The sequence below is a fragment of the Marinobacter sp. G5_S1_61_S3 genome (assembly GCF_054968585.1).
Genome location: NZ_JBQKUK010000008.1, coordinates 1 through 57,671, shown reverse-complemented (window position 1 = coordinate 57,671; position 57,671 = coordinate 1). Strand labels below are relative to the sequence as shown.

Here is a 57,671-nt window from a genome sequence, read left to right as displayed (position 1 = left end):
CAGTGGCATGAGGCTATTTTTCAGAATCAGCCTGTCAGCAGTCTGGATCGATTGGTTGAAAGCCGAGCTCGAAAAAACAAAGGCCGTCGGTCAGTGCTCCTGAAGAATCTGGGTGAAGCACCGCATTGGCAGGGGATGGATTCATTGAGCTATCGTTGGCCGACAGCCAGGACCATTCTGAGAGATGTGGTACAGGGTGCTGAATGCTGAATCCGAAATCCGAACGAGTGGATTATGGTTGGGAGTTACGACCACCGGAGGGGTACGAGCTCGATTCAGCCATCGCAGCAACCTACACGCTCGACCTGGATGCACTTCTGTCCGTGCCGGTCGCTTTATGTTTCCACGACACCCTGGAAGGAGAAATCCAGGGTGAGCGCCTGGCACTGTTGGAAGCCGTTGGGCAGCTGAATGGTCGTCTGAAGGTGTTTTATCAGGCCGGAAAAATAAAGCTGCCTGGCTCTTATAATCGCCTGTTTGCCTTGCTAGAGCCCTGGCTTCAGCCGGTAATGCCAGGGCATGTGGCTTATTCCTCTTTCCATCCAAAGTTTTGGCTGCTCCGGTACACCGCCCCCAAACGTCCGGTTCGCTATCGCTTGATCGTGCTTTCCCGAAATCTCACATTTGATCGAAGTTGGGACCTAGCCTTGTCTTTGGATGGAGAAGTTTCTCGCGACTCAATTGACAGCGCCCACCAGGGGTGGGATGAGCTGGTGAGAGATCTGCTGCGGCAGGATCCTTCCTTTGAGCCTGGCAAGATCATCAGGAAGGAGCTTGGCCGGATCAACTGGCATCCACCTGAAAACTTCAGAGATCCCAGAATTCTTGCGGGTGGGCCCAGATATGGTCAACCACTGGATATGCTGAGTCCGAATGACTCGTTATTGGTTGTTTCCCCATTTCTGAAGGATTCTGTTGGTGGCGTAGGGGCTTTAGATGAGTTGGCTCAAAGAGCTCCGGAGGGTAATCGCTGGTTATTCAGTCGAGGTGAAGAGCTCGATGAGATAGGACCGGAGAAGCTTGAAGGTTGGTCCTGTTTTTCCATCAACACCGATGTCGTTGATGGTGAGGAGCGCTTGGAGATGGGTACTGCCAGACAGAATCTTCACGCAAAGTTGATTGTTGTGGAGCGAGGGCAAACCTGCCACTGGCATCTTGGGTCTGCCAATGCGACAGCTGCAGCCTTGGGTAGCGCAGACACGGATCCACGCAATACCGAATTGATGGTCCGGCTGACAGGGAAAAGCACTTTGATTGGACCGGTCGCTTTGTTAGAGCAGTGGATTGATGAAGATAATCCTGCAAATGGACTGTTTGTGGAGCACCAGTTTGAGGAGCGACCAGAGAGTGACGGCGAAAGTGAGAGCGATCTGTTTCGCGTTCTCTCGTTTGATCTAATCAAAGCGAATTGGACATTATCTGCCAGGGAAGCAGAGAGCGATCCCACGCTCTTTGAGTTAGCGCTTTCGATCGACGAAATGCCGAAACTGCCAGACGGGCTATCGGTGGAAGTGGGCCTTCTTCCGGTGAGAGGATCCCATCGGCCTCTGGGCAATCCCATCGGTTGGACCAATTTGAATATAAACCAGCTAAGCGCGTTCCTGGCAGTCAAAATCACCTCGCAGGCAAGCGCTGAAACCGAGCATTTGGTTATTCAGACCGACTTGAATCTACCGACAGGCACGGACCGCGAGCGGCGGATTATAGAGCAGCTGGTGGATACGGAAGATAAGTTTCTGAATTACATTCGTCTTCTCCTGCAACGACATCCGGATAAAAATGAGTGGTTTGGCTTTGATAGCGCCAATGGTCACGCCGGTGCCTTGGCCACCATGTTCGGTGACTCCCCGATTTTTGAACAGTTGATGCTCGCCGCTGCTCGGGACACTGAGGTGCTTGAGAGAATTCAAAAAATGATCGATCGGCTTGAGGGGACTTCTGTGCCAGTCCCAGAAAGGTTTGCTCAGTTGTGGCGGCACTTTTCACCCCAAAAGCGCTAAGGATAGTGTTGGTTTATGCATGAGGTTTTCGAGCAAATCGACAAAACACTGGCCGGTCTGAAGGATTTTCAGCGGGCCTCGGTGGAGCGGGTAATTGAAAATTTCTTTTCAAAGGGACACAGCGAGCGGATTCTTGTTGCTGATGAAGTTGGTTTGGGCAAAACCATTGTCGCTAAGGGCGTCATCGCACAAATGCTTCGCCGGCAGATCAATGAAGGCGTGGAACCCGCCGAGATCGAGCACCCTCGACCACCTTTTCGCGTCACCTACATTTGTTCCAACCTGGCCTTAGCAAACGAGAACCGTAAGAAGCTGGCGGTGTTCAGTGACGATCTTGCCAAGAAATATGTTCGTGAGCCCTCGTTCGGTCGTTTGGTGGAGTTGGCAGCCAGAGAGAAGCACGGTGCCAATGGCCAATTGCTTGAAGTGTGTTCACTGACGCCCTCCACGTCGTTTTCGCTCACGAATAGCGATGGCAACGTATGGGAACGGCATATCCTGTTCCAGTGTTTGATGAGGCACAACCTACTGAAGCCGTATCGACCGGTACTAGACCGGCTCATGCGCAGCGAAGTCAAACAGAGCACCTGGGATACGCGCGAGCGATGGTTTCAGGGTTGGTATGAGTTGAATGAGGATCTTGTCGACGAATTTTTAAGTGATCTTGAATCCGAGGTATCGCTTGCAGAGGACCTTGCGGATTGGCTTGAAGTTTCCGGTTGCTCGTATATCGATGCGCTGGAGGCAATTGGTCGTCGATTATGTGGATGCTTGCCGGACGACTCCGAAAAAAACTGGAATGAGCTTCTGGATAGCGTTGCCGGAGCAGCATCGGATGTCAGTTCAGCTTCCTTTTATCGACTGCGTTCGGAACTGCGGACCAGGCTGGCAAAAACCTGTGCTCGACACATTCGCGCAGATCTATTCATCCTGGATGAGTTTCAGCGTTTTGATTCGCTTCTGGATATGTCGACGGATTCTGAAAATGCCCTGATCGCACAGGAGGTGTTCAAGCGTGATAGCCCTGGAAAAATCCTGCTGTTATCGGCCACGCCTTTCAAGGCGCTGAGCCGCATAGAAGACGATGAAGTCGAAGCGTCTCACCAGGAAGAACTCCGCCATCTCCTGACGTTTCTGATGAATTCGGATCAGCAACGGCTGTCCGAGTATGAGGCCGCCAGGAAGGATCTTCTAGCGACAATACTCCGTCTGCGGGATGATTCGTTTTCGGTTGAGGATCTTTCGGATGCTGAAAAGCTAAGAGTAGAACGAGCCCTCTCGGATTTTATTGCCCGTACCGAGAGGGGACAGATTGGTGAAAACGTTGACTCGGTATTTAAATCAGAGCGCCTCGATTGCGCTAAGTACTTCAGTCAAAGCGATATTAAATCATTTGCAGCAATGACCGGGCTGGCGGACACCGTCGATAAGGTGTCCCAGGCGCGACAGGGTCATCAACTCATGGAGTTCTACAAGTCGGCTCCGTGGGCCCTGTCTTTTCTTGGTGGCTATTCGTTCAGAGATAGACTGGAGCGGAATCTAAGGAACTCCAAGGTCCGGTCCGCTCTCGGAAAGTCGGCTTCGAGTTGGTTGCCTCGGGAGCGTATTGCCAATTTTCGACTAAACCTCTTAGAAGAGGCACCGAACGCAAAAGTTCGTGGGCTCGTAAAACGGATCTTGGATGACAGGGTCGAGGAATTGCTGTGGATTCCCCCCAGCGCTCCTCATTACCCCTTGCAGGGCGCATTTGCGGCCAACCGCAATTTCACCAAAACCCTGCTGTTCTCAGCTTGGGCCATGGTCCCTCGGGCCCTTAGTGGTTTGTTGTCCTACGAAGTCGAGAGGCGTCTCCAGAAGAGAAAAGGCAGCCGCTCCAAATATTTTGTCGAGGATAAGAAGCGGAGTGTTCCGCTCATTCGCCTGGAAGGCAAGAACGCGCTAACAGGGTGGTCACTGATTTATCCTTCGCGGGTGTTGGCGTCGGAGTCTTTAGTTCGCAGTGATACCTCATTGGACGACCTTCTGGCCCTGCGGAGTGCGCAGTTTGGGGATAGGCTGAAACGCCTCCGTCAATATGAGAGTGACGGGCCTGAGGACCATAATTGGTATGCGTATGCTGGCATGTTGCTGGACCATGTCAGTGGTTACAGGGATGCACTGGTAGACTGGCAGAATTGGCTGCAGACCGAGCAGGCAACCTCAAAGGATGTAGGGCGGCGGAAACATCTAGATGAGATTGCGGACAGCCTGGAGCAGCTTCTAGGCGGGCAGAAGATGCTGGGCAAAATGCCCGACGACCTGGCTGATTATCTTGCTTTGCTTTCGGTCTCAGGGCCTGGAGTATGCGCGCTTCGCATGTTCTCACGGCTTTGGGATATAGGACCATCGGAGCAATTAAGGGCGGCCATTGGCGTTGCTTTCGGGGTGCTCACTCTCTTCAACAAGCCAGAGTCTATTGCCGTCCTCGAAAAGCAATCAGGAACACGACTAAAGAACGCCTCCCAGCTAAGCAGTATCTGGAAGTCTCGCAAAATCCTGCACTACTGTGCCCGCGGTGGCTTCCAGGCCATGATCGATGAATACGGGCACCTGTTGAAGGGCAGCGGTCTGTCCGCTGGCGAGGCAGCAGAACGGTTTGCAGGCGTCATGGGCTTTCAGACTTCATCCGTGACTTTTCAGTACTTGGGCCACGCCGATGGCCAGCGTCATTTAACCCCTCTGAACGCCTCGTTGCGATGCCATTTTGCTGTTCCGTTGGGCATACAGAGCGCTACTGATGACAAGCAGCAGGTTCGCGTTGAGCACATCCGAGACGGTTTTAATTCGCCATTCAAACCGTTCATGTTGAATTCTACCTCGATCGGCCAGGAAGGCCTGGATTTTCACTGGTATTGCAACCGAGTAGTTCATTGGAATTTACCATCGAATCCGATCGATATTGAGCAAAGGGAAGGGCGCGTAAACCGCTATAAGTCTCTAGTGGTTCGCCGCCGGGCGACGGAGTATGCGAATTCTCACGAATTGTACCTGGATCAGCCGGGTGACAGCGGAGATTATTGGGAAAACCTGTTTTCAAAAATTGACTGCGTCTCTGAGCGCCGGACCAGTGATTTGACGCCGTATTGGCATATTCCGTCGGGGACTGCGCAAATTGAACGACTGGTTCCGATGATGCCCATGAGCCGAGAAGAGGCTCGGTTAGAGGAGGCACTGAAGATTTTATCGCTGTACCGCCTGGCATTTGGTCAGCCCAGGCAGGAAGAGCTCTTGGATAATCTTGTTAGGAGGGAGTTTTCTGAGGATGACTGGACGAGAATTCGGAATGCTTTAGTGATTAATCTGGCGCCTCTCAAGCATCGGATGATGAAAGGAAATGAGGCGAGCGTATCCGAAAAGGGTGTTGGAAATGCTTAGGCTTAGGCTGGATTGCTGAGTGAGTCGTTTTACTTTAAAGCCAGGAAACTGGTACGCAATGGAACTAATCAGCCCAGAGTTTGGTCCTGATATTCGCCGCTACTCGCCCATCCGAGTTGATCGGGTGGCGTTAGCGGGAAATGGCTCCCGACGTTTCGATTTGTCGTTTTTTCATGCGGCTTATCCAGAGGGCGTCCAAGATAAGGTGTATTCCATTCAGACGATTCAGCGCAGTGACCATTTTTTGATTGGGCAGGTTGTTGATACCCAGCGGTTGGTGTTTTTTTTGACGCTTTCTGATACTTGGCTCAACCAGCATTTTGATGATTATTCTTTGAACTATCTGCGTGGGCTCCAAAAAACGTCCGGGCCAGATCCGCAAGATCGTTACATCGCTTGCCTTTTTGGCGGAGCCATCGGTGATGCGCTTGGCGCTTCGGTGGAGTTTATGTCCCGGGACGAAATCATAGATCGATTCGGCCCGGCGGGCATCAGGGACTACGCCGAAGCCTACGGTGGCAAAGGAAAAATCACCGACGATACCCAGATGACCTTATTCACCGCCGAAGGTTTGTTGCGGGGGCAGATGCGGGGTGTGAGTAAGGGTGTAACGGACTTTGGTCACACGGTTGCTAATGCCTATTTGCGCTGGCTGGCTACGCAAGGCTATGACAGCGGCGCAGTAAAAACTGATAGAGATGGTTGGCTGTTCCAGCAGCGGGGGCTGCACAACAAGCGCGCCCCGGGTATGACCTGCCTGAGTGCCTTGAGAGATTATTCTGGCCTCCCGGGCATTGCCGGTAACGACAGTAAAGGTTGTGGAGGGGTAATGCGCGTTGCCCCTGTGGGACTGTTCTGGTGGTCCTTCAAGCGGAATGTTGACGTCCATAGAGTGTTCGAAGACGGGTGTATGTGTGCCGGGCTTACCCATGGCCATCCAAGTGGCTATCTAACCGGTGGTGCGCTGTCGGTTGTGATTTTCGAATTATTGAATGGACAGACATTGCCAGAGGCTCTCGATACCGCGAAGGCGCTTTTAGTAACACAGTTGGGCCATGAGGAAGCGTTGACTGCCTTGGACAAAGCGATTGAGCTTAGCCAGTCTGAGATTCCGCACGACATCGCAATTCGTGAGCTGGGGGAGGGCTGGGCTGCTGAAGAAGCGCTCGCCATCTCTGTCTATTGTGCGTTGGTCTCGGAAACTTTTGAACAAGGTATTGTGCTGGCGGTAAATCACGATGGTGATTCGGATTCCACGGGCACGATTGCTGGCAACATTCTGGGGGTGATGCTCGGAACTGGCGCAATTCCAAAGCGATGGCTGGAGCCTCTAGAGCTTCGTGAGGTTATTGAAGCCGTGGCATCGGATCTGTGGACTTGCCAGAAGTGGGACTCCTTTATGGATGATGACCGGCTTTGGGATCGTTACCCAGGATGCTGAGGGATTGTTGCACGCCCCCGAGCGGAGGTCACTCGTGACGTGCTGCCAGTGTTTTTTATTCGGCACCGCTGGCTGACCATTGCTTGCTCATGTCGAAAGCATACATGAATTGTCGAAAGCACCAAGAATTCTGCTTTCTGTGAGCTAACCAAATGATCGTTACGATTCAGAATTGGACTTCGTCCGTTGGCGCTCCCTTTCTATTAGAAGTACTGACACCCGCCAAGTAATCCTTCCGATAGCCACGAGGACTCTTCCATTCATTCAGTCTGATTTTCTTTAAGGCCACATTCCTTTTGTGAGAAATGCTCTGGAAGCCTTCGCTGCGGCTGAATTGACCTTCGAAGACGCTCCAGGTCACCTCCTTAGCCAGGGATTCCAATTTCTCTTGTGTAGCGTCGACAGCGCCGGTCTCAACCAAATTGCTTAGACGATCGATGATGTCGAAGAAGAACTGGATTGGATCAGATTCTGACGCTGTGCCATCCTGCTCGATTTTCTCCAAAAACTCAGACAAGCTCCAAATTTCGCCCGCCTCGTGGTGAATAAAGGGTTGTCGGACCGGCATTTTGTGAATTTCTTCCAGCAAAGCATCCGGAATCGCTGGTCGAGTCGTGGAAGAGATTCTCATTTTAGTACCCTGTCCTGTTGGTAGGGACCGTCCATGACGGGTGATCAAACCGGCGTTTACCAACTGGGAATTCGCACGATTTATCGTTGACGGAGTTGAATTCAAGTCAGAAGCCAATGCGTTGATCGACAAGTTGGTTTGGTAGTCATTGTTCCGCCAGAGAAAGTGGTAGTAAATGTACAGCTGGAGGGCAGTGGTGGAGATCTCCGACCTGATCTTGTTCAGGTAGAGGATGATCACTAGTGGAATGTTGACGTAAAGTCCGGTTTCGACGCTAAAATCCATAATACGTTGGTCTGAGTTCATTTGTTTTCCCCAAGAGATTGAATGTATTCGGGGCTAAGATTACTCACGATGCAGAAGTCAGTGTTCTGTGTAATTTCGGGATTTCAGTGATTAGAGGAGTTTTGACAGGCCAAGTACTTGCTTCGATGTTGGGCGCCCTATTAGTTCCTCCTGGCGGGGAATGGTTGATCATGAGTACTTCTCAAATGGAGAGTTTTTATTCCTATATTACCTTGGCACTGAGCTTTTCCTAAGTTCGGACAGGGTTATAGCAAGGTCGCGATGGGCCAGAGGGGCACCTATCGAAGTTGGGGATGCGTTCCCGCTGGACTGCAGCAACGAGGTGTACACCACCGAGCAGCAAAACCGCACTCGAAGCTCAGGCTCAAGTGTGGCGAGGCTTGAAAGGAAAAGCGATGACATTCATACGGGAGTCTCTCAAGCGGGCCTTCAGCAAACCTTACAGAGAACAACAGCGAATGGACCGGGAGGTTCAGGCGTTCCTTGAGACCCTGCCGCTCTGCCACCAGTTCCTGCTTGTGGCATCTCCAGAACTCGGTGAAGGCGAGTATTCATGTGGCGTTGTTTTGCCTGCCTATGGGCTATTGGCGTGGTATCGCAAAGAGGCAGAACAGACCACCATTTATTCTTGGGACGCCAAGGTGAGACACCGGGCCATGCCACTATGGCTTGAGCAAGCCAGAATCAACGATGGGAAGGTAACAGACCTACCACGGAGTGTCTTCTGCGATGTTCGAGGCTCCATCGCTGATTGGGTCGAGGCAGGCCAAGCCCATGTATGGTGTTATCACTGTGAAAGCTGGGTTGATGACGTCGCAATGTCTAAGACCGATGAGAGTCACTTGGGCAGACTCAGCTCTTCCTGGACAGACGTTTGGTTCTGCCCCCAGGGTCACAAGATGCATGAGGAGAGACAGGAAATCCGTTGGATTTACGGTAAAAGGCGGAGCGTTTCTTGAGGATAAATCGGACACTTCAGTCTCCAAAACCTACACGACTGAAGTGCTCACGCTTTAAACCTGCGAACCTTTGACCCATCTGCGATATCGGTGCCATATGGTACCGAATCCCTCTTCATGAATCGTCCCGGTTGCCATTCCACCGCCAGTGCTCAGCCGGGCACGGAAATAGTTGAACTCAAGAGTTTCCTCGGATGGGTCAAAGTACTCGATGGCTGCATCCAACAGCAGATCCCAGAAAATCACGATGTTCCCACAACGGTCTATCAATTCAGGGTTCATGTCGGTCGTGAGCGCAAGTACGATTGGGTGGTCGCTTTTTTCCGGAGGCTGAAATTCCGGATGGGCACGCCTGTAATCCTCTATCAGAGCTTCCAGTGTCTCTCGCCCCATTGAATCACTCATTATTTTCTCCACGTCGGACCTTTTATCTTGTCCCATAGACTGCCGAAAACCAAGTCATCGTCCGAGTTTCACGCGGCTGCATATTAATCTCGCACCCCGATTCGGTTGCTATGGCGCTTCAACCTGCGCCGGGAGACCATTGCATAGAGCGCGTACTCTGAAATCTGCTCAAGGGTGGTGGGTGATTGGCATTCCCGTCCATGCCATTGGCTCCCCTCTATCAACGACACATAAAGACACTCCGGCGGCCAACAGCTCAAGACTTGGTGAGGTCTGGATGTTTTTGGGCTTATTTGTGTCGATATCGCTCTAATTGAGATTTTCGTACGGTTTGACGTAATTACGAAGGGGCTGAAGTGAGTACCCTGAGTGTAAATCAACACAACAGGGAGGAGCTTATGAAATTTATAGATCACATCCATTGGCTTGACTTGCCACCCTTCGAGGGTGAAAAGGAGTACAACGGACGCCCCACTTGTTACCGATCCAATCCAGAGCAGATCAAAGCAACGGCAATTATTCTCACTGCACTCATGGAACATGGACGCTGTTCTGTCTCTGTAATGTCGATGCTTAGGACTCACCACAAAAAGATGGTAGGCCAACTTAAAAGCATGAATTGCCTTTCAGGGGCAGGATCATTGATGGATGTGAATTTCTTCTACGCCGGAGGGACTTACCAAAGCGCAGACACGTTAATAGTCTTGCCCGTAGTGGCAACTGGAACGCGGTATAAAAAGCTTATTGATGAGATTCGTTACCGGTCAGCGAATTTGTTTGATGCGGTGGAACAACAGGAATATAAGCGAGTAATAGTCGTGGGCGAGAAGCTTGCGTGGTTGTCCATCGGAGGTCTTTTCTCCGAGAGGCTAGTCGAGGTCCCGTCCACCGATTATCCGGTTAGCGATCGGTATTTTAGACATGACATAAGCGACGCCGTTGATGCAATGTTCGGTGACGGACGCTGACCCAGCCACTATTTCTGCGGGCCGGCAAAGTGAGAAAGATCGCTTTAAGAGGGCTCACTTTCCAAGGGTCGGAGGCAAGGGCGGTTTTCCCGCCCGGCCCATGAGTGTCCACAACTTGCAAACGGCATAGTAATAGTCGCGTGCAGTGGTCGGCGCAAAATTCTGAGCCTGGAAAAATTCATGAACCTGCCGGCGACCGATTTGCTCGGCCGGACGATGGCACCACTCGACGAACAGCTCAATTCGCTCGACCTGCCGTCGCCGTGATTTTTTGCCCCCTCTACGCGCGTAGAGGTGGAGTTGATGTCGAAGTTCCCGACGAATAAAGGCCATCATCGCTGCCCTCCGAGATACGCATTGGTGATATCGATTCGACTGTGGCCGAGTTCGGCTGAAATCTTCTGTCGGGCCTCCCGATCCAGGTCGCGGGGCGCGTTGCCGCCTAATACCGGCGCACGAAAACCGGTGAGCTGTTCGTATCGATCACACGCATAAGCACTTCGCAGCTCATGAATGCCGCGGATGCCGAATGCTTGCAGGGTCTCCCGGATATCACGTAGCCCCGTCTCTCGCCAGGATTTCCAATCCTCTTTTCCGGGCATCACGGCGCGTGCCATTCCTTGAACTTCGGCAGCCCGGCGTAAAGCTGTGAGTTGTCGGTCTGAACTAATACTGAATCTTCGTGATCGCCCGCCTTTGGTACCGGACTCAATAGTGACCGCTCCGGTTTTAACTGCCTCATTCAATACAGACACAGCATCAAGCAAACTAGCTTCTTTGCTGCGCAGACCTAATTCACGGGCAAGGCATGCAATCGCATACCCTCGGGCGTCCAATCTCGACAGTGTCCGTTGCAGATGGTCGTGATTGAGACCGGTTGGTGGGACTATTCGAACGTGAGTACGTTTAGTGATACCGCATTCTGTAGAGGAGGTCGGGCTAATCGGAACCCACTGGCCCTGTGTTGCCAACGTCAGGACTGTGTTCACCGCACTGATCCGGTTCTGCGCGGTTGACGCATTTATCGGTGGCAGCTCTGTACCTGAGCAAATATCTGCCGTTGAGTTGTTGAGATTATCCCGTACCCGTGCGGCCAGTTGGTTGCCGTATTCGACAACGAGCGCGCCATCAACGTACTCCATTTGCCGAACTTCATGCTCCCTTGCAAACTCGCAGAATTGTCCCCACCGCTGGCCCAGATCCGCCGCGGTCTGAAACGAGATAGCGCCAACCATCTCTGCATGTTTCAAGGCGAACATGCCGGCCTTTTTCATACTCCTGCTGCCTAAGCCAAAGTTTTTACTCATGGTTCTCCCCGAACTGATTCCTGTGACGGTAAATTTTTCGCAAGACTTAAGTTGTTGAGGGGCGCTCGCCGACCCATAGGGAAGCGGTTGTTTGATGTAGTTGAAGAACATCCGGCAGGCCGCGCTGCCATGGGCATTTGTGAGTTATCGCTCGTGAAACATTGGTGCTATGGCGAGAGTTAGTCGCATGCCGTCAAGCAACGTTTTACAAAGTGCTTGAAAGCTCCGGCTTAACGGGGTGTCCCCGTCACCGCTGCCCTTTGCGGTGCCCTTCACAAGAGATCATTGATTGCCCTGTTGGGCATTGGTGGATATGCGACGATCGGGTGAATCCGGTTTTCGTCGTATTTCGTCCCATTTCTGCCTGCCTAAAACAGGCTGCAGGTGGCTCAACCACGCCTTCTTTGAGACATTTCATACAAAACGTCTCTGTGGAGGCTGCCTGGAAGAAACCAATTTTTTTAACCGCGGTTACACCGCGTTGGGGGAGGGCTTTCGATACTCAGCCTCGATCAATGGGTGACGTGAGGCAGACAAAAGCTATTTTCGATCTCATAGAAATCGCGAACGCATAGGCGTTGCAGATGCAGATTGGCCCGCTGGGCCTTTGGTTAGGATGATTCCAGAAAGGAAGTGTGCGTAGGGTTTGCCCTACCGGGCATTTTGGTTTGACCGATAAGCGATCAATCTTGGAAAAGCTGTTTGGTTTTACGGTGCCAGCTACACGCGGAGGCTGATGCCTCAATTCTGTTTTTAACTTTGCCTGCCGAGATACTGATTGTCCAGCAGAGTTAACGCAATTTTTACGTGTTTTCAGGGCGTTGGCCTTGAGCGTGAAGCTTTGAGGAGCGGACTCGCCGATCGAGTGTCCTCCAAGTGGACTCCAAGTGGACTCCAAATGTGCGTTAAGTTCTTCGTCTGATTACTGACAAAACCATGTAGACTCGAAAGTACATTTGGAGTCCACTACGGTGATACTTCTGTTCATAGTGGTTGTCGTGACCCTCTTTGCCGCAAGTTCTCAGTTTTTTTCAAACCGGGCCTAATTACTGTTTTTCGCGGTGATGTGTTAGTGGTGGGCCACTCCGACCAAAGGCAGTCCGTCTCCAAGTTTAATAATAAGGACCCGGCGACTTGGGCTCCGGGCTATCGAGGACAATATCTGATACAGCGATCAACGGGGCTATGCAATCCGCTTTGATCCGTGCCCAGCTCAACCATTCTGTGAGTTCTTCGTTGAGCTGGCCGTCTTGCGCCGCAGAGTGTTCAACGGCCTCGATATATTGCCGCAACCTTTGGGCCTCCTGCCATTGGGAAGCTTTGAGCTTCAATCTTTCGAGCTGACCCTGTTCGTGCTTTCTTAGCGCCATTCGGCGGTCGTACCGATCTTTAGCTTCTTGCCAGGCCATTCGTCTGCATTTTCGTTTTTCCGCCTGGATGCGATATTCCTCAATCAGATCCAATGCTCCGGCAACAACCTGATGCAGACGCTTTTCCAATGATGTCTTGGACGTGTCTCCCCAGTTTCTGGATGGGTAAGCCCCGATCGATATCGTCAGCTTGCCAGTAGGGTGGTAATCGTAATCGGGTGGGCTAGGATAGCCACCGCCAAGGCCCCAGCGATGCGGAGAACGGCGCCAGCGATCAATGGCTTTTTGCTCAGCCGCAGTGACCTCGTGTTTTGTTCGGGCAACATGCTCGCTGATTGTTAATGCGAGAGCGGTTTCGCCCAAGCCAATGAGGGTGAGATTTTTTTCAGCGTCGATCCAAACCTTTATGCCTTGGCACTCAAAGGCTTTTATCAAGGCGTCGCCGATCAACAGGGCCCGATCAAGGGCTCCGCGAGTCACCTCGAAATGAAAAACCTCTCCGGGGGCCGAACGTAGGCCCTTGTAGTTATCCCAACCCGTTTTGAGCCTGAGTCTCTTTAAGGCAGCCCGAATCAATGGATGCGGTGATTGAAGTTCCTCAGCTACATCGATGAAGCCGACCCGTTCTTGGGCTGTAAGGGTTTTTTTCCGGGTTTGGTCTGAGCTATGGGGATCATGGGTGGGGGATCGGCTGAGAGGCAATGAGCATTTATCAAACTTCTTCGAAGCTGGAAGAGGGGGCTTTTTCGGAGAATGTCCGGCATTTACTTTGGCCCAGTATCCTCGTGGCGGGAGCGGTATTTTGTATTTTCGGCAAACCTTCCCGAGTGCGACTCCTGAGATTCCGTAGCGAGGCGCGATCCGGGAAACGGGCTCGGCCCAAACTTCTTCGTAAAGCGATTGCCGGGTGATTTTGTCGATGTGCTCCACGGACCCCCCTGGTATCAAAAGGCGATGTTTTTCTTATATAGCCCAATGAGTATTAGGAATGCCAACCACCGCAAAACGCTTACCTCCAGTGCAACTAAAACAAGATGAATTGGAAAGCTATCTATACGGAAAAAATTACGTCAAAAATACGATAAAAGCGTAATGTTGGTCTGATAGTGTCGTTCGTGATGATTAACCAACGACCGGAGATACAGAATGATTGAGAACGTGAACCTGTCCGCCTCAGAAACTGAGCAATTGCTGAGACACGCGCTTGCATCGCCCAAGCGAATTAATAGTCAGCGTTTAGCGCTAGAGCTCGATGTACCTGCCTCTCGAATTTCCGAAGGATTGAAAGGGAAGTGGCACTTAAAGCCACATCAAAAAGAACATCTGATTGAGAAGTACGGTCAGCCGCGAGGCGTTTCGGGGCAGTATGTTTTTGCAGAGGTTGCAGACTCAATATCCGACTTTCTTGATGACGAAGAGGCCCTATCTCGGAAAAGGCATGTTGATCAAATCCTGAATACGTTGAGCGATCCAGCCTTTCTGCATCAGCTTGCAAGATCAATAACTCCGCTGCCGACTGGTGTCTATGAGTTACCGACCTTGAAGCCCACAGAGGTCCGCAAGACGCTGTCCCGTTTCGAAGAGTTTTTATTGAGTGCAGAAGTTTCTGGATGGCTTGGGGCCGTCAAGCGACGGTATCGCGGCTTCAACAGCGAGAGATCGGCTCCAGATGATATTGAAAGCTTCTTTTGGGCCTCTACCTACTATGACCTTGAATTAATCGAAGACCTTCCTGTCCCGGTGGGAAGTCCAAATTTACCCATTAGCAAAGGGTTGGAGAAGGTAGCTACAGAGTACGGACTGGCTTTAGGTTCGCTAAATCTAAGTGCTCTTGATCTCGCCGCAGTGGGCGCGGCTTTTATATCGCTGCAGGAGGAACAGTATTACCGAAAAGCTGGCCTTAAAAAGCCGCTTTCCCTGAGTAACCCATCCAAGAGGCAGGACCTCGTCGAGAGAGTTGAGTTTGTCCTTACCGGCGACCTGATCCGGGAAGAGCAAAGTGAGTTTATTAGCGCAAAGCTAGGCCTGCCGTTTTCAGAAGAGAGCATTTTCAAAGTGCCGGGGGATCGTCCTCGGGAAGTAATTTCTCCTACGTTTGAGCGCCCGGGGCGCTTGGAATTCCCGAGCTTTGGTACACGCGCAAACTGGGACTTGGACTATTGGACCACCTACCGGGTTCGTCTGTTCCTAAACCGTGACTGTAACTATAGCCTGGTGATTGAACTTGGTAACGATCAGCTCTCAATGGTGCCCGCCGGCTTTCATCATCCTTTGCGTAGCATCGTTATTCCAAAAATTTCCGGTAGGCACGTGCTCGACCATTTGAATGCGCTCAGAGAGTGGCTGGGCCTAGATGCTCTGCCAGAGCAAACCATTAAGGAAGAAATCGCTGAAGCTGGCGGTTATGTTCCGGGCGCAAGAATTCTCTGAGGTGAACTAATGCTTGCAATGAAGTTTGTAGGAGCGATTCAGGGGGTGACCCGTTCTTGTAGTAGGTTTTGGCATACGGAGTCAGGCACCCAGTTTGCGGTCGACTGTGGGATTCATCAGGGGCCTCACCATATTGAGTGGTTAAACCGCAATGTCTTTTCATTTAGCCCCTCAGAGATACAATACGTATTACTCACCCATGCTCATATTGATCACTGTGGTTTGATACCCAAACTTGTTTCAGAGGGGTTCAGGGGCTGGGTCCACTGCACTCAGGCAACGAAGGAGGTTGCGATCGAGCTGCTGACTGGTGCGGCCAATATAAAGTTCGCAGAGCGAACGTTCAGAATCAAGCCAAGTCTGGGGAAATCTAATTACGCATTCGCCGGGGCTAAGGGATGGTTACACACCACGACGATGATTCTGGTCACCACAGTGTTCCCTTCGAACAATTTAACTTCATACCCGCTGGCTGAAAGGACTCTCGCCAATGGCTAAACGTATTCCAGAGCCGACCATCACATTCACCACGCCCACGTATGAGATATCGGACCATACCGCGATGACGAAGGCTCGAAGACTCATGAAGGAGCTAAAGGAATACGCTGGGGTCAAAACTTTTGAACAGAACTTTATAGCGGTGGGCTTTAGGCCGGATGTATCCCCCACGAAGCGCTGGCAGGCCATTCTAAAAATGCCAGAGATCCGAGACGACCTTTTCGGCGCGTGGTATGACAAGAAGGGTCAGATCATGGCCAGGCCGGACCCGAAGAAAACTGCCACGGTTCAGTTGTGGTATCTGGCATCAAATACTCCTCTGATTGGGGCCACAGATGATAGTTGGACCTCACTCTCCCTCACTATGGTCGCACTAGGGCGGCGGGAGATACTGAACCCTCAAACTGCGGTGAATCAGCTCGGAACGGTAATACCCTTGGTCAGAGTCACGCTGCATGCGCTGCAACGAATGATTCAGCGGGGTTTTGTTCTGACAGAAAATGAGGAGATTAGCTTCAGCCAACTGCTGGAATGTTTAGTGCGGGTGTGGGCCCGTGCTGATCACCATTATTACGAAGAGGGTGTTTTACCAGCTGAGTACAAGATCGAATACGAGGGTGCAATCTTTGTAATAAAGGCGCATGAAGACTATCGGGGCGACGTGGCAATGGCGCTTGTTACGATGTTGCCGCCGAAAAAGTAAACTGAGCACGCTGTGAGTGCAGTGCAAAATTGGATTATCCGGCCAGTCGGGCTCAGTCTGTAACACTGGACATATTGGAACCTGATTGGAGTGAGCAGTAATCAGGCCGCTAAGCGCAAATGACCTGCCTGTTCATAGAGAGGCAACTCCGGTTCGACCTGTTCAAACAAATCGAGCTGGTTGTTTTAGTCCGCAGATGGCCCGGTCCGAAGTGAATATGCTTGCCCATGGGAATGCGGGGGTTGTGAATATTAGATCCGTTTCACCAGCTGCGAAGGGGGATCGCCCGAGGTAGCTTGTATTTATAGATAGTTCGCAAAGCGGCCATTCAGAGTGGGTAATCTAAGTCCCGCACAGGGAAAAAATGGCGTTCACTGTAGTGGTCAACTACTCCCGGACAGTATTTTAAGGTTTTCCTCAACCGCAACGGGCGAAATGCCGTCGTTGAATGCGTGAGGGCGGGGCCTTGGTCGCATACCAGATAATAAGCACAGGCGATCAAAACCCGATGTTCAGCGGCGCCCAGCCCTTCCTCTCCATGGTGGGGTCCGATAATCTAGTATTTTCTGAGCATTTTTGGGAACCTAGCCGCCGATGACTACTCAAAACGGTGCAGTACAGTTCGCCTACTCTCTAAACGAGGAGGGCATTTTAACGCACATCAGCGAGGCTCAGCGCTCTCAGGCTTATACCTGTCCAGGCTGTAAAAAACCGTTGACCCCTGTGTTAGGCCAGCGAAAGGCTAATCACTTCCGACACTATGAAGAGTGTTGCGCCTTTGAATCGTACCTGCATAAGTGTGCGAAACGAGCATTCTTGGCCCGATACGATCAGGCACTAAGCAATGGGGCGCCCATTGAGTTGACTCTCAAGCGGTCCGTGCATTGTTCCGGCCCTCGCTTGGAACTGCTAGCAAACGAGGAGGCCGTGTGTAGGAAGTCAGTGCCTGCACGTTATAACCTCATAGACCTCTTCGACCAGGCCGAGCTGGAAAAGCCTGATCGTGTTTCAGGCCTGAAACCGGATGTTATGCTCAGCGACTCAGTGAATCGCAGGCGATGTTTCGTAGAAATTTGCGTTACGCACGCGTGTAGCCAAGAAAAGATCGAGTCCGGCATTCCCATCTTGGAGTTTAAGGTTTCATCCGAGAGTGATATTGAGCTGTTGCTTAGCGGTTCTTATTCGGTTGAGGATCCTCGCCTCTGTGCCTACAACTGGCGCCCACCAATGCAAAGAGTGAGTTTCTGCAGCAATTTTTGTGCTTTTGATGATATCGAAATGTCTGTCTGGAATTTGAGCGAATCTGGGCGGTTAAACGAGCGATCGATGCGGCTCAGTGATATAGACCTGGCCCAAAATTCGCGAATGAATGTATGGCCCAGATCAACAGGCACTGCCGATGAGTCGGAACATCTACGCACGTTCCTCCGTCATGCGGATCCGCACACACAATTTCCGAATTGCCTTCGGTGTAAGCATGGCGGCCTATGGGAACGGGGGTATATTGCCTGTCACTTTAAGGGAAAAACCGTTCCTTACACAGAGGCTCGTCACTGCGCGAGTTATAGGGATGGCGCATGAAGAAAAGTCTGACGTGGGAACAGAGGAATATTGTTTTCCATGAGCTAGGTCATGCACTAGTAAAGGCGGTGCCCGGTAGTGGCAAGACAGCCACCTTGGTAAAGCGCGTTGAGCGACTGAGCAGGTCTGGGGTGGATCACCGCTCAATTTTGATCCTAATGTACAACAAGTCGGCCCAGCAAAGCTTTCAGCGAAAGCTGAAGAAGGTCCTGAACTCGAAAGTGGTACCCGAAGTCCGAACATTCCACAGCCTGGCATTGAAGATTGTCAGCCATGGGGAACGAGAAGGCATCATCAAGGAAAGAGATCTCCTCACACCCGAGGACGATCGTTACGTTCAATTGGTGAGAGAGGCTTATCGCCACGGGTTCAATTCCGACGAGAACTACATTGACTCTAGTGACATCGAAGAGTTGGAACTGTTTATCACACGATGCCGGGCTGCGGCGGTTTCTCCGGCGGATGCGGAAACTGATCCCACCTTTAGCGAAGTAAAACCAGAGTTTGTCAGGGCCTACAGCCGTTATTGTGACCTGCTAGAAGAAAACAACTTACGTACCTTCGATGACTACTTGATCGAAGCTTGTTCACTGTTGCGCAAAAACCCTGCTTTGTGCACCTACTTCAAGCACATTATTGTCGACGAATACCAGGACGTTAACCTGATCCAGCACGATTTAATTCGTGCTCTTGCCACGCCAACGACATCAGTGATGGCTGTGGGCGATATCAACCAATGTATTTACGAATGGCGCGGTGCTCGGCCTGATTTTATAGGTGGTCTATTCGAGCAGCATTTTAAGAACACGAAAGTATTTCATCTTTCATGCACCTTCCGCTTTGGGCATGAGCTCTCTCTGATGGCTAACTCGGTGATTCGCCGGAACTCTCCCAAGTTGGACAAATTATGTGTAAGTCATCCAAGCACTCCAAATACGAATGTGAAAGTGCAGTTCGATGACTGCTTGTCCAAAGTGTTGCCCCAGTTGCCGGTAGACAGCGGAACAAAGGCCATTTTATCTCGAACAAAGGCGAATCTAGCGGAGGCAGAAATCGCCTTGCGACTTTGTGGTTTGCCTTATTCTTATCTCAATGGTGGCTCGTCCCTACACAGTCGCGCCGAGGTCGCGACTCTAGTCGTGGGAATGTCATTGTGCGTCCATGGCGACCTTAGATCGCTGGACGACCATTCGGCGAAGAGAGCGCTGCTGTATGGATTTCTTCGCAGTGGGGGCTTCAAGTGGAACCGGGGTCAACTGAAAACTGCGATGGAGAAGATGTTAGCAGCAAAGACTGATTTACTATCGGTCCTGGGGACTGTTCTGGAAAGTCATGGACACCAGAAGAATCGGTTTGAAGAACTCCTCGCGATCCGACATATAAACAATGAAACTACGCCGGCCTACGTTGTTTTCCAGAGACTGAGACAGTCAGGATTTCTTGAAGGGATTGGCACAGAGGGAGTTTCGCGTACGAGTTCGAACGATCAGCAGTGTGGTGTAGTGAGGATCGAGGAGTTGCTGGAATCGAGCCAGATCGATGCCCGAATGTTCCTTAAGCTTATCTTGTACCCAGTCCAATCGTCTGCGGAGCATGAGCCTTTTGTTCTTTCGACGCTTCACGGGTCCAAGGGGTTAGAGTGGGACAACGTAGTGATAATCGGACTGTATGACACAGATTTCCCCGGTGGCGACTCGGAGAACGGCTCAAAGCTGATATCTCAAGCCGCAGTTGAGGAATCAATTGCCAAAGAGGATTTAGAGGAACAACGCCGGCTGTTCTATGTAGGAATCACACGAGCTAGAAAGCAACTGAATCTATTGGTGCCATCCGACAAAAGGCTGGCCAAATGGATCGATAATGCCTGGGACTCCACCCCCAAGGGAACAGCGACTGCGACACGGTTTGTTTATGAGGCGGGCTGGACAGCTTGTGCTCGAACTAGCAAAGCCATTTACAACAATCTGGTGGAAAAGCAGAAGTCCGATTTTAGCAATTTCCACCACTGGTATCTTAGAGATCTTCAGCGTTTAAAAGTCTAAAAGACAGAAAATATTAATCGACATATTGATCTGATCCACTCTGGTTAACCGTCTTCAGATCAGCAACCTTAAATTAACTGACATTACCAAACCGTGAGCGGTTTAGTGAGTGCGGGAAGGTCAATTCCTAAAAAGAGGCTGAATTTCTTCAAGGGAAGTGTTGGTCTATCCGCCTGAACGTCCGCTTTGCGACCAGGTCACCCTCTGAGCTCAGCTAAACAAAAGCGAACATTCGAGTCAGGGCTTTCATCCAGAGCCACAGGGCTAATAACAGCCATTTCATCCAGTGTGATTGGCGGGGCAAATTGAAAACGCTCGCCGATGATGTGGCAGAGATGGCGATGCTCCGCTAGGGTATTGTTTTATGGGTTAATGTATAGCGCGATTGATGGTTTAAACTCAGTAATAATGACGCGGTCAAATTTCTGCAATGATAAAGCATGCTGGCTAATTAGCTGTTAGCGAAAAATAAGAATATTGGAGAAGTCGCATGGATGATGAGATTGAATTCAGGCTCATTGGGCAGGGTATAAAACCGGGATTGGTGCGTTCTCATGAACTTGCCGAGATTCTGGAGGCCGTTGAATCATTTGCTTGTTCTGAAGCGCTGGAGTCAAATCCAGACCTCACCAAAGATGATGTGGTGGTAGGTCTCTACCACATAGCTGATGAGAGTATCGGTCTCAGGTTTAAAACGACCATGGCTGCTGCGGTTTTGCCTGCTTTCATTGCTGCAAGCCAAGCCGTCGCTAATTCTGATTACGAAGCTCTCGCCCCGCAATCTTTAAAGTCCCTACAAACAGTTGCTGCGTTTGCCAAGAGGCATAATTGTAGAGCCGATATTCAATTGCCGGGCTCCGAGCGTCCATTAGCATCCATCACTCCTGAAACCGTGGTGCCCCTACCAGGCCGAATCAGTGGCTCTACCGAGCTGATGGGTAAAGTATTGCGTGTTGGTGGAAAGGTACCACGTGCGATGATCGAAATGCTTGATGGGTCCGTCATCTATTGTGATGTCGCTCTAGATGTTGCTAAAGAGCTCGGGCGTAGGCTGTACGCACTTGTGGTTCTGCAGGGTTTGGCGACTTGGGATACTCGTACCGTTCAGCTTCAAGAATTCTCAATAACCGGTTTTCAGGAATTTAGGCAGGAAGACGCTCTTGTCGTTCTAAACCAACTGAAGAACAAAATCGGGCATGAATTTGCCGGCGTCAAAGATGTTCCTAGATTTGCTACCGCACTTCGCCAAGGTGAGGTACTCCAATGAAACAAGCAATCCTGGACAGCCATATCCTCATCTGGGGCATCAAAGAGCAGGCAGAAGACGGCCAAGAGGAAATGATAGAGAGAACGCAGCAGTTCTTTGAGGAGTGCAAGAAAAACAAGACACAGCTACTAGTTCCTTCGGTTGTTGTTGGAGAGCTATTAACCGCTGTGGATGTTAAGTACCACCCAATGACTCTCAACTTGCTACAAGGGGCGTTCCTCATACCGTCATATGACGCTGCCTCTTCGGCAATCTTTGCTCGACTTTGGCGCGAGAAAAAGGAATCGGGCGCTGTAGATCAAATTCGAGAAGAGTTACAAGCTACTCGCCAAGAACTGAAAGCGGACTGCATGATTGTGGCAACTGCAATTGCGCAAAAAGCAGATGCCATTTTTAGCCATGATGCGAAACTCAAAGCCTTTGCAAGCGGCCAGATCAAAGTACTTGAGGTGCCTGGACTTCAAGCACAGCAAAAGCTGAGTTTGGAGGAAACATGAAGCTGTCTGCGCCGTTCGCTAGCAAGGGACGCCAGCCGACCAATTTCCCGCTGCCTTTCCGAGGCGGCTGAGCCCAAGCGGTAGCCATCTGAATTCGAAGACCTTAACGAGACGGAGGGGACCAATGAAAAATGTCGAGCGTCACCATCAGGTTCACCGGGCATTTGCGGCGCTGAATCTTGGCGCGGCGTTCGCTGGACTTGCTTTCCGTGATACCCCAATTGAACTGAATATCATCCTTCTCGCAGTTCTGTTCTTGATGATCCGTGTAAAATTTTGGTTCGACGATGAGGCGTACCTTGAGGACGTTGGCCAAGGTGCACTTCCCGGCGGCTTACCTTTTGGATTCGGTATGCTTCTTGCTGTGATTTCATGGATTCTATGGACTTTTGCAGGTTTCTACATCAAGGACGTCGAGCTATTTTCGCTATTGATGGTTGGGGTTTTTGCCGCCTCTACGTTTTGGATAGTCGCCGCAATGGTTAAACGAGGCGCATATGCCGAACAGGTACCATGGCTATTCTTCAACTGTTTGTACGTGCTGGGGTTTGCCTTGATCTACTCGCGGTCGCAGCCTTGGAACCCATTTCAAGATCAGCCGGGCGGATTCACAACATCGGTAATAGTGTTACTGTTCCTGCTCTTTTTGGCCGATCTCAGCGTTACTCGAATTCTTGAACAGAAGCGTCGTCGGGAAAATTAACTGGCCACACTGTATTGCTGACCAATCGTTGCGCCGGACAACGTTCGGTAGCCAGTTAATATTCGTTATCGCACCATCTGAACATCCTCTGTGCGACCAACGTTACTCTCGGGCCATAGGTAAACAAGAGCGGACATTCAAGTCGGGCCCTGTCTCCGGCGAACTTGGGGCAATTGCTGATGCTTCAGGCACAGTCATCAAGCGTTTGGCTTGCTCATCCCGTCGGGTCATCGCTTCGATCTCTCGGTCGTACGCCAGAATCTCTTCATCCAGCTGAGGGATACGCTTATGAATGTTGTGCAGTAATCGTCGGGCCAGCATTGGCAAGCCGTTTTCGCCATCCGCCAATATCCCCTTCAGATGGTGTCCGGCAGAGTAGCGACCCTTGGGCATCACCAATCCGAACTCGGCGAGTAACCCACGAATCTGGTTAATTTTTGCAGTTTGCTCCTTGGTTAGCCCGCTGTGAATTCGAAACAGGCACAGCAGCGCTCGTTGCTCAGCGAATTTGACCGGGAAGAAGCGTATCGAGGGGCGACTGGTGGCCTCAAAGATGGCTTCGGCATCGTTGTTTCGTTCTTGAAACTCTTGTGTAGGGGGCGACAAAGCGAGGGGCAATGATCCGGGCGTCGTGACCCAGCGTGGTGAATTCCCGGGCGCAGTAGTGGGCGCCAGCGCAGGCCTTCATGCCGATCACGCAAGACGGCAACTGAGCAATGAGCGGTATGAGCTTAGAGCTATTCAGTCGTTTGCGAACCTCGATCTTGCCGTGTAAATCGACGCTATGAGTACTGAACACATTCTTGGCAAGATCAATGCCGATAGTTGTAAAATTCGTGATGAAGCTCTCCGTTTTAATCGGAGACTTATGACGCCTCCAATCTGGCACATTGATGCCGTAGGAGCAGGGGGATTCCGCATCATTCGTTCGGCAAAAAGAAACCAGTTATGGAATATGACAAGAAAAGAGTTGAGCTACCCCTTCCATGGAAAAAGGCTCAGGCTATCAGTGCCATGGTCGCGGCTTTGTTAATTCCAGTGGTTTTGGCATTTTTCGGGCAGTTGGTAAATACCACCATAAAAGAGAGCGAGCTGAGGTTGCGGTATGTTGAGCTAGCCGCGAGTATTCTGAAAGAAAAGCCGACCAAAGAAACAACGGAGCTAAGGCAGTGGGCAATAGATGTTTTAAACGACAACTCAAGCATAAAGTTCTCAAAAGAGGTTGAGATCGAGCTTAAAAAGCAAACGCTGAGTGCAGTTGATACCGGAAAATCTCTCGGAAACCTATTAAAGTGGGAACTTATAGAAAACGAGAATGGCAATTATCTTTTGAGAGCGGAATGGTTGGGGCGTGACCCATTAACTATTTTGGGTGTGGATGTGGTGAACGCAATGCTAGCCTCGCCAGAGCTGGCATCGGGAGATGCGATTGAAGTACGTACTTTTGCGCTACTCATAAGAAAAAGTGAACAAAATAAGAGTGCCTCTATTAGTTTAAAAACAGACTATGGACTTGTTTACGTTGAAATTCGGTGAGGTCCACCGTTTTGCACTGGCGCCTAAAACGGCGGCTTTTTCTGGCGTTAGCTGGTAATGCCTTGAGGCCTTTCGGGTTTTTCGTTGCGAATTGGCCTTGACCGAAACTGGCAGCAGATCTGAGATTTTCAGGGTTGTGCCGAGGCCCTCAGAGCTCGGAGTCATACTGGCAGCTCAATCTTCATTTCGCGTTGGTATTAAAGTTGGGTGTTCGGGTCGTGAGGATGTCCGCCGAAAACTCCGTCCGGATCTGCTACTCTTAAGTTTAGGTTCGCTCACCGCTTCGTTTACGGTGGACTTAGTTACGAGGTATCGGCAAGTGCCGATGCCAGGGCTATGGTGCAGGTCGTCATATTGGTTGCCAGGGAATGGTCTTCAGAGTTGCCCCCCCCTCAGCTAACCAGTCATTTAAGTACGTTCTGCACTTCGGCCTCTACTGGACACCTTGTAACGGCGTCACTTAGAGTTGCGTTATGCAGTAAAGGCAGCACCAAACAACCAAGGAGAAGGATATGTTTAATTCACCTGGTGGCTTAGCAGAATTCAATGCCATAAGCTTGCAAGTCTGGAACGATATGATAAACCGGGAAATATCGAGACAAACTGCAAGTCAATATTTCAAAGCAAACTCTGATGATATTCAAAATGGTCAAGAGGTAGCTTCTGTTAGATGGAGTGGTGCGCCAGCAGAGGCTAGGTTTTGTTTGAATAGAGATTGGGCGGAGCGATTGTCCGACTGGGGTGTTAGAGGGCGTCATAACACGCACAATGAATACTGTGAATATAGGGTGGTTACCGCTGTCGATGGACAGGGAAATGTAAGACCTAAGCGTGTCGAATTTACATCAGAACTTCGAGAATATTGGGTGGTGCTTGCTATGCATGACCCTCAGGCACTTAAGAACGCTGTTAAAGATGTTATTGGCAGAGTTCCGACATGGTCAGAGCTTTATGATCATAATGACCCAATGTCATTGGGTGAGCAAGAGCGAAGGATTCGTTTCAGCAAAATGGTAGCCGGCAATGGAAACCATCGGGACTTAATTAACGCAGGCGTCCCATCTCAGCCAGACGGTTCACTAAATAGGGATAACATTTTATTTTTAACCCACCCGATAAATGGTTTGGATGATCTGATATATGTCGTGATGTTTGGCGCAACGCCTTATCGAGTCAATGAAAATGGCTTAGAAAGAAAAGCGCTTCTGCAAGAGATTTTTCGTGCGTTCGATGTAGAGCACTTGGCATGCCGTAATGCTGATCCCGCTGCCGCAGCCGGACCTTTTGATGTAGTTTCAGAAGGACGAGATGTCGCATTCTCTAAGAACCTGGGCATGTATTTACGCCCATTGAATCCTTCGTTGTTCGAGTATGATGGCGCCGATATTCCCGAGGATTGGATTGCATATTCCCGAGGAAATGAAGGAATGTATCAACGCCTAGAGTTTGGGCCTAGCGACGACCAAGATGTTTTTCTTGATGAAATCTTGATAAAAAAAGGTGCTGCAAAAGAACCCTTAATTGGCGGCTTTCAAATAGCTGAGGTCTTAGAGGTTGGTCCATTGGTAGTTGTGGGAGATCCAAGCAACATCGACCCTGCAGAGGTTAAATTTGTGCCATCGAATCCTTCTGCAATCAATTGTAGCCAAGCCGGTGTATGCGCACGCATGAAAGCTTTGAAGGCGGAGTACGAGGCCTCCAACACAATAGTGGCTAAGGGAGTGCGAGGAGGAATCCGAAAATAGGGGCATGAAGAATGTTAGGTAATATTCAAGAAGGGATACATTGGTACGCTGGCGCAAAACCTAGCAGCCATTACAAGCTGTTAATTCTTCGTCCCGCGGATGATGTCGGCACTAGACAGCTACGCCAAATTATCCGAGGAATGTGGAGGATAATCGATTCTTTAAGAGGTGGCATTGTACCCTCCTTAGGTCCGAATTATCCCGTAGATCCAAAAAATCTTGAGGTGCTAATAGGATACGGCCATAAGTTCTTTGAAAGAGATGACCTGGAGCGCCCCACACCAGAGGGTATGATTCAGGGTAATCGTTTTCCACAGCCTCAAGATAATCGAGACCGCAGTGTACTACCAGGTTCAGGCATTGTTTATGACGATGATGTTGCAGAAAATGTTGCAGATGCAGAACTCGTGCTTCAAGTTACTGCGAACTCAGAGCTTGGCGTTAACAGGGTTCATTTTGAGGTTTCAAAATATTTAAATGATATTGGGCTTAGCGCAAATGGGGATAGTTTGATTTCCATCGATGAAAGTTTTAGCGGCTTTGGAAGAGAGGACAGGCGTAGCTGGATAGACTTTCATGATGGTATATCTAATCTCCGAAAAGGCGAGGAAAGAAGACAGGTAGTTGCAATTAAACCCGACAATTCTGGTGGGCAGGAGTGGACGCTCAACGGAACATACATGGTGTTTATGCATCTTCCTGTAAACATTCAGGCGTGGAACGCTATACCTGAACAACGTCAAGAAGCGCTCGTTGGAAGAACAAAAAGATCTGGTTGTCCAATTCTCAGGCTTGATAACCGTGGCGCGCCAGTTGCCGATCCCAGATGTCCCATTTCTGGCACTAGAGAAATAACCGATGCCGGAAATGAGAAATTCCGAGAGCCCTCCTCGGTAGTGAGTGATGAAATCAAGTTAAGTCATGTACAACGAGCTAATCATCATAGATCACCAGTATTCAAACCCGATTCAAGGAGAATTTATAGGCAGGGGTTCGAGTTTTTGGAGAAATCTGATGAAAGTGGGAAAATCAGGGTCGGTCTTAATTTTGTCAGCTTCCAGGACGATCCCGACAGGGTTCTGTTTATTCTGACTCATTCGGATTGGCTGGGTAACTTGTCTTTCGGCGGTCATCAGAACGATCAACAAGGAGGGCTTGAGCGTTTGATTACGACCCGGGCCGCGGGTACTTATTACATTCCTCCCGTACAAATTAACTCAAGCTTCCCAGGTGAGGATATGTTTCCGCAGTAAGAATGCATAACACTGCTATAAATTCGGACACCAAAAAAAATACGCTTCGCTTCGTTTTTCGGCGTCGGTTATGGCCAGCGTTAATCACCTAAGCTGAATGTCCGCCTTGCGACCATTCCGGCCTCCATCGGATGACCTGTTTCCTTCCAACTTAACCGTTTACAGATTACTAATGTTCAATCAACCGACATTACCAACCAGTCAGCGGTTAAGTAATTGGGGGCAGATCAGTGGGGCAAAATTGGGACAAAATCGTGTCCTTTTCTTTCCTTGGAGGTCCGAGGGAGAAAATTTATCTAACTGATATTACTGGGTATTCCGCTTCCGGCCTTCTCGCTGATAGGGTTCGAATCCCTCCCTCTCCGCCAATTTGATATGAGTCTGGGCACCCCTTCGTAGGGGTGGCCGGACTCAAATTGGGAAATTCCTGCTACCATCCGTAATTTCCCCCCGCGTATAATCACCTTGTGGCGAGAGACCGTAATTTCGCTAACGAATGCTTTTAAGTACGCCTTCGTTGCCTCGTTGTTCTCCTCAAGTAAAATCTTTCTGGACGCTGTTACGAAGGCCTCAATTTTTCGAATCCCGAATTTCTTGATTGGGATCGACAATTTTTGGCTGAGTTCAGAAATTTCGGTTTTTAAAGTTAGACGCTGACTCTTAAGGTTTTTTAAGTGGTCTTGAAGAGTTTCGTCTAAGTCGAGTATTTCCTCGCTTACTTTCCGATAGAGAAGGTCGATTTTAGACGAAGTTGTGGAGTGACGTTTTTGAAGGTTGAGTAGATTTTGACGGTCATCTGAAAACGAGTGTTTTATTTCGTATGAAAGCTCTTGAGTGACTTTCAGTAGCCTCTCTTTTATTAAAAGGTTATCCGAAATTGCTTGGATAACTAGTTTTTCTAATTCGATTTTTGAGATTTTAGGGCACTCACAAATATCTACTTGAGATCTAACTTGCTTGCTGCATTTGTAATAAACATATTTTCCCGATTTACCTGTCACTAAAACCAAGTTACAGCCGCACTGAGCACATTTAAGAAATCCTGTTAGTATTGATGGGGAGTAATCAGCCTTAGATTGGGTGTTTTTAAGCGCTCGTGATTTGAGGTTATTGTTTATGGTTTCGAATAAATCCCTTTCTATTATTTTCGGAGATTTTACTATAACCGGCGAATGCCCAAGGTCTTTGCGTTTTCTTTTTTTTCCGTAAATTCTCTCACCATAGTAAGTGGTATCTGTAAGAACTCGGTGGATACTATTTTGAGACCAGAGACTTCCTCTTCTAAGAATACCTTGCCTTTTTAATTTACTAGCTATTCTTTTTACTCCGTACCCGATTCCAGATTCTCCCTTATAAGCATACTCAAAAATTCTCTTTACTATTTCAGCTTCTTCAGCATTGATTACCAATAATTTCTTTCGTGTGCTATTTTCGGTTCCAGGAGCAACCATAGTCTCGTAGCCAAATGGAGGATGGGAGCCTGTAAAGAAGCCCTTCACAGCAGCCTGTTGCATGCGATCTGATACAACCTGTGAGTTCCGAAGGCTTTGAGCCTCATCCATTGTGCTGTAGATATTCCCCATGATGAAACCAGAGCATGGATCTTCGGGAATGCTCTCTGTGCAGGAATATAGAGAGACTCCGACGCCCTTAAGAGCTTCTTGGGCATTTAGTTTTTCTTTCAAGTTCCGAGTAAATCTTGAAAGGCTGTAAACTACGACGCCATCTACCCTTACTCTTTTGGTTACCAGATCCTCGATCATTTTTTTAAAGACAGGCCGCTTGTCATAAAAAGCAGATGAGCCCGGTTCTGTGTAGACGTTAATTAAGTTATGATCCTTGTTTCTACACCATTCCTCGATTTTTGAAATTTGTCCCGAGAGGGAATCGTTATGTTTCGCTTGAGTTTCAGTCGAAACTCTTATGTACCCGACAACGTCCATGCTTTTCCTCCTTCATGCATTCCGATGTAGAACTATATTTCTTTAATATTCTGTTGTACTCTTTGAGTATAGAGTTTAAGTTTTTAATAAAAACATCAAGTTCTTTTCGGCGCTGATCATCATCTATAAAAACTTGCCAAATTACGTAAGGATTATTCTCAGTTTTTCCCTTATTTGGAATTTTGATCATGTTAGGTAGCCTTACGTATTTTTGTTAAGTAACGGTCCCATTCGTAATATTTTCAACTAGAATCCTAATATTTGGCAGGCTAACAAGTACCGGTTTATTCAACTTTTTACTTTTTGGGATAATTGGCAGTTTGGTCAAGCATATTTAATGTTAATTAGAAGCGTATGACGGATTTTTTTCTAATTAATTTGCGGTTTGAAAAGAATTGCCATACAAATTATTATGGCGCTTAAGGAAATTTTTTGTATTTAAATAAGCGGATGATAAAAATTGACAATTTAGACGATGGCGTTTTATTAAATGGCTTTCATTTTCATGACAATTGGTATTTTTCAGAGAGTGCATGCGCGCGCGTTCAATAGCAGTCCTGGTTTTCAGCAACTAATTTTTATTAGAAAGAATTCTAATTGATTTTTGCGCTGGTCCCCTCTAATTGAGTCTTTCTCGGTAGTCGAGGTTTCAGTTTTTACTCCAGAAGACCGAACCCGAGTGGGGACTGAATTTGGCAAGCCGGACTCTAAGTGCGCTGTTTAGGTTTCTTTGGAGGTGGATTGAGGAATAGTTATGGAGCTTTTCTATTGATGATCCCCTCTAACGCGACCAATGTTGTCGTTTTACCCAAGGGATTGGGCGAATTAGAGGGAAAGGCCCAGAGCTTGCGAAGGCTTTCAAATGAACGGGACTTGAGTGGAGAATTCACACGCATTCTGCATCAAGATGTTTCCTGACTTGAGCTAGGTTCCCGTCGAGCATAACTTGAAGGGCAGTTTTACCGTCGTATGCCCGATTGGTTTTTTTAACCCAAGCGTCTGCGCGTTCTCTGGTGGGATAAAGTGTTCTAAGCGCTTTGTAGATCCCAATCACATAGGATATCCGCTCAATTACTTCTGCTGGTAGTTCAAGGTTGTCACCCCGCTGCCATGCTAGGTAAGTCGCAGGATCAGGATTACCTAAAAGGATGACCTTCTCTCCTTCTGTAAGGCTCCAGCCCTCAGAAATGTTGAAGAAAACGTTCAGGGCAATGGAGTTGCGCTCTTCTGCGGTGTAACTCTCGGCAGCACGATCCGTCGAGTTGCCTTGCAGCGACTCAGGTGTCGTTGCGGCGCTTTGCGGTGTCTTGTCATCGTTCATGTTCGAACCCAACCTGGTAGTGACATACCCTGAGTATAATCCTTTCTGCCTGACCGTACGCACTCATGAATCTGAGCACGAGGCGGAATGGTCGCTGAACAAAATGCGGGTGCAATTCAGCTTCTAGCATTGTGGGTCGCCTCAAATTGAGTCAGGTCGAAAACTTGATGGTCTGTTAGGTAATAAAACCCCTTGATGATGTGTTGAAAAATCGATTCACGCACTATATATTGGAATTGTGCTCATCGCAGCTGTGTATTCTTCGCTGCTTGAGTTGGAAAGAACGCTTTGGCGGACTGGCGCAAGTGATGATGATCACCGATGCGCAGGCGCTTGGTCGCTCAATCACGATTTCTGTGAGGCTGTGACTCAGGGCAGTGCGTCAATACATTGGCTTCTTATCCCCAGATTTACCCTGGAGGCCGATGAGGTTCTTTTTCAGCAAGAGCGAAAGCGAGGAGGCGGTTCGGTGAAAGCGCGTGAATCCAAGGCAAGAGCATTGGATCGATGGGCAACGGTGTTATCGGCGGTTTCTGCCTTTTTGTTGCTCATCTCCATGGGTTTTGGGGCGGATTCGGAAGAAAACCCAAAAGCCAGCAGTCCTGAAATCGAAGCGATAATCATTCGCATTGAGCGGACTGCGCTGCTTGAGTTGGAAAGAACGCTTTGGCACACTGGCGCAAGTGATGATGATCACCGATGCGCAGGCGCTTGGTCGCTCAATCACGATTTCTGTGAGGCTGTGACTCAGGGCAGTGAACTTCAATTTCGGTTTGTGGGGATTTTTAGGGTCAAGCCGATAAGAGGTGCTTTTCTTTAGCGTTTCCTACCTGGTAAAAAGGCCTCGATAATGGGTCGAACCGCACTCCACAGCGTTGCAGACAAAGCTCGCTTGCTGAAATCTTGGAAAAGAATAAACTCTCGGGCAACTGGTCCGAAACGTTTAGTGAGCGGGGTCGATAAAGTTTCCGTTGAAGCCTTTAAGTCGGAAAGCGATAAAAGGCTCGAACAAATTAAACGAGACCTTCGAAGAAATCACTACCACTTTTCGAATCTATCCGCATTCACCATTCCGAAAGATAACGGCGACTACCGAATTATTAACGTTCCAACCGTCGAAGATCGAATAGTTCAATCTGCCATTTTAGATTTTCTATCAGAAAAACCAATTTTTAAATCGAAATCAAACTATGGGTTTTTAAAGGGTAGGACTGTAAAAAAAGCCCTTCAAAAATTTGTAGAGTTGAGATCGATCTCGCCTTACGTTGTAAAATTCGACGTTGAAGCATTCTTCGACACTATTCCTAGAACTGAATTAATGCAGCGAGTTCGAAAAAAAGTTCGTTTTTCATCGATACGCGAACTCATTCTCAGTGTAATCCAGTGTGAATCTGAGTTCCGATCTGAAAGTGACCTCAAAAAGGCCAAGGCGAAGGGGTTGAAGGTGGGCAAGGGGATACGTCAGGGAATGCCTCTAAGCCCATTTCTTGCCAATTTGTACCTTGACCAACTGGATACCTTCATAGAAAGGAAAGGCTATTCATTAGTTCGGTATGCTGATGATTTTGTTGTCCTTTGTTGCAGTGCTCATGAAGCAGAGAAGGCTAAAGAAGAGGTGATTCTGTGCTTGGATCGCCTCGGATTGTCGGTGAGTGAAACAAAAACAAAAATATTTCACCCTGAAGATAGCGTAGAGTTTCTGGGAATTGATTGCTCCTTAGAGAGTGTCGGCAGTTACGCTCTAAAACTGTCGAGTAAGAAAATCAGGAAATTGAATTCAAATATTTCTGATTATCGCGACATCAATTTTTGCCTAAAAAATGACGTACATCTTTTTAATATCGAAAAGCAACTGGATTCAATGATACTTGGATATCTTCAAGCTTACGATCTGTGCAAAAATTACCAGAGTATTAGCGACCGTCTTAAATCAACAAAAAGCAAGACAATCCGTTCACTGATAGAAAAAGGTATTGGAATAAAAATAAATAATCTTGATGTGAGTCAGCGGAAATTTTTAGGTATGGCTGATCATTAAGGTAACGAAAGGTAGATAGTTTATTATTTGTAAAAGTTTCTCTGAGTAGAAAAAGTGACCGAAATTAAGTGGTCACGTTTTAAAAATCACAAACTGCTTGTAAGTAAGTGATCCATGATCAATATTTTCACTTTCAGATTAAAACCGGGAAAATAAGAAGAAGTCGATTAAAAGAAGACAAGTTTAAGATTGTAGCGATTGCGAAAATTGGTGAGAAAGGTATCGATATTTACAAGCTTTCAGATGATCGACAGTTGGCTAGCAAGTCTTGGCATCCATGATGTGTCGTTTAAGTTTTTACGTCACCGTATATCCTGTCATTTACAAAAGAATAGTAAAGATTTTTCAGACGTTTTCGGAAGGTTGTGGAAGTAGTAAATGCGAGCGCTTGCAAGGTGCCGCCACTGTCCAATTAAGCTTGTAGAGAATCAACCAAATGAGAAGGAGTTCGTTTTGGCAAGTTCCGTCAAAGATCTAGGTAGTCAGTTGACGAGTGAAATGGAACGCCTACTGGCAGATTCTGGCATTCGCCATATTTACTCTTACGGTTGGCAATCCGAAGACGAAATCGACCCAAGTTTTTTCGGTCATGCAGTGTGGCAGACCGAGCCTCCAATAAATCATGCATTCGAGCTTGATTCTGACACGCTTCCTTCTGGTGGCTTCAGCGAGCGTAAGAAGGAATTGATGGTTCTTGGTATAGACTTTGAAGGAACTATGATAGCAGGGCGGTCAGCTGTTGGTGATATTCTTTTTTACAGTGAGAGTTCAGCAGAGATGTTACCCACTATGGATCTGAATATCGAACGTTCCCTATTGCATGCACTTATGGACCTTAATATAGCATCAGACCGGATTAAAGATTTTTTTATCTGGGCTTTTTGGGAAATGTCACCGAAAGATTTCTGTAAGAAGAAAGATATAGCAAATGCGAGTTGGTATACAGCGCCTTTCAGGGAAGCTTCTAAGACTTTGCTTCATGAGTTAGACCAGAGAAGTATTGATTTGATTAAGAATCTAGAATCGACTTCGAATGTAATATATGAGTTACGTCGAGAAAGAAATATCGTCGTTCATGAACTTACTTCTTCGATAGCGCAGCACGAAAAGCGCTTTCTTGAAGGAAAATTAAAAAATATACATAACTCAAATGATTCTGAACTTACTTTTGAAGAAATTCGGCGAAATCAAAAGTTGGTTACGGATACAGCGCATCGTTTACATCATTCTCGCGTAGAACTGGTTCGTGGCTTCTACAGAACGCTGATAAGAATGAGTTCTGATATATTTGAGCTTGAGTATCATCTTAGATAGGTAGGTCAGCGGACAGCTGTTTTTTATATTTGACTCACGAGGGTGTTACAAAGTTTTATCACAGGTCTGCTCAAATGGCCAGGGTAGAAATGAACAAAGTGTCTCCCATGTTTCCGATTCGATTCGGTTGGGGTTTTCAATATAGGTTTTTACTTGGACGGCTTAGCCGCGCCCGTATTATTGGAGTGTTATTAGCATGGGGATAAACGCAGGTTCATTGGTATTTATAGTCGCTTTTAACTTAGCAGTAGCTTCAGTTTCTTTCGCAGACCAATCATCAAGCCAGTATGGAGCATATGTTGCTCCAACGAAATATTCTGAATCTTGTGAAGATCGCGTGGTAAGGGGAAAAGACGTCAGTTATGTGTGGCGGTTTGGTGTTTGCATACCGAAATTTCTATTAAAGACGCCAGAAAAATTTTCAGTGATCCATAAGATTATTGAAGAAATTAGTCCAGCAGGAAATAAAGAGATTATTCACGATTTTAAATTCTTATATCCTCCCTCTGAAGATTATGTACATCCCAAGTTTATGAAAGATGCTTTCACAACTGAGGTCGTTGATATATTCGGAAAAAAGATTAAATTGCGTGATGGCAGTACATTTGAAGTGGAAGCTGGATATCAGTATGGGTCAACTTTGAGTGGAAATGAGGTTCTAGCGTTCGAAACGCTGGATGGCTGGTACTTGTGTTTCAAAGGGGAGCGTCATGAAGCCAAAGTCGTTGGTAGACTCTCGTCATCAAATTTATTTCGAGACGAAATAAGGTATCCGTCGTGGTCTAAATTGGTTTCCAGGCCAATTTGTGGTGGCTAATGGGTTTTAGTCTAAAACCCGGCAGGATTTTTACATTTCTTGGTGGACCTAACACGGGGTCAGGGTCAGTCTAGCGAGGTCAATCCTGAGAGACCCGATGCGGAGATTTTAGGTTTTGGTAACAGGAGGACTCTAGATATACGTGCATCGATTTTAGGGGATGGTTACAGAATGAGCAGAACGAATTTGAGGAGCTAAACTTTTATTGCCTCAAAGTTCGTTTAAAACCAAATCCGCTCTTGATAAATTCTCGTCCAGCCATTCCACCACATCATACTCTTCTTTACTGATCAAAATCTCGCGCGCTTGGGATAACATGTCGCGAAGCCTTCGTATTCCAAGTGGGTGCGTTTGTTTTTCCTCAGCTTCAATAGAGGCTCCGCCTAGCGCAGCAATTAAGTTCATGATTGGTGCTCCAACAAGCACATTGAAATTTGATCGAAAACCAATTTCAATTGCCCATGCGTCCGCAGCTGCCTCTTCATCACGTTGGTATTCTAAGTTCGGAGGAGCATGTTCTACGTGGTTCAGCACATGGTGTCCTAGTTCATGGAGGTATAAAAACATCAGGCTCGCTTCCATTAGCCTGGCAAAATGTTCGCCAAAGTTAGATTCGACAATGTCCTGATTCCTAAATCCTCGACAGTCTCCTTGATATTCTCTTGCGTACGAATCTAGAGTCAGAGCAGCATGTGGTCTTTTTCGGTTATCCACGCGCTTCGTATTGTTCGCAATAGCGGTTGCGAGATAACCAGTATACTCCTCATCGCAACCTTGGTGCCCAAGCTGATAGTCTGCGATATTGCTTAATGCTAATTGCTCTAAAACCCATGCCATACCCGACGAGATAACGATGTTTTTTGGGTAGGCTTGTGCTATTACTGCCCACTCGGCTGGCACATGCACAGTTATACTACGCAAAGTTTTTCGTTCCGCATTGTTTAAGTAAGGGCGGACGTGTGCTTCGGCGTTATCTAGTACAGTTTCGGTGAACCTTTGGTAATAACTAAGTGCTCTATTATCGCTTTGGGCTGGTGTTGAAGACAGAGTCACCAATATCAGTAAGAAATATAGGAGGTGATAGGAAATTGTTCGCATTATCCGTTCCTCGTTGGTAGGGAGTGCCGCAAAAATTTCTCCACGTTTCTAATAATTGTTCTTTCGTCTGGAGAATATTGCTGAATCAATACTGGCGAAGCTGAGTCTAGGTTTCGCTGAGATTTTTCGTAAAGCTCGTATGAGCCAGTACCAAGGTGGATATCGACGATATCTCTAACTACGTTCCGAGATACCACTGCTGCTGCTTGATAATACTGTCGATCTTCCTTACTCAAGTACTGTTGATTCTCTAAATAAAAATCAGTTAGTAACTTAATTGATGCAGCTTTTCTTGCAAGATCAGAGTCGTCGTCACCAGCAATTGAAAATGAGTGCCTTAGTTTTTCAGTTGCTTCGCCGTTGGTATTAGGGAAGGAGTGAATTATCTGGGATTGCATCGAGATAGCTAGGACCAGTGATCCAAAACCAGCAAAGAAAATACCCGGAGCGAGATTTTTTATCTTTATGTACAGACCTTCACCACTCTTCGCTTCTACATCGCCACTGAAATAATTTTTTTCTATTCCATAGAAAAGTCTATACCCGAGGAAAAGTGACATTCCTCCGAAAAGAATGATAAATATTCGCTCAATTACTCGGCCTGTTAAGACAATGTCAAGATCCAAACCTTCCCCACCATAGCGTTGCGTTTGTATAAACCATGTTTAAATGGCCAGCAATGCTTGTTCCGGGAAAAACATTTTCTAAAACGGACAATAAGTTGGGAGTTTAAGCAACAAAGAAATCGAAGAAGCCGTAAAAAAAATTGACACCCATTATCAATGTATTGCGGTAAGTCTATTCCAAATGGGTATAACTCTGTTGCTGCTTGAAATACGCACCTATATGAGGATGAAGCCCTGAGAACGTCCACAGAACCGGGATGGGTAGATAGCTATCCTGCGCAATGCTTGTGTAAGAGCCATAATCTTTGAATGCTTGAGGATAACGTTGGCCGATCATGACAGTTCCTCCTATGCTCTAATCATAGGCCAAGAGTGTATATTGGACCGGGGTAAGTCCAAATCATAGGCTCGGAGTGTCCACTGCACAGGGGTAAGTCCAGGAGGACTTCATGCGAGTACGCAACTTCCCAATAGGCGTTTTGCTATCACTGGCCGTCTTGCTAATCCTGTATGCTTCAAGTGTGTTAGCTCAGAGCACTCGCATTGAAAGGAGTGAATTCGTCGGTGCAGTGACGAGCTTCGTGGAAGACGCGGGAATGCCCATTACGTTGACCGACATAGAAGTTGAAGAAGAAGCGGTTACCTCAGAGAATCAATTCGATAAGGCCGTCGAGGTGGCACAGGGTCTAGTCTTTCTAGACAGGGTGGGTTCCAAAGACCGTTGGACACTGAGCGAACCGTCGCCGAACGAGCCTGAAGCGAACTTTGAGGGTTTTGCAGAGGAACTCCTCGATGCTGGCTTCGTCATGCCCGGATACCGTCTGTTTCGCGTAAGTTGGGCCTCGCGGGACGCGGAAGAAGAGGTTGTTGCCACATCCATAGGCACGCTGGACAAAGATGACCGAATAGTGTTCGAACCCGTGCTCTACCTTCATGGCATTGGATCAATTTATCCGAAGAATGCTGGTTCTGGATCTGTGAATTCAGGCCGTTGGCAGCTAGATGTAAAGAACGGATTCGGTATCTCTTGTGTTACTCAAGAATGGCAAGTCAGCGCCAGAACGAACGCCTGTGAGATTGTAGACCCTGCGCCACACATCGAAGTGACGAATGCTCAGGCTAGGTGTTTTACTTGGAAACAGGAGATTAGCAAAGGAGAAACCCCTTGGAGAAACAGGCATAGCGAATGTTCTGCCAGCAGCAGAGATGCCGAATCAACTGAGAGCTGTATAAAATGGATAGTCGTTACCTATTGGGCATCGGGATTCTCCGACATCTTAGTCAATACCTCTGCAAACGCGACGGTTCGCGGAATAGGCTTGGACGCTAAAGTAGAGTTCTCCGCTGGTCGATGGGGCTCAGAAGTCAAGAACGAAACCCTAAGAAACTTGTGCGCAATGTCTGGTCCACTAGAATCAGACTGAGTTGGGATCAGAAGCCAGGAGAGAGGAAATATAAGGATGTTAGATCACCATCATCACCATAGGTTTTCAGAGGAGTTAGATCGAGCCACTAATTTCGCAGGAGCGCGGACTCTTGAGTTCGATGACACCCAGCCTACTGAAGAATACGGCTACATTTGCGTTAGAAAAGATGAGTCCGAACTTTCAGACGAGGAGAAATATAGGTTCAAGAAAGCGCTCCAGCTTCTAATTGATCGAGGTGATTTCGAAGCAATAGTGACCGAGCATACGCACATGACAGAATATCGTATGCATGGATGGAACGATGATAGGCTTGGATTAAACAGGTTTTTGTCTTGGCACAGGAAGTACCTTACCGAGTTCGAGAAACTTCTTGGAAAGGCTGATATTGAGTTAACTGGAACCGAAAACCCTATTGGGTTGCCTTATTGGCGTTGGTCAAAGAACCGAACCTTTCCGGGATGGCTAGTCGATGTAATCCCTCTATTTGGCTCGGGAGGCCCAGGAACCGAACCTGAAACTCGCGCGAACGGTCACGATGTGGGAAGTAGCGCACAGGAATTGCCGGAGAAAGACCATGTATTGCAGTTATTGGAGAACTTTTTTGATCTCGTGCCTGACATGGAAGAGGGACTAAACACTTATGAAAGGTTTACATACTGTCTAGAAGGTTACGCCCCCAATTTGCCAGCGCACAATCACGTACATGTATGGGTAGGAGGAGTCATGAACTCTCAATGGTCTCCTGCCGATCCTATCTTTTGGTTGCACCATTGTGAAATCGATAGGTTGTGGAGTATTTGGCAATCGTCTTACCCGGACTCGCACCCACGGTATTCCAAGAGAGCTCTACAGCTTTTGCCATGGTCAGATACCAATTACTACTCGGTACTTGATACCGAGGCAGTCGGCTATATTTACGACACTTTGGAAGTAGATTTTCAAGAAATATAAAACGATTTGTTATAGCAATTCCGTACAGATTACATAGTCGAGGACTTATCCATTCTGCTGATGGCAGCGATGAGTGTATTGCTGCCAACAGCTGAATGGCGCTATGACTCGGTCACCAGCAGGCATTTTTTATATTCTTCGGACGAATTGAGGAATTAGACAAATGAGAGCAGGCCGGAGACATAGATTTGCTATACTTCATAGCGCATTCTGGGATGCTTATTAATGACAAATCCGTTTTGCCCTTTTATCGATTCTAGGAGGCCGCTCCTTGAGGGGCGGAGGATTCAGCCCCTCACGTACAAGCGACGAATCAGTTATCCTGATGAATTCAAAGGTAAAGTGACTGATACTTCCCAGTGCCCAGATTCGTCCCAACTGGCCCGCCAATACAAAACCCCAGCAGAGATGCTGGGGTTTTTTATTGCATGTCACTTAAGCCACCCCTGCCGTCCGCAACACAAACACCCCTGCCGTAACCGTTACACTGGCCATTAACGTGGTCAAAGCCACGATATTGGCTGCCAGGCGGTCGTTGCCGCCCAGCGCCTTGACCATGACAAAACTGGCGGCGGCTGTCGGGCTGGCGAAGAACAGGAACATCAGCCCAAGTTCGCGCCCTTCAAACCCGGCCAGCCAGGCAGCGAACGTACACAATACCGGTAACGTCACCATCTTCATCACACTGGCACTGATCGCCAGCTTGCGATCGGTACGCATGGCGCTCAAGGAGAGCGTGCCGCCAATGCACATCAGCGCCAGGGGCAAGGTAAGTGAGGCGAAATAGTCACCGCTGGTCATCAGCCAGTTTGGCAGTTGAAAACCGGACCAGGCGAAGGGAACGGCGATGACCACCGCCAGAATGAGCGGGTTGCGCCCGATGTCACCGAGAATGCGCCCCCAGCTGGCCGTCTGACCCGGCTGGTAGGCTGTCAGGACAACCACAGAGAGCGCATTGTAGGAAATAATGACCACGCCCAGGAGAAGGCCCCCGGCGGAAAGCCCAAAGTCGCCATAGAGGCTTGCCGCCAGGGCGAGGCCCACAATACCGCAGTTGCCCCTGAAAGCGCCCTGCACATACACACCCCGGTCAATCGCTGGTGCGGCACGTATGGCCCAAAGCCAGCAGAAGAGGAAGCTGGCGAGGGTGGCGGCTACGAAGAATCCAAGCAGTGCGGGGTTGAGGGTGGTATCCAGGTCCGCGCGCACAATACTGAGGAATACCAGGGTTGGCAGAGTCGCGCGGAAGACCAGTGCCGACGCCGTGTTGATAAAGTTGGTATCGATCCAGCCGAGCCGCCTGAGACCAAGGCCGATAAACACCATGGCGAATACCGGCAGCGTGGTCTCAAGGGTGTGAAGAAATGTTCCGAGTAGTGTCATCCAGCCGGTGGTTACCGAACTCCAAAGTTAGTGAACTCACCGGTTGCAGAGTCTTCGGTGGTGTTGATTTTATCGACGATTGCCGAGGGAGGGCCGTCCCGGCACCACTGTCTGAGCGAAACCAGTGACGCCGGTGAGCCCTCTGCAACAATTTCTACGCGGCCATCCGGCAGGTTTCTGGCGTAGCCGGTAACACCCAGGCTGTTGGCCATGTCGGCCGCGGAGGCGCGATAGCAGACGCCCTGGACCTTGCCGCTGATCAGCATTGTGAGTCTCTGGTGGCTCATTGCGTGATCCCTCCTGACATAGAGTGGCTGTTTACAGTTTGCGCCATACCAGCAGTCGATTGTTGGCAGGCATTTCGAAATCGCTTTCAAGCCCGAACCGAACTCGGCCCGCCAGTTCCAGCATGTCATCCATGTTCCTGATGCCCATGTGCGGGGCCTGACTCCGCAGGTGGTGATCGAACTGGCGATTGCTGTCGCTGGTAAACTGCCCCTCATAGTTAAACGGCCCATAGAGGCAGAACAGGCCGCCGGCAATGAGGCGTTTAGCCAACCCGGCGAACATTGCCTCTACCTCTTCCCACGACATGATGTGAGCCGTGTTGGCGGAATAGGCACCATCAATGGTGTCTACCGGCCAGCTTCCCAGGGAAACGTCCAGTTCTAGAGGTGGGCGAATATTGGCAAGGTCAGCCTCCTGGATCCAGCCGAGGGAATGATCGGCGCCTCCAGGCCGATCACTGGGCTGCCACGTCAGGTGGGGGAGCTCCGCTGCAAAATAAACAGCGTGTTGCCCCGTTCCCGTTCCAATTTCCAATATGGTGGCCGGCTCGGTGAACACCGTTTTGATGCATTCCAGTATTGGTTGCCTGTTATTTACACAGGCCTGTGAGAAAGGCTTGCTGTGGACCATCGTTTACGCCTGTTCGGAATCAGTGCCAACCTAAAGAATATCGCGCTGGGCGCAATGGGTAAAAGAATGAGCGTAGGGGATTTCCCGCGTATTCGACATTCGATGATGGTCTATCGGAGGCTTCCCGACTGGAAAATGGCGCCATTCGCGACATAAAAGTGTCACAAAACAGGCATAAGCTCCATTGGACGATACCCCCAGTGGAGATACCATGCTCAGAACTGTCCGCAGCCGTATTCTGTTCTTTTCCTTTCTATCGGTGTTTGCTTTGGCCGCATTGGCGGCCCTGTCATCGAGCATTATGACCCGTGCTGAGTCCGCTTCAGAGGCATTGGTTCGGGAAAGTCTTATGGAGTCGTGGCTGCTGGAAGACCTTGAGCAGGACCATCGCCGCCTGCAGGATCTCGCCTACAAGATCAAGGCGCAGCTGATGCTCTGGGATGAAATCGATGCGGAATTCCAGGTATTGACCGATGTGCTGCCGGAGCACTGGCGTGCTATCGAGGACAATGCCGGGCTGAGCGAGTGGGCGACGGATAATCGAGCCTTGTTCGAGAGCGTGTTGGCGCTCATCGAATCCATGAGACCGGGTATCGAAGGGCGGAGCTACTATCGAGTAGGGCAAGTGGTGGATTTTGACTTGTTCCCGGCCCTCGGCCCGATGCTCACGGCGATCAACAACCGTAAGGAAGCCAGCCGCAACATCATTGAAGTTCGTAGTCAGGACCTGCTGGCCTTTCTGGATACCCAGAAAATCTGGCTGTTGGCCGGCTCTGCTGTATTCCTGATGTCTGTGGTCTTGATGACGCTCTGGCTTCGGCGCTCAGTGATTGGCCGCCTGCAGTTGCTGGAGTCCGGCCTCCGGGAAATGGACGAGACCTCAGATCTTTCCCGGCGCCCGGTTATTACCGGACACGATGAAGTGGCTGGTGTGACGCGCGCGCTGGTAGGGTTGGTTAGCCGGTTTGAGCTCTTTATCGGAGAAGTGAGAACGGCTGCCCACAGCATCAATGACCGGTCCACATCGTTGGACTCTCAGGCAGAGGACGTCCAGGCGTCCACTGATACTACCCGCCGGCAGATTCATGATGTCAGCCAGTCAATGGCGGCCATTGCGAACCAGGCATCGGCCATTGATTTAGCCACTGAGAACTCAGCCACTACGGTTCGAGATGCCGTGGCGGCCAATGCGGTGGTTCAGGAAGGGCTCAGAAACAGTGAACAGGCTGCTGAACACACGGTGGAGGTGATTGGGAGGGTGTCCCTATCTATCCAGGCATTGAGTGAATCCTCGGGCAAAATCGAGAGCGTGATCGGCGTCATTGCTGATATCGCGGAGCAGACCAATTTGCTGGCATTGAATGCAGCGATTGAAGCGGCCCGTGCCGGCGAACACGGTCGGGGATTTGCCGTGGTGGCAGACGAAGTGCGCACCTTGTCGAAGCGTACGTCGGACTCCACCAGGGAAATTCGCCAATGGGTGACGGACCTGGTAACCGGGGTTTCCGGCGTTGAGGGCCTGCTGGACGAAATGCGCGACGCCGGTGGTATGAACCGGCGGAACCTTGATGCCCTGAAAGACCACCTGGAGCGTCTTGCGAGTCAGTTCACGGAGCTGGAGCTTCGCAGTGCAGAAATTGGGGATGCGGTTTCGGTTCAGAGGGAAGAAATTGACCGTGTCGGTCGGCGGTCAAGGGCGCTTGATGACAGTTCGGGTTCCCTGATCACCAGTGTTGATAACACCCGCCAGATCAGTGAATACCTGAGACAGGAATCGGTCACCATGCGTCAGCTGATTTCCCGGTTTAAGGCAGCCTGACCGACCGGTCAACGCTAAGTAGTGAAAAAAGCCTGATAATCGGTCTTCTACAGCCTCGCCAAACCCATTACCATGGCTGCTTTGAGGTGGAGTTGAAAATGACCGACGAAGCAGGCCACGAGCCCCAGCCGGACCCACGTGAAGAGAAATTCGTAGTGGATGTGGGGCTGCTTTCAGAGGATCAGCTTGACGGGCTGGTTGACGAATACTGCACTCGGTACCACGGCCTGAACGACACTGAGAACCCCATGGCAGAGCGGGAGCAGGTAAAATCGGCGGCTTGGCGGGGGGATCTGGTGGTCTGGTTCGATCCGGTAGAGAATACCGCAAGCCTGGGCGTGCCCCGCTGATGTTTGTGTCCTGAGCAGTGGGTCCCGGTATTGATGGATGCATCTACCGTCGGGAACCCTTAACCGGTACAATTCGTAAATTCCCATAAAAGCCGCGTGCGAGGTGAGTTTTGATCAGGGTATTGGTTGTTGACGACCATGAACTGGTCAGGTCCGGTATTACCCGGATGCTGGCGGACAACCCCGATATTGAAGTCATCGGCGAAGCATCTTCAGGCGAGGATGCTATTGATTCTGTGCGTAAAGACAGCCCGGATATCGTGTTGATGGACATCCGCATGCCTGGTATCGGGGGGCTGGAAGCGACACGGCGAATCCTGCGCATTGACGACGCTGTGCGGGTGATCGTGGTGACTGCCTGTGCTGATGACCCCTATCCAACGAGGGTGATGCAGGCCGGCGCATCGGCTTATATCACCAAGGGCGCCGACATCAAGGAAATGGTGCGTGCCATCCGCATGGCGCATTCCGGGCAGCGTTACATCAGCCCGGAAATTGCCCAGAAAATGGCGCTCAAGCAGCTTGGAGGCGGCGATGCGAGGGACGAAGACGGCGAGCTATCCCTGTTTGACCGTTTGTCCGAGCGCGAAATGCAGATTGCCATGATGGTGGTGGACTGCCAGAAAGTGCAGGACATTTCCGACAAGCTTTGCCTCAGCCCAAAAACTGTAAACAGTTACCGCTACCGCATTTTCGAGAAGCTGGAAATTTCCAGTGACGTTGAGTTGGCGCTGATGGCGGTCAGGCTCGGGTTGCTCGATGCCGACAAGGTCTGACGCACCGGCTGATACTGCCGAGGCAGGGAACAACAGGGAGTTCGATACCAAAAGCTTCCTGAAACAGTTGACCGAACGGCCGGGTGTGTACCGAATGTACGACGCCGCAGGCAATGTGCTGTATGTGGGTAAGGCCCGGAACCTCAAGAAACGGGTGACCAGCTACTTCCGCAAATCCGGTCTGGCGCCCAAGACCGAAGCCCTGGTCTCCCGAATTGACTCCATCGAAGTCACCATCACCAGCAGTGAAACCGAAGCACTCCTGCTTGAACAGAACCTGATCAAATCCCTGCGGCCGCCATACAATATCCTGCTGCGGGATGATAAATCCTACCCTTATATATATCTGTCCTCGCACGATGACTATCCCTCCCTGACGTTTCGCAGGGGGCGCACGAAGAAAGGTGGCGGTACCTGGTATGGACCGTTTCCGAGTTCCGGGGCGGTCAAGGAAAGTCTTAATATTCTACAAAAGATTTTCCGTATAAGATCCTGTAGTGAAAGCTATTTCCGAAACCGCACACGCCCTTGTCTTCAGTATCAGATCAACCGTTGCACGGCACCCTGTGTCGGTTATATTTCCCCCGAGGATTATCAGGAGGACATGCGCCACGCCACCATGTTCCTCGAAGGCAAGAACCCCGCGATCCTGCAGGATCTGATGGCGGCCATGGAAACCGCGGCGAAGAATCTGGAATTTGAGAAAGCCGGTGTCTACCGCGACCAGATAAATCACCTGCGGCACGTTCAGGAGCAGCAAAGCGTGGACGGCGAAGGGGGTGATGCCGACGTGGTGGCGATTGCCCAGGATGCTGGAGTGGTGTGCATCGTGGTGATCATCGTGCGCGGTGGGCGCGTGCTCGGTACCAAGGACTATTTTCCGCGATACAGTATTGAGCAGTCAGAAGCTGAGTTGTTAAGTGCTTTTCTGGGGCAGTATTATTTCGGCGGTAGCACCCGCCGGGAAATTCCACCGGACATCCTGGTGCCGGTGGACGTCGACGGCCAGGAACTGCTGTCCCAGGCGCTGACAGAATCCGCCGGTCGTGACACCCGGGTACGCAAGAATGTGCGCGGGGAGCGCCGGCGCTGGCTGGATCTGGCCATGACGAATGCCAGGCAGACATTGCTGACCCACCTGGCCAGCAAGGAAACGGTCTATCGCCGCCTGCTGGCCCTGCGCGACCTGCTGGATCTCGCTGAAACGCCGTCACGTATGGAGTGCTTTGACATCAGTCATAGCCATGGTGAAAACACGGTCGCATCCTGCGTGGTTTTCGACGAGAATGGGCCGCTGAAAAGCGACTACCGGCTTTACAATATCGAGGGTGTTACCGGCGGTGATGACTATGGAGCCATGCGCCAGGTTCTGACGCGCCGATATAAACGCATGGTGGCAGGTGAGGGCAAACGCCCGGACCTAGTGTTCATCGACGGTGGTAAGGGCCAGTTGAACATTGCCCGGGAAGTGTTTGATGAACTTGGTGTTACGGACATTCCGCTGATTGGTGTTGCCAAGGGTGTCACCCGGCGCGCGGGTATGGAACAGTTGATTGATGCCATGACCGGCGACCTCTATCGGGTCCCCGCTGACTCGCCGGCACTGCACCTGATCCAGCATATCCGAGACGAGTCGCACCGTTTCGCCATTACTGGCCATCGGGCCCGGCGTGACAAGAAACGCCGGCAATCCACCCTTGAGGGAATCGAAGGTGTAGGGCCCAAACGCCGCCGCGATCTGATACGTTATTTTGGCGGTATCCAGGAGCTACGCAAGGCGAGTATCGACGAAATGTCCAAGGTTCAGGGAATCAGCAGGAACCTGGCAGAAACCATCTACGCAGTACTGCATGACGAGTAGGGATAGCATGAATTTACCGAACATTCTCACCCTTTCCCGGATTCTGATGATCCCGGTTTTCGTGATTATCTACTACCTGCCGGCGCAATGGAGCTACCTCGTCAGTGCCGGCCTGTTTGCGCTGGCGGCGGCGACGGACTGGTTGGATGGTTACCTGGCCCGGAAACTGAACCAGAGCACACCTTTTGGTGCCTTCCTGGACCCCGTTGCGGACAAACTCATGGTGGCGGTAGCACTGACCGTACTGATTGAAGCCCACGCCAGTTTCATTCTGACGATTCCCGCCACGGTGATTATCGGTCGTGAGATCGTGATTTCAGCATTGCGGGAGTGGATGGCGGAAATCGGCAGCCGTGCGAGTGTGGCGGTTTCCTACATTGGCAAGATCAAGACAACAGCGCAGATGGTGGCCATTATCATGCTGCTGGCATTTCCTCCTGGTGTCGTCTGGGCCCAGGCCGGTACGGCCCTGTTGTACGTGGCAGCGGTACTGACGTTCTGGTCGATGATTCTCTATCTCAAGGCCGCCTGGCCGGACCTTTTTCCGGAAAAACACCAGGGTTAACGGGTTAGGGGCGCTGTTCGACCGTCCAGCGAATCACCTCGCGGGCCAGTGCGCTACTGGCCTCACCAAATGCCTCCACGACTGCTTCAACTTGTTCCCCTTTCGCCGGATGCTGGTACTCAAAGCGTTTGGTGGCAAGGGTATTGCGGGTGCGTTCGTCGATGAGATGCAGGTCCAGCCTGATCAGCGCTACCGGCATGCCGTCCTGATACTCGCTCTGGAACGCGCTTAGTTCTCCTGCCATGGTCAGATCACTGCGGGCCGGACTGGTTCCGGTAATAATGCCAGCGAAGCGGCCATCCCGGCGAAAGGCATCGATCAGTTGGTCCCGAACCAGGATGGGGGACTTGTTGCTCCAGCGCGCGCCCTGATAGGCCTTTATTTCGTTGCCCTCCGGTTTCACCAGAATACGCGAGCTATCAACAGGGCCTTCGGCCAGGGGCGTTACGAACCGAAGGGTTGTGCTGAATGGTTTGCTATCAGTGATGGATTCCTCAACTGTGGAAGCCGGTAACTGGAATATTCGATTGGCCGGTCGATCCGGGAACAGAGTACAAGCAGATAACGTGGCGGCAACGACCATGCAGAGCAGTGCCCGTGATGCAGTCAGTGTCATGGATTAAACTCCTGTATCGGCTCGCGGCCCAGCAGAAGGCCGGCCGGGTCGTCCTCCAGGCGGTGGATAAGACTGTCCATGTTTTGCAGCGTTGATCTCAGCTCCCGCATGGCGGGCGCCAGTTCACCGATGCCCTGCATTCCCTGGTCCAGGGAGCCCTCGTTGCGGGCGGTGAGTGCTTCAAGCCGCGCGGTAGCGGTTTCCAGTGAATCCATGGCGCTCTGGGCAGTGGCCATCAACTGACGGCCTTCCTTGTCGAGCAAAGTGTTCGCTGTGCTGCCAAATTGACGGAAGGTTTTCAGTGTGGCCTCGGTTTGTACACTGAGTTGATCGAAACTCGTAACCAGATTGCTCAGTTCGCTGCGTTGATCCATCAACCCAGACGACACGGCCTCGATGTTCTTGAGGCTGCGGGTGAGGTTGCGGGAGTTTTCCTTGGACACCATGGCATTTGCGTTGGTGAGAAATTTATCAAGCTTGGCAAACAGTTCCTCACTGGAAGCCATCAGGGTGGTAAAGGCCGAGGGTTCGGCCTGGATGGTCGGTGGGGTTTCACGGCTTCCTGTCAGCTTCTGGCTTCCGGGGGTGCCGCCCTTCAGTTCGATGTTCATGCTGCCGGTAATGTTGGTTAACGCCAGGCCAGCCCGGGTGTCTTCCTTAATGGGCACATCGTCGTATACCCGAATGAGCACCCTGACGTTGCGCGGGTCATTTGGGTCGAGGCTCAGTTCGGCCACGTCGCCCACCTCAATGCCGCTGTATTTGACCGGGCTGCCCTCCGATAGCCCGCTGACGCCCCGATCAAAAATGATTTCGTACCAGGCATAATCGCGGTCGTTGCCCGCCTGGCCCAGCCACAAGGCGAACGCGAGTGCACTGGCAAGCGCAACCAATGTGAACAGCCCAATCAGGACGTGATGTGCTCTGGGTTCCATAACAGCGTGCCTCTCCCGACTTCCTTGCTACTTTCCGGTTGTTTATGTTTATTGCCCCGTGGCCGGCCGGATGCGATTGACGGCGCGGCCTCTGGGCCCATGGAAGTAATCGCGAATCCAGGGGTCGTCAGTGGCTTCAACCACCGCCAGCCGGTCCGCCACCAGCACGCTCCGTGAGGCTAACACGGCCACCCGGTCACAGGTGGTGTAAAGGGTGTCCAGATCATGGGTCACCAGAAACACGCTGAAGCCAAGGGCGTCCCGAAGCGTAACAATCAGTCGGTCAAAGGCAGCGGCGCCAATCGGATCGAGCCCGGCCGTGGGCTCGTCCAGAAACAACACCTCCGGGTCCAGCGCCAGGGCCCTTGCGAGCGAGGCTCTTTTGACCATGCCACCTGACAGCTGGGCGGGGTACTTTCCGGCCGCGTTGGCTGGCAGGCCGACCAGTGCGAGCTTCACCCGGGCCAAGTGTTCCGCGTCAGTACGGGACAGTTTGGCATGCTCAATCAGCGGCAGGGCAACGTTTTCCTGGAGAGTCAGGGAGCTGAACAGGGCACCGCTCTGAAACAGCACGCCAAAGCGCCGTTCTACACGGGAGCGTTGTTGTTGAGAAAGAGCCTGCAACTGCTCACCAAAGACCTCTATGGTCCCGGAATCCGCAGCGTGAAGCCCGACAATGCTTCTCATCAATACTGATTTTCCGGTTCCCGAGCCGCCAACCACCCCCAGTATTTCCCGGTGATAAAGGTCAAGATTGAGATCCGTATGTACCTCATGACTACCGAAGCGGTTACAAAGGCCCTTCACGCTGATAACCACATCCTGGTGCGCGGCCTCTTTTCTCACCAGCCCATCTCCATGAAGAATATCGCTGCTATGGAATCCAGCAGAATCACCATAAAGATCGACTGTACCACGGCGGAGGTGGTGTGCTCACCGACGGACTGGGCACTTCCACTAGCCTTGAAGCCCTCCAGGCAACCAATAACGGCAATCACAAACGCAAAGACCGGGGCTTTTCCGAGCCCAACCAGAAGGTGGACGACCTTTACCTTGGTTTCGAGGATATTCAGGATTTGCGGAACCGAGATATCCAGCGCCACGACGCACACCAGCGAACCACCAATAATGCCACTGATCATGCCGACGAAGGTCAATATCGGAAGCGAAACCACCATCGCCAGCACCCGGGGGATAACCAACAGTTCCACGGGGCTCAGGCCGAACGTGCGTAGAGCGTCAATCTCCTCATTGGCTTTCATGGAGCCCAGTTGCGCGGTAAAGGCGCTGGCCGTGCGGCCAGCCAGCAGGATAGCGGCCAGCAGAACGCCGAATTCCCGCAGGAACGAGAAGGCCACCAGGTTCACGGTGTAAATGGTGGCGCCGAAATCATCGAGAATGGTGGCGCCCAGAAATGCAACCACCGCGCCCACCAGAAACGTCAGCAGCGCCACGATGGGAAGGGCATTGAGCCCGGTCTGATGGACATGGGCCACCAGCGATGTGATACGCCATCGCCAGGGTGTTGCAAGAATGCTCGCCAATGTCGCCAGTATCTGGCCGGTAAACCCAATCAACAGCCGTTGTTGATGCCAGAAGTCTTCGATTTTTTCGCCAACACCCGCCAGGAACTCAGTGATCGGGTTGGATCGGAGGGATTTTTCTCCTTCAGGGCTGGCCATCGCGTTGGCAACCAGGCGCAGCAGTTCCTGACGTTCGCTGGAAAGCCCGGGGGTTAACTCGGTAAGCTCATGGAGTTGACTGGCACCCAGAAGGTCCACCAACAGGGATGCGCCGGCGGTATCCAGCGCATTGATTGTTGCCAGATTGACCGAATGCCCGTTAGGTAACTCCATTGCGGTGGCTTTTTGGACATCCCGCTTCAAGCGGCCGTAGTTCGGAAGCGTCCAGTCGCCCGAGACGGTCAATTGGCCGTTCTGGAATTCAAGCTTGCCAGGGGAGGGCATCTGGAAATCCCGTCTCCTTTGTTGAGGATTGGCGATGGGTGTTCCTTGATACTAGCTCAAATTCGCGTGTTGGGGGTTGCTGCGTTCGAGTGCAATCGATCAGAATCTGAACTAAAACAGAAAGTTGAAAAAAGTGGTTGACGCAAACGGCCTAATCCGTAGAATACGCCCTCGTTGATCAAGCGGGAATAGCTCAGTTGGTAGAGCACAACCTTGCCAAGGTTGGGGTCGCGAGTTCGAATCTCGTTTCCCGCTCCAATTAACACAGTCTCTCAATGCCCACCTGAGAGCATAAAAGTATCGAATCCCCTTCGAACTTTTCCCGGCGCGGTGGCAGAGTGGTTATGCAGCGGACTGCAACTCCGTGTACGCCGGTTCGATTCCGACCCGCGCCTCCAATTTTTCTACCTTAGATTCAACTACCCCAGAATTCTCCGCTGGACAGAGTGCGGCATAAACCGCGTGACAAACGCAGCAATGTAAGTCTGAGGCGTAACCAGATACCTTGGCTTGGGACGTCCCACTTCCGCAGCCTGGTAAATTTTTTCGGCAACATCCAACGCACTGGCTGTAAACGGCTTGATTCTGGCGCCAGGTGCGAGCGCTGCTTCCATTGCTTTGTACTTTTCCCGATGCACCGCACTTGCCCGGTCAATCACGGGCTGCAGAGCGGCCAGGGCATGTTCTCTGAACCGGGTCGCCACGGGCCCGGGAAGCACAAGCGAGACACTTTCCAGGCTTTTGCTGTCCTGCTCATCAAACCAGAAGCTGTCGTGAGCCGCGTTCATCGCGGATTTGGCGGCACAGTAGGCGCCTTTCATTTTCTGGGGCGCTATGGATAAGACGGAGCTCACCGCGATGACCCGTAAGGGTACTTCATGTTGCTCGCAGAGCCTCAGACAGACGGCGGCCAGCTTGATGGGGCCGAATACGTGGGTGCAGAACTGCTTTTGCCACATGGATTCGGACAGATCGCGAAGCGCGCCGAATTGCCCGTAACCGGAGTTGTTGACCAGAATAACCCGCTCGGCTGCTGCAATTTCGGTTTCCAGCTCGCCCGCAAGCCCCTCGATTTTCTCAAAGGACTCAAGATCCAGCGTCATCTCCAGATCTGCGAATTCAATGCCACTGGGCTGTCGGGACAGGGCGATAACCCTATAACCTTCCCGGGCAAAGAGAGCGCAGGCCTCGCGGCCAATTCCGGCGCTGGCACCGGTTACCAGGGCGAGTTTCGTCACAATGGATGTCCTTTGGTTTGATGCCAGACCTCCCATAAAGGGAGGGTGGCAGTGACGCCTATAGTACATTGTCGCCTGAATCTACCGGCGTTGTTGATTCAGTTTTTTCACACCAGAAGCAAGATGGTCTCAGTCAGAGCCTTGTCTTTGTGACGCACTTCCGCCTCCAGTTTATTAACAATTTAATTTAAGGGTTGAATAAAACGAGCGCTCGTTCTATTTTTGTTGGCGGAGGTCGCGATATGAACAATTCCAATCAAACGAATTCAGGCAACGCAAATGGGTCAATGCGGCTAGACGGCAAGACTGCTCTGGTAACGGGTGCTGCTGGTGGCTTGGGTCAGAGCTTTACTCGTTGTCTCGTTGAAGCCGGCGCCAGCGTCATTGTCAGTGGCCGTCGCCGAGAGGCACTTGAGTCCCTCAAGGCCGAATTTCCGGAACATGCTGATCGTATCCACGTAGTCACTATGGATGTCACCAACGAGTCCAGTGTCTCTGAAGCCTTCAATACCATGGCTGATGAGGTCGCCATCCCGGACGTTGTCGTTTCCAATGCCGGTGTGGCAACGAGCAAGAAGGCTCTGGATCTTAATGGTCAGGATTGGGACCGGGTGATCGACACAAACCTCAAGGGATGCTGGCTGGTTGGCAACGAAGCCGCCCGTCGTCTCTCGGCAATCAATCGGGGCGGGAGCATCATCATGATTTCTTCCATCCTTGGTCATCGCGTGGCCGGCAACGTGGCGCCTTATGCCGCCGCCAAAGCTGGTGTCGAGCAACTGACCCGTGCCCTTGCGCTGGAATGGGCCCGTTACGGAATTCGCGTTAACGCACTGGCGCCGGGATACATAGAAACCGATCTGAACCGCGATTTCTTTGCCAGTGAACCCGGCCAGAAAATGATCCGCCGTATTCCTCAGCGTCGATTGGGGCAGGCTGATGACTTGAGTGGTCCGTTGTTGCTGCTGGCTTCCGGACTTTCCGACTATATGACCGGCAGCACCCTTGTGGTGGATGGCGGCCATCTTCAATCCTCGTTGTAAGGAGTGGGCTGTGGATTTCAATTTGGACCCCAGGAACGAGTCGTACCGAAAACGCATCCGGGATTTCGTCGAACAGGAGCTATTGCCGCTGGAGCAGAACCCGGAAGCCTACGATGAGCACGAGAACATTGCGACAGACTATCTTGAGAAGATGCGTGCAAAGGCAAAGCAGCAAGGCCTGTGGTGCTTGCAGATTCCCGAGCGCCTGGGCGGTCAGGGGCTCGATATCTCGGGTATGGCTGCCTGTTACGAGGAAATGAACCGTTCGATTTTCGGGCCGGTGGTGTTCAATTCCGCGGCACCGGACGACGGCAACATGACCGTGCTTGCGAAAGTCGGGACAGAGGCCCAACAGGAGCGTTGGCTCAAACCCATCGTTGAGGGCAGGGTGCGTTCGTCTTTCGTCATGACCGAGCCACCTCCCGGTTGTGGCTCGGACCCCGGCATGATGCAGACTACCGCGACGCGCAAGGGCGATCGTTGGGTGATTCATGGCCACAAGCACTTCATCACCGGAGCAGCAGAAGCCTCCCATTTCATTCTGATTGCGCGCACGTCTGAAGATACTCGCAAAGGTCTGAGTGCTTTCCTGTTTCACAAAGACGATCCGGGCTGGGAGATCATCCGGCGTATTCCAATCATGGGGCCGGAAGAACACGGCGGCCACTGCGAGCTGCGCTTTGATGGCCTGGAAATCCCGGACGAGAATCGGCTGATGGAGGTGGGTGACGGTCTCAAAGTGACCCAGATTCGACTGGGCACGGCCCGTCTTACCCACTGCATGCGATGGCTGGGCCTGGCGAGACGCTCCCTGGAGATTGCCACCGACTATGTGGATAACCGGGAATCCTTTGGTCAGCCCCTGGCACAACGCGAAGGGGTGCAGTGGCTGCTGGGAGAGGCGGCAATGGAGATTCAGATCGGCCGATTACTGACCATGCACGCTGCCTGGAAACTGGACCAGGGTGATTTTGCCCGAAAAGAGGTTTCCATGGCCAAAGTGTCGGTGGCCGATACCTTGCACAAGGCGGTAGACACGGCAATCCAGCTCTGCGGCGCCAGGGGGTACTCCAAGGATACCCCGTTGGAGTGGATCTATCGCTATGCCCGCCAGGCAAGGCTGGTGGATGGCGCATCGGAAGTGCACAAAATGGTGTTCTCGAGAACACTCCTGGCTGAGCGTACAGACTTCTGGCACTGGGGAGTCGAAGCCTGATGTCTGCACTTGAGGATACCTTTGCCACTTTTATCGTGCGGCAGACTGGAGCCTCCGACGCAACGGTCGTCTCTTTCGACAAGCTTTCCGGAGGGGCGATCCAGGATAACTTCGGGCTAACGCTGGATTTGGAGGGCGGTAACAGGCCCGGGCGGCACGAATTTGTGGTGAGGCAGGACGCACCGTCCGGGGTGGCCGAGAGCTTGACCAGGCCGCAGGAATTTCGGGTGTTGCAGGCCGCTTTCGGTGCCGGGGTAACGGCGCCTGAACCTCTCTGGCTGTGCGAGGATACTGCGGTCACCGGGCAGGTGTTCTATGTCATGGCTCGGGCTGCCGGGAGTGCGTCACCACGCAAGCTGGTCAAGTCGGAGTTTACTGACGAGCAGCGCCGCGCTCTTGTTCGAACGTTTGGCGCAGAGCTTGCGAGACTTCACAGCGTCAGGCCGCCGGACGATTCGCTGGACTTTCTGGCGATGCCCAACCCGGATAATCCGGCCCTTAGCCGGGTCGCCCTTTACCGCCGCTATCTGGAAGAGATTGGTGAGCCACACCCGGTGCTGGAGTGGGCACTGAACTGGCTTGAGGATAACGCCCCGGAACCAGATCTCACTGTTCTATGCCACTGCGATTTCCGAACCGGCAATTACATGATAAGCGGCGACAGACTGACTGCCATTCTGGATTGGGAATTCGCCGCCTGGAGCGACCCTTGCGAAGACCTGGGGTGGCTCTGCAGTCGCAGTTGGCGTTTCGGCGCTGATGAACGGGAAGTGGGCGGAATTGGAGATAAACAGGATCTTCTGGACGGCTACCGGGAGGTAACCGGAGCCTGCATTAGTCCGGCAAGGGTCAACTACTGGGAGGTCATGGCGCTGGTGCGCTGGGCCGCGATCGCCCTGCAACAGGCGCGTCGTCACATGTCGGGTGAGCAGCGCTCGCTCGAGCTGGCGCTAACCGGCCGCATGGTCGCTCAGATGGAATATGACCTGTTGAATCAGATTCAGGAACTGGAGGATGGCAATGATCAATCGACCTGAGACCCGTGACCTGCTTGCCGAGGCTCGCCAGGTGTTGCTCGATTCGCTGGTCCCCGAACTTGGCGGGGAGCGCAAATACGAGGCATTAATGATCGCCAATGCCATGGGCATGGCCATCCGCGAACAGGAACAGCAAGAGGCGGGAGAGCCTGAATCAACCGACGTCATGCTCTCCCGTTTTCTGGCCGGTCACGCGTTGCCGGAGGAGTCGGAGCAGGGTGAACAGACCCTGGCCAGGGCGCTTCGTGAACGCGTTGTCGACGGCAGCGACCGTGAGTTGCGGGCGGTCCTTCGCGCAATGACGGAGACACGGCTGAAAGTAAACAATCCGGGCTACCTGAAATAACCCGAACAATCCCGGATGGTGTGATTTGGGTGTGATTTGGGTGTGATTTGGATGTGACATAGGTGCGACATGAACAAGTACAAGAACCTGAACAAGACCACCGCAAACTATTCGCCACTCACCCCGCTCACGCTGCTGCAGCGGTCCGCTCGGGTGTACCCGGACAAGCTGGCGGTGATTGATGATGACATGAACCTGTCCTACCGGGAGCTTTACGCTCGCTGCCGTCAGATGGCCAGTGCCCTGAGTCGACGCGGTATCGAGACAGGCGACACGGTAGCAATCCTGTGTCCAAACTCCCACGAAATGCTTGAGGCCCATTACTCCGTGCCTATGTCGGGTGCGGTACTGAACGCCATCAACATCCGTCTGGATGCCGGGGCCCTGTCATTTATCCTGGCCCATGGTGAGGCCCGGGTTCTGTTCTACGACACCCAGTGGGAAGAGCAGGTCCGGGCCGCGGTAGCCGAGCTTGAGGTCAACCCCTTGTTGGTGGCCATCGATAGCAAGGCAGGGAAGAGCCTGGGTCTGGCGGATCTTGATTACGAAGCCTTGTTGCAGGAAGGCGACGCGGACGCAGGCTGGCAGCATGCCACAGACGAGTGGGATGCCATTTCCCTGAACTACACCTCTGGAACGACAGGCAATCCCAAAGGCGTGGTTTACCACCATCGCGGCGCCTACCTGGCGGCCATGACCAACGCCATGGCTTTCGACATGACGGCCGAGACCGTCTACCTGTGGACCCTGCCGATGTTCCACTGCAATGGCTGGGCTTATACCTGGGCAATCACCGCCGTTGGCGGTACCCATGTGTGTCTACGGGAGGTGGACAGTCAGGAGATCTACCGGCGGATCGAAGACTACGGTGTGACCCACATGTGTGGGGCGCCCGTGGTGATGAACCTGCTGATACAGGAGCTGGGGCGCGCGAGCCTGACACTTTCCCGGCCAGCCCAGTTTGCTCTGGGCGGCGCAGCGCCGCCGAGTAGCGTGATTCGCAAGGCAGAGGAAATCGGCTTCCAGATCACCCACCTGTATGGCCTGACCGAAACGTTCGGCCCGTCGACACTCTGTGTGCCTCAGCCGGAATGGCAGCAATTGCCGCTGGAAGAACGGGCGTTAAAAATGTCCCGCCAGGGCGTTTCCACGCACGGCCTGGATGAAGTTGCGGTGCTGGATATGGTCAGCGGGGAGGCGGTACCTGCAGACGGAAAAGCCATGGGCGAGATCTGTATTCGTGGCAACACGGTGATGAAGGGCTACCTGAAAAATGAGGAAGCCACCGAAAAGGCCTTCAGCGACGGCTGGTTCCACACCGGTGACCTGGCCGTCATGCACCCGGATCATTATGTCGAAATCCGTGACCGCGCCAAGGATGTGATCATCTCCGGCGGCGAAAACATCTCCAGCCTGGAAGTGGAGGAAGTGCTATACCGCCACCCGAAAGTGTCTGAGGCGGCAGTGGTGGCCATGGCCGACGAAAAATGGGGGGAGGTTCCCTGCGCCTTTATCAATCCGATCGATGATGGCGAAGAACCCACGCCCGAGGAAATTATCGCCTTTTGTCGGGAGCAAATGGCGCACTTCAAGGCGCCGCGGAAGGTGGTGTTGGGTGAGTTGCCCAAGACCGCCACTGGCAAGATCCGTAAAAACATTCTAAGGGACACGTTGTCCTGATGACTGCGCTGGCCATGGTCAGCAGGAGGTTGCGATAACGCGAACGACGAACATATGACAATGAAATCGTGGCTTGATTTAACAGGCCTGAAAGTTCCAGTGACAAAAAAGACAAGAACACAGGAGCATTACCATGAAAACATCAAGCATCAAGAAACTGCTGGTTGCGATGACCGCAACCGCTACGCTTGGTACCGCAGGTATCAGTTATGCTGAGGAGCCCATCCGGCTCGGGGGCCTCTACATCCTCTCTGGCAGTGCTGCCACCTATGGTGAGTTTGCCCAGAAGGGCATCAACCTGGCAGTGGATGAAATCAACAGCTCCGGCGGCATTCTGGGTCGTCAGGTCGAAATGGTCTATGAGGACACCCAGGGGAAGGCTTCAGTAGCCATCCAGGCCGCTCGCAAACTGGTCTACTCGGAGGGTGTGGACGCCCTCGTGGGCCTGGACAGCTCTGGCGTGGCACAGGGTATGGTTCCAACCATGCCGGAGTTACAGAAACCCCTGATCATTACCCACGCTGCCACGCCGGATGTCACCGGCAAGTTGTGTAATTCGTTCACCTACCGTATCAGTGTCAACGTGGCCCAGAATATGAAGGCCGCCGCGCTGGTGGCTGCAGAAACCGATGCCACCAACTGGACCACCATCGGTCCGGACTATGCCTTCGGCCATCAGTCCTGGGAATTTTTTGGAAACTACCTCAAAGAGATCAATCCGGACGTCAACCTGATGTCAGAGACCAACTTCCCGCGCTTCGGCGCCGAGGATTTCACCCCGTTCATTGACAGGGTCATGGACTCTGACGCCGAGGGCGTTCTGATCTCTGTCTGGGGTGGTGACCTGGTCAATTTTGTCCGCCAGGCAAACACCCGCGGGTTCTTCGAAGAGGACCTGGAGGTCATGTTTACCGTGGGCGCAGCGACTGAAGTACTGACCGCACTGGGCGAGGAAATGCCTGAGGGAGTGCACCTGTCTACACGTTACTGGTACGAGGCCTACGACAACGACATTAACGACCGCTTCGTGAAAGCCTACCTTGACGCCTATGGCAACCCTCCCAGCTATAACGCTGAGGGTGCGTACGCTGCCATCTACGCCTATAAGCAGGCGATGGAAGCGGCCGGCAGCACCGAGGGGCCGGCTGTTGCCAAGGCGCTCAGCGGCATGAGCATGGACGCCCCGAACGGCACGGTGACGTTCCGCAAAGGCGATAACCAGGCCATGGTCAGCCCGAACTGGGGTGTTTCCGGCTCCATGCATCCAGAGCATGGCATCCGCACGCTGAACAACCTGCAGATATTTGACGGCGAGAAAGTAGCCCGCACC

Annotated in this window: 51 protein-coding genes and 2 tRNA genes (1 of these 53 running past the window's edge); 35 read left to right on the top strand and 18 right to left on the bottom strand. The window is 51.2% G+C overall.

Annotated features, from left to right (window positions below; all coding sequences use genetic code 11):
• The 4 genes in view from ACTRWH_RS09445 to ACTRWH_RS09430 are tightly spaced (at most 58 nt apart) and all read left to right on the top strand, a layout consistent with a single transcriptional unit that may run on beyond the window.
• Positions 1-210, top strand: the 3' portion of a protein-coding gene (locus ACTRWH_RS09445) for a DUF6361 family protein (RefSeq protein ID WP_462826347.1). It extends 1,071 nt beyond the left edge of the window; the window shows 210 of its 1,281 coding nt (coding positions 1,072-1,281); its start codon lies off the left edge, out of view; its stop codon occupies positions 208-210.
• A complete protein-coding gene (locus tag ACTRWH_RS09440; protein ID WP_462826346.1) occupies positions 204-2,000 on the top strand; it encodes a phospholipase D family protein in 1,797 nt (598 codons plus the stop codon). Before ACTRWH_RS09445 ends, ACTRWH_RS09440 begins: the two co-directional genes overlap by 7 nt.
• 15 nt (positions 2,001-2,015) lie before the next feature.
• Complete coding sequence (locus tag ACTRWH_RS09435) at positions 2,016-5,414, top strand: helicase-related protein (RefSeq protein ID WP_462826345.1); 3,399 nt, start codon at positions 2,016-2,018, stop codon at positions 5,412-5,414.
• 58 nt (positions 5,415-5,472) lie between these two features.
• Positions 5,473-6,855, top strand: a complete 1,383-nt coding sequence (locus ACTRWH_RS09430; RefSeq protein ID WP_462826344.1) for an ADP-ribosylglycohydrolase family protein — start codon at positions 5,473-5,475, stop codon at positions 6,853-6,855.
• Positions 6,856-7,021: 166 nt separating this feature from the next.
• On the opposite strand, the gene ACTRWH_RS09425 is transcribed toward ACTRWH_RS09430, so the two are convergent.
• Both ACTRWH_RS09425 and ACTRWH_RS09420 read right to left on the bottom strand, forming a co-directional pair.
• Positions 7,022-7,792 carry a hypothetical protein gene (locus tag ACTRWH_RS09425; RefSeq protein WP_462826343.1) on the bottom strand — a complete coding sequence of 257 codons (771 nt, stop codon included), beginning with the start codon at positions 7,790-7,792 and terminating at the stop codon, positions 7,022-7,024.
• Positions 7,793-8,805: 1,013 nt separating this feature from the next.
• The gene (locus ACTRWH_RS09420) at positions 8,806-9,156 is read right to left on the bottom strand and encodes a hypothetical protein (RefSeq protein ID WP_462826342.1); all 351 of its coding nucleotides are present in this window, start codon (positions 9,154-9,156) and stop codon (positions 8,806-8,808) included.
• Positions 9,157-9,554: 398 nt separating this feature from the next.
• Between ACTRWH_RS09420 and ACTRWH_RS09415 the strand changes: the two genes are divergently transcribed.
• Positions 9,555-10,124 (top strand): hypothetical protein, encoded by a 570-nt coding sequence (locus ACTRWH_RS09415; protein ID WP_462826341.1) that lies wholly within the window; start codon positions 9,555-9,557, stop codon positions 10,122-10,124.
• Positions 10,125-10,178: 54 nt separating this feature from the next.
• On the opposite strand, the gene ACTRWH_RS09410 is transcribed toward ACTRWH_RS09415, so the two are convergent.
• The 3 genes from ACTRWH_RS09410 to ACTRWH_RS09400 all read right to left on the bottom strand — a co-directional run bounded on the left by ACTRWH_RS09410 (position 10,179) and on the right by ACTRWH_RS09400 (position 13,731).
• Positions 10,179-10,460, bottom strand: a complete 282-nt coding sequence (locus ACTRWH_RS09410; protein ID WP_462826340.1) for a hypothetical protein — start codon at positions 10,458-10,460, stop codon at positions 10,179-10,181.
• Positions 10,457-11,542, bottom strand: coding sequence for an integrase domain-containing protein (locus tag ACTRWH_RS09405; protein ID WP_462826339.1), 1,086 nt, complete (start codon positions 11,540-11,542; stop codon positions 10,457-10,459). Before ACTRWH_RS09405 ends, ACTRWH_RS09410 begins: the two co-directional genes overlap by 4 nt.
• Before the next feature lie 1,001 nt (positions 11,543-12,543).
• Positions 12,544-13,731, bottom strand: a complete 1,188-nt coding sequence (locus tag ACTRWH_RS09400; RefSeq protein WP_462826338.1) for a hypothetical protein — start codon at positions 13,729-13,731, stop codon at positions 12,544-12,546.
• Between the two features lie 216 nt (positions 13,732-13,947).
• Between ACTRWH_RS09400 and ACTRWH_RS09395 the strand changes: the two genes are divergently transcribed.
• The 8 genes from ACTRWH_RS09395 (at position 13,948) to ACTRWH_RS09360 (ending at position 22,522) form a co-directional block, all read left to right on the top strand.
• Positions 13,948-15,231 (top strand): hypothetical protein, encoded by a 1,284-nt coding sequence (locus ACTRWH_RS09395; RefSeq protein ID WP_462826337.1) that lies wholly within the window; start codon positions 13,948-13,950, stop codon positions 15,229-15,231.
• A gap of 9 nt (positions 15,232-15,240) precedes the next feature.
• Positions 15,241-15,729, top strand: a complete 489-nt coding sequence (locus tag ACTRWH_RS09390; RefSeq protein WP_462826336.1) for an MBL fold metallo-hydrolase — start codon at positions 15,241-15,243, stop codon at positions 15,727-15,729.
• Positions 15,722-16,432, top strand: a complete 711-nt coding sequence (locus tag ACTRWH_RS09385) for a hypothetical protein (protein ID WP_462826335.1) — start codon at positions 15,722-15,724, stop codon at positions 16,430-16,432. Before ACTRWH_RS09390 ends, ACTRWH_RS09385 begins: the two co-directional genes overlap by 8 nt.
• 594 nt (positions 16,433-17,026) lie before the next feature.
• A complete protein-coding gene (locus ACTRWH_RS09380; protein WP_462826334.1) occupies positions 17,027-18,013 on the top strand; it encodes a competence protein CoiA family protein in 987 nt (328 codons plus the stop codon).
• A complete protein-coding gene (locus ACTRWH_RS09375) occupies positions 18,010-20,055 on the top strand; it encodes a UvrD-helicase domain-containing protein (protein ID WP_462826333.1) in 2,046 nt (681 codons plus the stop codon). Before ACTRWH_RS09380 ends, ACTRWH_RS09375 begins: the two co-directional genes overlap by 4 nt.
• A gap of 490 nt (positions 20,056-20,545) precedes the next feature.
• Complete coding sequence (locus ACTRWH_RS09370; protein WP_462826332.1) at positions 20,546-21,322, top strand: hypothetical protein; 777 nt, start codon at positions 20,546-20,548, stop codon at positions 21,320-21,322.
• The gene (locus ACTRWH_RS09365) at positions 21,319-21,819 is read left to right on the top strand and encodes a PIN domain-containing protein (RefSeq protein ID WP_462826331.1); all 501 of its coding nucleotides are present in this window, start codon (positions 21,319-21,321) and stop codon (positions 21,817-21,819) included. Before ACTRWH_RS09370 ends, ACTRWH_RS09365 begins: the two co-directional genes overlap by 4 nt.
• A gap of 124 nt (positions 21,820-21,943) precedes the next feature.
• A complete protein-coding gene (locus ACTRWH_RS09360; RefSeq protein WP_462826330.1) occupies positions 21,944-22,522 on the top strand; it encodes a hypothetical protein in 579 nt (192 codons plus the stop codon).
• A 102-nt stretch (positions 22,523-22,624) separates the two neighbouring features.
• On the opposite strand, the gene ACTRWH_RS09355 is transcribed toward ACTRWH_RS09360, so the two are convergent.
• Positions 22,625-23,140: a transposase gene (locus ACTRWH_RS09355; protein ID WP_462826329.1), complete on the bottom strand. Its 516-nt coding sequence runs from the start codon at positions 23,138-23,140 to the stop codon at positions 22,625-22,627.
• Between the two features lie 330 nt (positions 23,141-23,470).
• Between ACTRWH_RS09355 and ACTRWH_RS09350 the strand changes: the two genes are divergently transcribed.
• The 3 genes from ACTRWH_RS09350 (at position 23,471) to ACTRWH_RS09340 (ending at position 27,056) form a co-directional block, all read left to right on the top strand.
• Positions 23,471-24,058 carry a hypothetical protein gene (locus tag ACTRWH_RS09350; RefSeq protein WP_462826328.1) on the top strand — a complete coding sequence of 196 codons (588 nt, stop codon included), beginning with the start codon at positions 23,471-23,473 and terminating at the stop codon, positions 24,056-24,058.
• 512 nt (positions 24,059-24,570) lie between these two features.
• The gene (locus tag ACTRWH_RS09345; RefSeq protein ID WP_462826327.1) at positions 24,571-25,803 is read left to right on the top strand and encodes a hypothetical protein; all 1,233 of its coding nucleotides are present in this window, start codon (positions 24,571-24,573) and stop codon (positions 25,801-25,803) included.
• Between the two features lie 11 nt (positions 25,804-25,814).
• Positions 25,815-27,056 (top strand): Dyp-type peroxidase, encoded by a 1,242-nt coding sequence (locus ACTRWH_RS09340; RefSeq protein ID WP_462826326.1) that lies wholly within the window; start codon positions 25,815-25,817, stop codon positions 27,054-27,056.
• 296 nt (positions 27,057-27,352) lie between these two features.
• Here ACTRWH_RS09340 and ACTRWH_RS09335 read toward each other — a convergent pair whose 3' ends face one another.
• Positions 27,353-28,999 carry a recombinase family protein gene (locus tag ACTRWH_RS09335; RefSeq protein WP_462826325.1) on the bottom strand — a complete coding sequence of 549 codons (1,647 nt, stop codon included), beginning with the start codon at positions 28,997-28,999 and terminating at the stop codon, positions 27,353-27,355.
• An 886-nt stretch (positions 29,000-29,885) separates the two neighbouring features.
• Positions 29,886-30,320, bottom strand: coding sequence for an antitoxin Xre/MbcA/ParS toxin-binding domain-containing protein (locus ACTRWH_RS09330; protein ID WP_462826324.1), 435 nt, complete (start codon positions 30,318-30,320; stop codon positions 29,886-29,888).
• Positions 30,321-30,789: 469 nt separating this feature from the next.
• On the opposite strand from ACTRWH_RS09330, the gene ACTRWH_RS09325 reads away from it, so the two are divergent.
• The 4 genes from ACTRWH_RS09325 (at position 30,790) to ACTRWH_RS09310 (ending at position 34,489) form a co-directional block, all read left to right on the top strand.
• Entirely contained in the window at positions 30,790-31,140 is a 351-nt protein-coding gene (locus tag ACTRWH_RS09325; protein WP_462826323.1) for a hypothetical protein, read from the top strand.
• A 30-nt stretch (positions 31,141-31,170) separates the two neighbouring features.
• The gene (locus ACTRWH_RS09320; RefSeq protein WP_462826322.1) at positions 31,171-32,358 is read left to right on the top strand and encodes a reverse transcriptase domain-containing protein; all 1,188 of its coding nucleotides are present in this window, start codon (positions 31,171-31,173) and stop codon (positions 32,356-32,358) included.
• Positions 32,359-32,736: 378 nt separating this feature from the next.
• Positions 32,737-33,672, top strand: coding sequence for a hypothetical protein (locus tag ACTRWH_RS09315; protein WP_462826321.1), 936 nt, complete (start codon positions 32,737-32,739; stop codon positions 33,670-33,672).
• Between the two features lie 196 nt (positions 33,673-33,868).
• The gene (locus ACTRWH_RS09310) at positions 33,869-34,489 is read left to right on the top strand and encodes a hypothetical protein (protein WP_462826320.1); all 621 of its coding nucleotides are present in this window, start codon (positions 33,869-33,871) and stop codon (positions 34,487-34,489) included.
• 210 nt (positions 34,490-34,699) lie between these two features.
• On the opposite strand, the gene ACTRWH_RS09305 is transcribed toward ACTRWH_RS09310, so the two are convergent.
• Entirely contained in the window at positions 34,700-35,587 is an 888-nt protein-coding gene (locus ACTRWH_RS09305) for a hypothetical protein (RefSeq protein WP_462826319.1), read from the bottom strand.
• Positions 35,587-36,213: a hypothetical protein gene (locus ACTRWH_RS09300; protein ID WP_462826318.1), complete on the bottom strand. Its 627-nt coding sequence runs from the start codon at positions 36,211-36,213 to the stop codon at positions 35,587-35,589. Before ACTRWH_RS09300 ends, ACTRWH_RS09305 begins: the two co-directional genes overlap by 1 nt.
• A 449-nt stretch (positions 36,214-36,662) precedes the next feature.
• Between ACTRWH_RS09300 and ACTRWH_RS09295 the strand changes: the two genes are divergently transcribed.
• Positions 36,663-37,637, top strand: coding sequence for a hypothetical protein (locus ACTRWH_RS09295; protein ID WP_462826317.1), 975 nt, complete (start codon positions 36,663-36,665; stop codon positions 37,635-37,637).
• Between the two features lie 36 nt (positions 37,638-37,673).
• Positions 37,674-38,591: a tyrosinase family protein gene (locus ACTRWH_RS09290; protein ID WP_462826316.1), complete on the top strand. Its 918-nt coding sequence runs from the start codon at positions 37,674-37,676 to the stop codon at positions 38,589-38,591.
• Positions 38,592-39,026: 435 nt separating this feature from the next.
• On the opposite strand, the gene ACTRWH_RS09285 is transcribed toward ACTRWH_RS09290, so the two are convergent.
• Genes ACTRWH_RS09285 through ACTRWH_RS09275 form a run of 3 tightly spaced genes read right to left on the bottom strand, consistent with a single transcriptional unit; the run spans position 39,027 to position 40,892 of the window.
• Complete coding sequence (locus ACTRWH_RS09285) at positions 39,027-39,974, bottom strand: AEC family transporter (RefSeq protein ID WP_462826315.1); 948 nt, start codon at positions 39,972-39,974, stop codon at positions 39,027-39,029.
• Between the two features lie 11 nt (positions 39,975-39,985).
• Positions 39,986-40,261 (bottom strand): acylphosphatase, encoded by a 276-nt coding sequence (locus ACTRWH_RS09280; RefSeq protein ID WP_036207982.1) that lies wholly within the window; start codon positions 40,259-40,261, stop codon positions 39,986-39,988.
• 31 nt (positions 40,262-40,292) lie between these two features.
• Complete coding sequence (locus ACTRWH_RS09275) at positions 40,293-40,892, bottom strand: DUF938 domain-containing protein (RefSeq protein ID WP_126812824.1); 600 nt, start codon at positions 40,890-40,892, stop codon at positions 40,293-40,295.
• A gap of 211 nt (positions 40,893-41,103) precedes the next feature.
• Between ACTRWH_RS09275 and ACTRWH_RS09270 the strand changes: the two genes are divergently transcribed.
• The 5 genes from ACTRWH_RS09270 to pgsA all read left to right on the top strand — a co-directional run bounded on the left by ACTRWH_RS09270 (position 41,104) and on the right by pgsA (position 46,263).
• On the top strand, positions 41,104-42,711 hold the full coding sequence (locus ACTRWH_RS09270) for a methyl-accepting chemotaxis protein (RefSeq protein ID WP_462826314.1): 1,608 nt from the start codon (positions 41,104-41,106) through the stop codon (positions 42,709-42,711).
• 98 nt (positions 42,712-42,809) lie between these two features.
• Positions 42,810-43,061: a YheU family protein gene (locus tag ACTRWH_RS09265; RefSeq protein ID WP_462826313.1), complete on the top strand. Its 252-nt coding sequence runs from the start codon at positions 42,810-42,812 to the stop codon at positions 43,059-43,061.
• Between the two features lie 110 nt (positions 43,062-43,171).
• Positions 43,172-43,837 (top strand): UvrY/SirA/GacA family response regulator transcription factor, encoded by a 666-nt coding sequence (uvrY, locus tag ACTRWH_RS09260; RefSeq protein ID WP_036207973.1) that lies wholly within the window; start codon positions 43,172-43,174, stop codon positions 43,835-43,837.
• Positions 43,821-45,698 carry an excinuclease ABC subunit UvrC gene (gene uvrC / locus ACTRWH_RS09255; RefSeq protein ID WP_462826312.1) on the top strand — a complete coding sequence of 626 codons (1,878 nt, stop codon included), beginning with the start codon at positions 43,821-43,823 and terminating at the stop codon, positions 45,696-45,698. Before uvrY ends, uvrC begins: the two co-directional genes overlap by 17 nt.
• A gap of 7 nt (positions 45,699-45,705) precedes the next feature.
• Positions 45,706-46,263, top strand: coding sequence for a CDP-diacylglycerol--glycerol-3-phosphate 3-phosphatidyltransferase (gene pgsA / locus ACTRWH_RS09250; RefSeq protein ID WP_036207967.1), 558 nt, complete (start codon positions 45,706-45,708; stop codon positions 46,261-46,263).
• 4 nt (positions 46,264-46,267) lie between these two features.
• On the opposite strand, the gene ACTRWH_RS09245 is transcribed toward pgsA, so the two are convergent.
• From ACTRWH_RS09245 to ACTRWH_RS09230, 4 genes are read right to left on the bottom strand one after another with little or no spacing between them, the layout of a single operon-like run.
• Positions 46,268-46,879, bottom strand: a complete 612-nt coding sequence (locus tag ACTRWH_RS09245) for an ABC-type transport auxiliary lipoprotein family protein (RefSeq protein WP_462826311.1) — start codon at positions 46,877-46,879, stop codon at positions 46,268-46,270.
• Positions 46,876-47,814: an MlaD family protein gene (locus ACTRWH_RS09240; protein WP_462826310.1), complete on the bottom strand. Its 939-nt coding sequence runs from the start codon at positions 47,812-47,814 to the stop codon at positions 46,876-46,878. Before ACTRWH_RS09240 ends, ACTRWH_RS09245 begins: the two co-directional genes overlap by 4 nt.
• A 48-nt stretch (positions 47,815-47,862) precedes the next feature.
• Positions 47,863-48,660: an ABC transporter ATP-binding protein gene (locus tag ACTRWH_RS09235; protein ID WP_085680795.1), complete on the bottom strand. Its 798-nt coding sequence runs from the start codon at positions 48,658-48,660 to the stop codon at positions 47,863-47,865.
• Positions 48,657-49,781 (bottom strand): MlaE family ABC transporter permease, encoded by a 1,125-nt coding sequence (locus ACTRWH_RS09230; protein WP_273623275.1) that lies wholly within the window; start codon positions 49,779-49,781, stop codon positions 48,657-48,659. The genes ACTRWH_RS09235 and ACTRWH_RS09230 overlap by 4 nt, the downstream gene beginning before the upstream one ends.
• A gap of 182 nt (positions 49,782-49,963) precedes the next feature.
• Here ACTRWH_RS09230 and ACTRWH_RS09225 point away from each other — a divergent pair.
• A tRNA-Gly gene (locus ACTRWH_RS09225) sits at positions 49,964-50,039 on the top strand.
• Between the two features lie 66 nt (positions 50,040-50,105).
• A tRNA-Cys gene (locus tag ACTRWH_RS09220) sits at positions 50,106-50,179 on the top strand.
• Between the two features lie 21 nt (positions 50,180-50,200).
• On the opposite strand, the gene ACTRWH_RS09215 is transcribed toward ACTRWH_RS09220, so the two are convergent.
• On the bottom strand, positions 50,201-51,019 hold the full coding sequence (locus ACTRWH_RS09215) for an SDR family NAD(P)-dependent oxidoreductase (protein ID WP_462826309.1): 819 nt from the start codon (positions 51,017-51,019) through the stop codon (positions 50,201-50,203).
• Positions 51,020-51,261: 242 nt separating this feature from the next.
• Here ACTRWH_RS09215 and ACTRWH_RS09210 point away from each other — a divergent pair, with 242 nt between their 5' ends.
• The 6 genes from ACTRWH_RS09210 to ACTRWH_RS09185 form a co-directional block, all read left to right on the top strand.
• Complete coding sequence (locus ACTRWH_RS09210) at positions 51,262-52,062, top strand: SDR family NAD(P)-dependent oxidoreductase (RefSeq protein ID WP_085680789.1); 801 nt, start codon at positions 51,262-51,264, stop codon at positions 52,060-52,062.
• A 10-nt stretch (positions 52,063-52,072) separates the two neighbouring features.
• Entirely contained in the window at positions 52,073-53,278 is a 1,206-nt protein-coding gene (locus ACTRWH_RS09205; protein WP_199480746.1) for an acyl-CoA dehydrogenase family protein, read from the top strand.
• Positions 53,278-54,315, top strand: a complete 1,038-nt coding sequence (locus tag ACTRWH_RS09200; RefSeq protein WP_462826308.1) for a phosphotransferase — start codon at positions 53,278-53,280, stop codon at positions 54,313-54,315. The genes ACTRWH_RS09205 and ACTRWH_RS09200 overlap by 1 nt, the downstream gene beginning before the upstream one ends.
• Entirely contained in the window at positions 54,299-54,661 is a 363-nt protein-coding gene (locus tag ACTRWH_RS09195) for a DUF6285 domain-containing protein (RefSeq protein ID WP_091643843.1), read from the top strand. Before ACTRWH_RS09200 ends, ACTRWH_RS09195 begins: the two co-directional genes overlap by 17 nt.
• Before the next feature lie 69 nt (positions 54,662-54,730).
• The gene (locus ACTRWH_RS09190) at positions 54,731-56,341 is read left to right on the top strand and encodes a long-chain-fatty-acid--CoA ligase (RefSeq protein WP_462826307.1); all 1,611 of its coding nucleotides are present in this window, start codon (positions 54,731-54,733) and stop codon (positions 56,339-56,341) included.
• Between the two features lie 133 nt (positions 56,342-56,474).
• On the top strand, positions 56,475-57,671 hold a 1,197-nt coding region (locus tag ACTRWH_RS09185; protein WP_462826306.1), incomplete at its 3' end, for an ABC transporter substrate-binding protein.

What these genes read in the sequence shown, in the direction of transcription:
- ACTRWH_RS09375 (WP_462826333.1), top strand. Translation starts at nt 18,010, where the DNA reads ATGAAGAAAAGTCTGACGTGGGAACAGAGGAATATTGTTTTCCATGAG.
- ACTRWH_RS09230 (WP_273623275.1), bottom strand. Translation starts at nt 49,781, where the DNA reads ATGCCCTCCCCTGGCAAGCTTGAATTCCAGAACGGCCAATTGACCGTC.
- ACTRWH_RS09390 (WP_462826336.1), top strand. Translation starts at nt 15,241, where the DNA reads ATGCTTGCAATGAAGTTTGTAGGAGCGATTCAGGGGGTGACCCGTTCT.
- ACTRWH_RS09345 (WP_462826327.1), top strand. Translation starts at nt 24,571, where the DNA reads ATGTTTAATTCACCTGGTGGCTTAGCAGAATTCAATGCCATAAGCTTG.
- ACTRWH_RS09440 (WP_462826346.1), top strand. Translation starts at nt 204, where the DNA reads ATGCTGAATCCGAAATCCGAACGAGTGGATTATGGTTGGGAGTTACGA.
- ACTRWH_RS09290 (WP_462826316.1), top strand. Translation starts at nt 37,674, where the DNA reads ATGTTAGATCACCATCATCACCATAGGTTTTCAGAGGAGTTAGATCGA.
- ACTRWH_RS09265 (WP_462826313.1), top strand. Translation starts at nt 42,810, where the DNA reads ATGACCGACGAAGCAGGCCACGAGCCCCAGCCGGACCCACGTGAAGAG.
- ACTRWH_RS09385 (WP_462826335.1), top strand. Translation starts at nt 15,722, where the DNA reads ATGGCTAAACGTATTCCAGAGCCGACCATCACATTCACCACGCCCACG.
- ACTRWH_RS09435 (WP_462826345.1), top strand. Translation starts at nt 2,016, where the DNA reads ATGCATGAGGTTTTCGAGCAAATCGACAAAACACTGGCCGGTCTGAAG.
- ACTRWH_RS09395 (WP_462826337.1), top strand. Translation starts at nt 13,948, where the DNA reads ATGATTGAGAACGTGAACCTGTCCGCCTCAGAAACTGAGCAATTGCTG.
- ACTRWH_RS09200 (WP_462826308.1), top strand. Translation starts at nt 53,278, where the DNA reads ATGTCTGCACTTGAGGATACCTTTGCCACTTTTATCGTGCGGCAGACT.
- ACTRWH_RS09295 (WP_462826317.1), top strand. Translation starts at nt 36,663, where the DNA reads ATGCGAGTACGCAACTTCCCAATAGGCGTTTTGCTATCACTGGCCGTC.
- ACTRWH_RS09190 (WP_462826307.1), top strand. Translation starts at nt 54,731, where the DNA reads ATGAACAAGTACAAGAACCTGAACAAGACCACCGCAAACTATTCGCCA.
- ACTRWH_RS09310 (WP_462826320.1), top strand. Translation starts at nt 33,869, where the DNA reads ATGGGGATAAACGCAGGTTCATTGGTATTTATAGTCGCTTTTAACTTA.
- ACTRWH_RS09275 (WP_126812824.1), bottom strand. Translation starts at nt 40,892, where the DNA reads ATGGTCCACAGCAAGCCTTTCTCACAGGCCTGTGTAAATAACAGGCAA.
- ACTRWH_RS09430 (WP_462826344.1), top strand. Translation starts at nt 5,473, where the DNA reads ATGGAACTAATCAGCCCAGAGTTTGGTCCTGATATTCGCCGCTACTCG.
- ACTRWH_RS09350 (WP_462826328.1), top strand. Translation starts at nt 23,471, where the DNA reads ATGGAATATGACAAGAAAAGAGTTGAGCTACCCCTTCCATGGAAAAAG.
- ACTRWH_RS09280 (WP_036207982.1), bottom strand. Translation starts at nt 40,261, where the DNA reads ATGAGCCACCAGAGACTCACAATGCTGATCAGCGGCAAGGTCCAGGGC.
- ACTRWH_RS09380 (WP_462826334.1), top strand. Translation starts at nt 17,027, where the DNA reads ATGACTACTCAAAACGGTGCAGTACAGTTCGCCTACTCTCTAAACGAG.
- pgsA (WP_036207967.1), top strand. Translation starts at nt 45,706, where the DNA reads ATGAATTTACCGAACATTCTCACCCTTTCCCGGATTCTGATGATCCCG.
- ACTRWH_RS09415 (WP_462826341.1), top strand. Translation starts at nt 9,555, where the DNA reads ATGAAATTTATAGATCACATCCATTGGCTTGACTTGCCACCCTTCGAG.
- ACTRWH_RS09240 (WP_462826310.1), bottom strand. Translation starts at nt 47,814, where the DNA reads ATGGAACCCAGAGCACATCACGTCCTGATTGGGCTGTTCACATTGGTT.
- ACTRWH_RS09210 (WP_085680789.1), top strand. Translation starts at nt 51,262, where the DNA reads ATGAACAATTCCAATCAAACGAATTCAGGCAACGCAAATGGGTCAATG.
- uvrC (WP_462826312.1), top strand. Translation starts at nt 43,821, where the DNA reads ATGCCGACAAGGTCTGACGCACCGGCTGATACTGCCGAGGCAGGGAAC.
- ACTRWH_RS09425 (WP_462826343.1), bottom strand. Translation starts at nt 7,792, where the DNA reads ATGAACTCAGACCAACGTATTATGGATTTTAGCGTCGAAACCGGACTT.
- ACTRWH_RS09315 (WP_462826321.1), top strand. Translation starts at nt 32,737, where the DNA reads ATGCGAGCGCTTGCAAGGTGCCGCCACTGTCCAATTAAGCTTGTAGAG.
- ACTRWH_RS09320 (WP_462826322.1), top strand. Translation starts at nt 31,171, where the DNA reads ATGGGTCGAACCGCACTCCACAGCGTTGCAGACAAAGCTCGCTTGCTG.
- ACTRWH_RS09270 (WP_462826314.1), top strand. Translation starts at nt 41,104, where the DNA reads ATGCTCAGAACTGTCCGCAGCCGTATTCTGTTCTTTTCCTTTCTATCG.
- ACTRWH_RS09305 (WP_462826319.1), bottom strand. Translation starts at nt 35,587, where the DNA reads ATGCGAACAATTTCCTATCACCTCCTATATTTCTTACTGATATTGGTG.
- ACTRWH_RS09360 (WP_462826330.1), top strand. Translation starts at nt 21,944, where the DNA reads ATGAAAAATGTCGAGCGTCACCATCAGGTTCACCGGGCATTTGCGGCG.
- ACTRWH_RS09410 (WP_462826340.1), bottom strand. Translation starts at nt 10,460, where the DNA reads ATGATGGCCTTTATTCGTCGGGAACTTCGACATCAACTCCACCTCTAC.
- ACTRWH_RS09245 (WP_462826311.1), bottom strand. Translation starts at nt 46,879, where the DNA reads ATGACACTGACTGCATCACGGGCACTGCTCTGCATGGTCGTTGCCGCC.
- ACTRWH_RS09330 (WP_462826324.1), bottom strand. Translation starts at nt 30,320, where the DNA reads ATGAACGATGACAAGACACCGCAAAGCGCCGCAACGACACCTGAGTCG.
- ACTRWH_RS09285 (WP_462826315.1), bottom strand. Translation starts at nt 39,974, where the DNA reads ATGACACTACTCGGAACATTTCTTCACACCCTTGAGACCACGCTGCCG.
- ACTRWH_RS09335 (WP_462826325.1), bottom strand. Translation starts at nt 28,999, where the DNA reads ATGGACGTTGTCGGGTACATAAGAGTTTCGACTGAAACTCAAGCGAAA.
- ACTRWH_RS09405 (WP_462826339.1), bottom strand. Translation starts at nt 11,542, where the DNA reads ATGTTCTTCAACTACATCAAACAACCGCTTCCCTATGGGTCGGCGAGC.
- ACTRWH_RS09340 (WP_462826326.1), top strand. Translation starts at nt 25,815, where the DNA reads ATGTTAGGTAATATTCAAGAAGGGATACATTGGTACGCTGGCGCAAAA.
- ACTRWH_RS09365 (WP_462826331.1), top strand. Translation starts at nt 21,319, where the DNA reads ATGAAACAAGCAATCCTGGACAGCCATATCCTCATCTGGGGCATCAAA.
- ACTRWH_RS09420 (WP_462826342.1), bottom strand. Translation starts at nt 9,156, where the DNA reads ATGAGTGATTCAATGGGGCGAGAGACACTGGAAGCTCTGATAGAGGAT.
- ACTRWH_RS09195 (WP_091643843.1), top strand. Translation starts at nt 54,299, where the DNA reads ATGATCAATCGACCTGAGACCCGTGACCTGCTTGCCGAGGCTCGCCAG.
- ACTRWH_RS09370 (WP_462826332.1), top strand. Translation starts at nt 20,546, where the DNA reads ATGGATGATGAGATTGAATTCAGGCTCATTGGGCAGGGTATAAAACCG.